This window comes from Ruminiclostridium papyrosolvens C7 (assembly GCF_000421965.1).
Lineage (GTDB): Bacteria > Bacillota > Clostridia > Acetivibrionales > DSM-1351 > Ruminiclostridium > Ruminiclostridium papyrosolvens_A.
Genome location: NZ_ATAY01000026.1, coordinates 1 through 50,949 on the forward strand (window position 1 = coordinate 1; position 50,949 = coordinate 50,949).

General features: G+C 36.6%; 54 protein-coding genes and 1 pseudogene. 52 read left to right on the top strand and 3 right to left on the bottom strand.

Going from position 1 to position 50,949, the window contains the following annotated elements:
- The 41 genes from L323_RS28970 to L323_RS29150 all read left to right on the top strand — a co-directional run.
- On the top strand, positions 1–371 hold a 371-nt coding region (locus L323_RS28970; protein WP_038275506.1), incomplete at its 5' end, for a hypothetical protein.
- A gap of 15 nt (positions 372–386) precedes the next feature.
- On the top strand, positions 387–776 hold the full coding sequence (locus L323_RS28975) for a hypothetical protein (RefSeq protein ID WP_020815143.1): 390 nt from the start codon (positions 387–389) through the stop codon (positions 774–776).
- Between the two features lie 19 nt (positions 777–795).
- Complete coding sequence (locus L323_RS28980) at positions 796–1,674, top strand: DUF5131 family protein (protein ID WP_020815144.1); 879 nt, start codon at positions 796–798, stop codon at positions 1,672–1,674.
- A 6-nt stretch (positions 1,675–1,680) separates the two neighbouring features.
- Positions 1,681–1,857: a hypothetical protein gene (locus tag L323_RS41285; RefSeq protein WP_020815145.1), complete on the top strand. Its 177-nt coding sequence runs from the start codon at positions 1,681–1,683 to the stop codon at positions 1,855–1,857.
- Between the two features lie 161 nt (positions 1,858–2,018).
- A complete protein-coding gene (locus L323_RS28985) occupies positions 2,019–2,219 on the top strand; it encodes a hypothetical protein (protein ID WP_020815147.1) in 201 nt (66 codons plus the stop codon).
- 45 nt (positions 2,220–2,264) lie between these two features.
- Complete coding sequence (locus tag L323_RS28990; protein ID WP_020815148.1) at positions 2,265–2,660, top strand: hypothetical protein; 396 nt, start codon at positions 2,265–2,267, stop codon at positions 2,658–2,660.
- Positions 2,661–2,722: 62 nt separating this feature from the next.
- Positions 2,723–2,989, top strand: a complete 267-nt coding sequence (locus L323_RS28995; RefSeq protein ID WP_020815149.1) for a hypothetical protein — start codon at positions 2,723–2,725, stop codon at positions 2,987–2,989.
- A 26-nt stretch (positions 2,990–3,015) separates the two neighbouring features.
- Entirely contained in the window at positions 3,016–3,186 is a 171-nt protein-coding gene (locus L323_RS41290) for a hypothetical protein (RefSeq protein WP_165582683.1), read from the top strand.
- Between the two features lie 317 nt (positions 3,187–3,503).
- Positions 3,504–3,980 (top strand): MGMT family protein, encoded by a 477-nt coding sequence (locus L323_RS29000; protein ID WP_020815150.1) that lies wholly within the window; start codon positions 3,504–3,506, stop codon positions 3,978–3,980.
- Positions 3,981–4,162: 182 nt separating this feature from the next.
- Complete coding sequence (locus L323_RS29005; protein WP_020815151.1) at positions 4,163–4,516, top strand: DUF7694 domain-containing protein; 354 nt, start codon at positions 4,163–4,165, stop codon at positions 4,514–4,516.
- Between the two features lie 23 nt (positions 4,517–4,539).
- Positions 4,540–5,517: a site-specific tyrosine recombinase/integron integrase gene (xerA, locus tag L323_RS29010; RefSeq protein ID WP_020815152.1), complete on the top strand. Its 978-nt coding sequence runs from the start codon at positions 4,540–4,542 to the stop codon at positions 5,515–5,517.
- A 63-nt stretch (positions 5,518–5,580) separates the two neighbouring features.
- Positions 5,581–5,793, top strand: coding sequence for a hypothetical protein (locus tag L323_RS29015; protein ID WP_020815153.1), 213 nt, complete (start codon positions 5,581–5,583; stop codon positions 5,791–5,793).
- Between the two features lie 41 nt (positions 5,794–5,834).
- Positions 5,835–6,374, top strand: coding sequence for a hypothetical protein (locus L323_RS29020; protein WP_020815154.1), 540 nt, complete (start codon positions 5,835–5,837; stop codon positions 6,372–6,374).
- A 138-nt stretch (positions 6,375–6,512) separates the two neighbouring features.
- Positions 6,513–6,839 (top strand): hypothetical protein, encoded by a 327-nt coding sequence (locus L323_RS29025; protein WP_020815155.1) that lies wholly within the window; start codon positions 6,513–6,515, stop codon positions 6,837–6,839.
- Between the two features lie 101 nt (positions 6,840–6,940).
- Positions 6,941–7,315, top strand: coding sequence for a hypothetical protein (locus tag L323_RS29030; RefSeq protein ID WP_020815156.1), 375 nt, complete (start codon positions 6,941–6,943; stop codon positions 7,313–7,315).
- Positions 7,312–9,087 (top strand): terminase large subunit, encoded by a 1,776-nt coding sequence (locus L323_RS29035; protein ID WP_020815157.1) that lies wholly within the window; start codon positions 7,312–7,314, stop codon positions 9,085–9,087. The genes L323_RS29030 and L323_RS29035 overlap by 4 nt, the downstream gene beginning before the upstream one ends.
- Before the next feature lie 22 nt (positions 9,088–9,109).
- Positions 9,110–10,345: a phage portal protein gene (locus L323_RS29040; protein ID WP_020815158.1), complete on the top strand. Its 1,236-nt coding sequence runs from the start codon at positions 9,110–9,112 to the stop codon at positions 10,343–10,345.
- A gap of 3 nt (positions 10,346–10,348) precedes the next feature.
- A complete protein-coding gene (locus L323_RS41295; protein WP_020815159.1) occupies positions 10,349–10,522 on the top strand; it encodes a hypothetical protein in 174 nt (57 codons plus the stop codon).
- Positions 10,512–11,198, top strand: coding sequence for a head maturation protease, ClpP-related (locus L323_RS29045; protein WP_020815160.1), 687 nt, complete (start codon positions 10,512–10,514; stop codon positions 11,196–11,198). Before L323_RS41295 ends, L323_RS29045 begins: the two co-directional genes overlap by 11 nt.
- Positions 11,195–12,418, top strand: coding sequence for a phage major capsid protein (locus L323_RS29050; RefSeq protein WP_020815161.1), 1,224 nt, complete (start codon positions 11,195–11,197; stop codon positions 12,416–12,418). The genes L323_RS29045 and L323_RS29050 overlap by 4 nt, the downstream gene beginning before the upstream one ends.
- A gap of 13 nt (positions 12,419–12,431) precedes the next feature.
- Positions 12,432–12,728, top strand: coding sequence for a head-tail connector protein (locus L323_RS29055; RefSeq protein ID WP_020815162.1), 297 nt, complete (start codon positions 12,432–12,434; stop codon positions 12,726–12,728).
- Between the two features lie 14 nt (positions 12,729–12,742).
- On the top strand, positions 12,743–13,342 hold the full coding sequence (locus L323_RS29060; protein WP_020815163.1) for a hypothetical protein: 600 nt from the start codon (positions 12,743–12,745) through the stop codon (positions 13,340–13,342).
- Positions 13,342–13,803: a hypothetical protein gene (locus L323_RS29065; protein WP_020815164.1), complete on the top strand. Its 462-nt coding sequence runs from the start codon at positions 13,342–13,344 to the stop codon at positions 13,801–13,803. The genes L323_RS29060 and L323_RS29065 overlap by 1 nt, the downstream gene beginning before the upstream one ends.
- A gap of 1 nt (position 13,804) precedes the next feature.
- On the top strand, positions 13,805–14,254 hold the full coding sequence (locus L323_RS29070) for a phage tail terminator family protein (protein WP_020815165.1): 450 nt from the start codon (positions 13,805–13,807) through the stop codon (positions 14,252–14,254).
- A 1-nt stretch (position 14,255) separates the two neighbouring features.
- A complete protein-coding gene (locus tag L323_RS29075) occupies positions 14,256–15,329 on the top strand; it encodes a phage tail sheath subtilisin-like domain-containing protein (RefSeq protein WP_020815166.1) in 1,074 nt (357 codons plus the stop codon).
- 13 nt (positions 15,330–15,342) lie between these two features.
- Positions 15,343–15,771 carry a phage tail tube protein gene (locus L323_RS29080; RefSeq protein ID WP_020815167.1) on the top strand — a complete coding sequence of 143 codons (429 nt, stop codon included), beginning with the start codon at positions 15,343–15,345 and terminating at the stop codon, positions 15,769–15,771.
- A gap of 1 nt (position 15,772) precedes the next feature.
- On the top strand, positions 15,773–16,141 hold the full coding sequence (locus L323_RS29085) for a phage tail assembly chaperone (protein WP_020815168.1): 369 nt from the start codon (positions 15,773–15,775) through the stop codon (positions 16,139–16,141).
- Positions 16,142–16,346: 205 nt separating this feature from the next.
- Positions 16,347–16,529, top strand: a complete 183-nt coding sequence (locus tag L323_RS29090; RefSeq protein ID WP_020815169.1) for a hypothetical protein — start codon at positions 16,347–16,349, stop codon at positions 16,527–16,529.
- 47 nt (positions 16,530–16,576) lie between these two features.
- Positions 16,577–18,736, top strand: coding sequence for a tape measure protein (locus L323_RS29095; protein ID WP_020815170.1), 2,160 nt, complete (start codon positions 16,577–16,579; stop codon positions 18,734–18,736).
- Positions 18,720–19,382: a LysM peptidoglycan-binding domain-containing protein gene (locus L323_RS29100; protein WP_020815171.1), complete on the top strand. Its 663-nt coding sequence runs from the start codon at positions 18,720–18,722 to the stop codon at positions 19,380–19,382. The genes L323_RS29095 and L323_RS29100 overlap by 17 nt, the downstream gene beginning before the upstream one ends.
- A 13-nt stretch (positions 19,383–19,395) precedes the next feature.
- Positions 19,396–20,442: an XkdQ/YqbQ family protein gene (locus tag L323_RS29105; protein WP_020815172.1), complete on the top strand. Its 1,047-nt coding sequence runs from the start codon at positions 19,396–19,398 to the stop codon at positions 20,440–20,442.
- Positions 20,443–20,700 (top strand): hypothetical protein, encoded by a 258-nt coding sequence (locus L323_RS29110; RefSeq protein ID WP_020815173.1) that lies wholly within the window; start codon positions 20,443–20,445, stop codon positions 20,698–20,700.
- Positions 20,697–21,119: a DUF2634 domain-containing protein gene (locus L323_RS29115; protein WP_020815174.1), complete on the top strand. Its 423-nt coding sequence runs from the start codon at positions 20,697–20,699 to the stop codon at positions 21,117–21,119. Before L323_RS29110 ends, L323_RS29115 begins: the two co-directional genes overlap by 4 nt.
- Positions 21,112–22,158, top strand: a complete 1,047-nt coding sequence (locus tag L323_RS29120; protein ID WP_020815175.1) for a baseplate J/gp47 family protein — start codon at positions 21,112–21,114, stop codon at positions 22,156–22,158. Before L323_RS29115 ends, L323_RS29120 begins: the two co-directional genes overlap by 8 nt.
- Positions 22,158–22,694, top strand: a complete 537-nt coding sequence (locus L323_RS29125) for a putative phage tail protein (protein ID WP_020815176.1) — start codon at positions 22,158–22,160, stop codon at positions 22,692–22,694. The genes L323_RS29120 and L323_RS29125 overlap by 1 nt, the downstream gene beginning before the upstream one ends.
- Complete coding sequence (locus tag L323_RS29130) at positions 22,694–23,704, top strand: hypothetical protein (RefSeq protein ID WP_020815177.1); 1,011 nt, start codon at positions 22,694–22,696, stop codon at positions 23,702–23,704. The genes L323_RS29125 and L323_RS29130 overlap by 1 nt, the downstream gene beginning before the upstream one ends.
- A gap of 17 nt (positions 23,705–23,721) precedes the next feature.
- Positions 23,722–24,060 (top strand): hypothetical protein, encoded by a 339-nt coding sequence (locus tag L323_RS29135; protein ID WP_020815178.1) that lies wholly within the window; start codon positions 23,722–23,724, stop codon positions 24,058–24,060.
- Complete coding sequence (locus L323_RS41300) at positions 24,060–24,209, top strand: hypothetical protein (protein ID WP_020815179.1); 150 nt, start codon at positions 24,060–24,062, stop codon at positions 24,207–24,209. The genes L323_RS29135 and L323_RS41300 overlap by 1 nt, the downstream gene beginning before the upstream one ends.
- Positions 24,210–24,307: 98 nt before the next feature.
- The gene (locus L323_RS29140) at positions 24,308–24,670 is read left to right on the top strand and encodes a hypothetical protein (protein WP_020815180.1); all 363 of its coding nucleotides are present in this window, start codon (positions 24,308–24,310) and stop codon (positions 24,668–24,670) included.
- Positions 24,657–25,403, top strand: coding sequence for a DUF1906 domain-containing protein (locus L323_RS29145; RefSeq protein ID WP_020815181.1), 747 nt, complete (start codon positions 24,657–24,659; stop codon positions 25,401–25,403). Before L323_RS29140 ends, L323_RS29145 begins: the two co-directional genes overlap by 14 nt.
- A 13-nt stretch (positions 25,404–25,416) precedes the next feature.
- A complete protein-coding gene (locus L323_RS29150) occupies positions 25,417–25,773 on the top strand; it encodes a hypothetical protein (protein WP_020815182.1) in 357 nt (118 codons plus the stop codon).
- A gap of 207 nt (positions 25,774–25,980) precedes the next feature.
- Here L323_RS29150 and L323_RS29155 read toward each other — a convergent pair.
- The 3 genes and pseudogenes from L323_RS29155 to L323_RS41305 form a co-directional block, all read right to left on the bottom strand.
- Positions 25,981–27,138: pseudogene (locus tag L323_RS29155) on the bottom strand (Nramp family divalent metal transporter); the annotation flags it as partial.
- 12 nt (positions 27,139–27,150) lie between these two features.
- A complete protein-coding gene (locus tag L323_RS29160; protein WP_020815184.1) occupies positions 27,151–28,740 on the bottom strand; it encodes a recombinase family protein in 1,590 nt (529 codons plus the stop codon).
- Positions 28,741–28,754: 14 nt separating this feature from the next.
- On the bottom strand, positions 28,755–28,898 hold the full coding sequence (locus L323_RS41305; RefSeq protein ID WP_020815185.1) for a hypothetical protein: 144 nt from the start codon (positions 28,896–28,898) through the stop codon (positions 28,755–28,757).
- 614 nt (positions 28,899–29,512) lie between these two features.
- Here L323_RS41305 and fabD point away from each other — a divergent pair.
- From fabD to L323_RS29215, 11 genes are all read left to right on the top strand, one after another.
- Positions 29,513–30,745 (top strand): ACP S-malonyltransferase, encoded by a 1,233-nt coding sequence (fabD, locus tag L323_RS29165; RefSeq protein WP_020815186.1) that lies wholly within the window; start codon positions 29,513–29,515, stop codon positions 30,743–30,745.
- Between the two features lie 94 nt (positions 30,746–30,839).
- Positions 30,840–35,567, top strand: a complete 4,728-nt coding sequence (locus tag L323_RS29170) for an SDR family oxidoreductase (RefSeq protein WP_020815187.1) — start codon at positions 30,840–30,842, stop codon at positions 35,565–35,567.
- Positions 35,568–35,585: 18 nt separating this feature from the next.
- Complete coding sequence (locus L323_RS29175; RefSeq protein ID WP_020815188.1) at positions 35,586–40,427, top strand: SDR family oxidoreductase; 4,842 nt, start codon at positions 35,586–35,588, stop codon at positions 40,425–40,427.
- 37 nt (positions 40,428–40,464) lie between these two features.
- The gene (locus L323_RS29180; RefSeq protein WP_020815189.1) at positions 40,465–41,427 is read left to right on the top strand and encodes a hypothetical protein; all 963 of its coding nucleotides are present in this window, start codon (positions 40,465–40,467) and stop codon (positions 41,425–41,427) included.
- Positions 41,428–41,444: 17 nt separating this feature from the next.
- The gene (locus L323_RS29185) at positions 41,445–43,355 is read left to right on the top strand and encodes a beta-ketoacyl synthase N-terminal-like domain-containing protein (protein WP_020815190.1); all 1,911 of its coding nucleotides are present in this window, start codon (positions 41,445–41,447) and stop codon (positions 43,353–43,355) included.
- Positions 43,356–43,555: 200 nt separating this feature from the next.
- A complete protein-coding gene (locus tag L323_RS29190; protein WP_020815191.1) occupies positions 43,556–43,888 on the top strand; it encodes a PadR family transcriptional regulator in 333 nt (110 codons plus the stop codon).
- Positions 43,878–44,846: an HAAS signaling domain-containing protein gene (locus tag L323_RS29195; protein ID WP_020815192.1), complete on the top strand. Its 969-nt coding sequence runs from the start codon at positions 43,878–43,880 to the stop codon at positions 44,844–44,846. The genes L323_RS29190 and L323_RS29195 overlap by 11 nt, the downstream gene beginning before the upstream one ends.
- A 20-nt stretch (positions 44,847–44,866) precedes the next feature.
- Positions 44,867–45,796 carry an ABC transporter ATP-binding protein gene (locus tag L323_RS29200; protein ID WP_020815193.1) on the top strand — a complete coding sequence of 310 codons (930 nt, stop codon included), beginning with the start codon at positions 44,867–44,869 and terminating at the stop codon, positions 45,794–45,796.
- A 17-nt stretch (positions 45,797–45,813) separates the two neighbouring features.
- Positions 45,814–46,941, top strand: a complete 1,128-nt coding sequence (locus tag L323_RS29205; RefSeq protein WP_020815194.1) for an ABC transporter permease — start codon at positions 45,814–45,816, stop codon at positions 46,939–46,941.
- The gene (locus L323_RS29210; RefSeq protein WP_020815195.1) at positions 46,938–48,056 is read left to right on the top strand and encodes an ABC transporter permease; all 1,119 of its coding nucleotides are present in this window, start codon (positions 46,938–46,940) and stop codon (positions 48,054–48,056) included. Before L323_RS29205 ends, L323_RS29210 begins: the two co-directional genes overlap by 4 nt.
- 53 nt (positions 48,057–48,109) lie before the next feature.
- A complete protein-coding gene (locus L323_RS29215; protein WP_020815196.1) occupies positions 48,110–50,683 on the top strand; it encodes a B12-binding domain-containing radical SAM protein in 2,574 nt (857 codons plus the stop codon).
- The last annotated feature ends 266 nt before the right edge of the window (positions 50,684–50,949 follow it).

Here is a 50,949-nt window from a genome sequence, read left to right on the forward strand (position 1 = left end):
TTATCCGCAGTAAGTTGATAGGCCAGAGGCCAGAAAGTGAGGGGTTTATGAGTAAAGAAATAGAAGCACAACAGGTAGTTGTTAAAAACTTATTGAGTCTCGTACAGGAAAATCCAGAATTAAGAATACTCCCACTGGTAGACACTGAATGTGTTCCTAGTGATGATTACGGATCATGGGTCGCAAGGTGGGACACAGCTGAGATTGATTATGTTTTAGTTAAAAACGAAAGAACTAACCGAAAATCAGCTGATTTTGAAGATTTGGTAGACGAAGTAATGCATGATTTTGATTTCTCCGATGAAAAGGCGAGAAAAATTGTTGACGGTTACGAGTGGGAGAAAGTAATACTTGTAAACATTGTGCCATAGAAAGGGTGAGAATAAATGATTAGCAAATTGCCATGGGAACAAAGTTATTATGATGATGGAACAAAAGAATTGTTGCTTATAACTTCCGGGGATAACATTATTGCTGAATGCATGCAACCAAAAGAATCAGATACATATGTTGCAGGAGATAACGCAGAATACATCACTAAAGCCTGCAATATGTTTCCAGAAGTAGTAGAGGCATTAAGAATGGTGTTACACGACACTATGAATGGATTTTTAAACGATAAAGCAGAAGAAATTATGAGCCGAGCATACTCGGTATTAATAAAGAACAAAATTGAAATACCAAAGTTCTTTAAAGCAAAGAGTGATTACGTTTACGAAACAGAACCAATATGCAGTATTTGCGAAAAACCCGTGAGTCAATGTGATAGAGGATAAAGAGAGGGAGTGAGGATGATTGAACAAAAGTAAGATTGAGTGGTGCGACAGCACTTGGAACCCGGTTACAGGGTGTCTGCATGGGTGTACATACTGCTATGCTAGAAAAATAGCTAATAGATTTTATAACCCAAACTTCGATGATTTTCATAGATTGGCTGACGGCAGTCAAAAGGTTATACATGAACCAATAAAAGATTGGAATACAGGTAAATACATACCATACCCTTATTGTTTTGAACCAACATTTCACAGATACCGCCTCGAGGAACCATCCCAAAAGAAAAAACCGAAGAACATTTTTGTTGTAAGTATGGGGGATCTGTTTGGTGAGTGGGTACCTGACGAATGGATAGACGAAGTTTTTCAGTCCTGCTTTAATGCAGACCGTCACAGGTATATGTTCCTGACTAAGAATCCGAAAAGGTACGATTTAATAATAGACTATACCGCCGGAGAAGAACGTGGAATCGAAGAAATTGAAATCTGGAATAACATGTGGTTCGGAACAACTATAAATAGCCAGAATGATGAAAGAAGAGTTGTTGAGTTATTAGGATTTGATGAAGGACACAAATTTTTAAGTATAGAGCCTTTATTGGGTGAAATAGATTTGACTGATATTCCGGGGCTAAGTTTTCCGGGTTGTACTACACATGATACTCTTCAAGGCAAGCTTTGTCATTTAGACGATGATGGAAGTCTTACCAAAGCTAACAAGATTGAATGGGTAATAGTTGGAGCAGAAACAGGCCCGGGAGCAAAACCGCCGGAGCCAGAGTGGGTGCAATCAATAATTGACCAGTGCCGGGATGCCGGAATACCTATCTTCTTAAAAAATAATTTAAATTGGCCCATGCGGATTCAAGAATTCCCATGGGATGCTAAAGGAGAGTGACAACATATGAAACATATAGAAACATGCCCGAAATGTGGGGATATAAAGGAGCAATTTATAGTCGACTATGACGATAACGGCAAGGAATACACTTTCTGCGGAAACTGCAATAATTTCATAGGATACGGTGATTTGAGTGGAAAGGACAGGTTGAAGCATGAAGAAACTGAAAATAGTATTTAAGGATAAATCGCAGATTACATACACAATAAAGGATTTTGTACCATGGGAACCTTACTTTGAGAGAAATTTTAAATCAGATATAGAAAGTGCTGTGTTGCAGCAATACCCGATTAAAAATAATAAGCCAATAGTGTTAGTTTGAAAGGATGGTGTTAAGGATTATGGGAATAGATATGACTGATTTTAAAATGATATACCAAGAGCAAGTTTTTAATGTGGTTAATATCATACCAGAGTTTGAGGGACATCAAGAAGATGCATTTAGAAAGCCAAAATTTATCAATGCTGTTTACGTTGATGAAAATGGAGAAATAAGGTCCGTACATGACGAAGCATGGTGTTTTAAATTTGTTAGGAGATAGCTCAGCAAATTAGTCTATTGCGAACCAAATGAATGGAGGGTTGAAATGAAAATTGAAGGTTACGAAGCTATAAAAAATACATTTGAAAGTATAGGAAATTATGATAGGGCAATAGGAATAATTAATTTACCTCACAAGGAAAGCGAAGAACTAGGCAAGGATTATGATATTGCTGAAATAAGTTTTTCAATTAAAGGTGATAAATTAATCATATTCAAGGAAAGTGTTGAAACAGGCTTTTCATACAGTACCAACTACAACTTAAAAGAACTTGACCTTGAAGTAACAAAGGAGGATAACGGCGAAATTTGTTTACATGTTTATAATCCAATTGTAAGTGGAACGTCAATATGGTTGACTTGTATAAATGACCTTGTTGGGGATTTTGAAGTAAATCAAAATAGTTGGGACGGCTTACTCTCTGCAATAAAAGAAGCATGAAGATAGTCGCAGTTTGAATACAGGTTGATGTAAGTCTATTACGACGGAAAGGAAGAAATTTTATGGCATGGTGTGAAGTGTATCAGGTATGCTGTGAACTCGCAAAAGAGTGTGAAAATGAAGAACAATGTGTATTTGAAAATAAAGTCAACGGAGTTCAACCAAAATGTAAAGAATGTACTGAATATGAGTATACGAATTTAGGGTCGGGCAGCATGAAACATCATGTTTGCCTAGCAAGTAGAAATAAAACCGAAATACATGGCGGTAAAATTATACCAGTGAAAGTAATTACATCTAGTCCAAAATGGTGTCCAAAACGGACGTAAAACGAATAGAAAGGGAGGTAATGAGATTGACTTGTTGTTTTAACTGTTATAAGTGCGGTATTGTTACCGAGAATAAAGAGTTTCGATGTGAATTAAATTACAAACTAATAGCAACATATACAGATGATGTAATCCCACATCTGAGCAAAGAAATAGTTGATACTACTGTTTGTGAAAATTATACAATTGGCTCGTAATTTTGAATATAATGTTCCTCACGGTGAGGATATCAGTCTTATACGAACTAAGTTGGACTTTGAAAACTGAATATTGCGGTAAGGATTGAAACTTGACATAGAAAAATGCCAGATATAGTATTGTTTGTAAAGCAGGTTTTAATCGGTGTCGTTTAGCATTATTTGTAAATACACGATTTTGAAAGGTATCGTTTAATATTGTGGTGCTTACGATTATTAGTATAATGTACAGATATAAGAATTTAACAAAATTATAAACTGCCTCATTGCACAAAAAAATGGGGTAGTCTATCCTTAGCTGTAGGAGGTGCATTGGTATGGCAAATGAACAGAACAAAGATTTTAATACAATGCTTCATAATAATAAGGATATGCCTAAATTACAAATTATTACCGATGAAAAAAGCATTGAAAAGTATGGCGGCGAGCGAATGTATTTTGCTCCACCCATCGACTATGACCGGGTTATGAAGAAAGTACCATTAGGTAAGGTAATTACAATAGGACAGATTAGAGACTCCTTTGCAAAGGCAAATGATGCAGATTTTACAGACCCTATAACCGCAGGAATTTTTGTTTCTATTGTAGCATGGGCGAGCGACCAAAGAAGCAGCGAGAAAACACCATACTGGAGAACACTTAAAGCAGATGGTGAATTAAATCCCAAATACCCGGGTGGTATCGAGGCACAAAAAGAAAAATTAGAAGCAGAAGGTCACATAATTGTTCAGCGAGGCAGAAGTAATATCAGATATTATGTACAGAATTATCAAGATTACTTATGTCAGCTATAACAATTTGACAGATACCAATTTATCAGTAAATCATAAGCATAAATGAAGGTAAGCTATTTGCACATTCTTTATATATCAACAATCAATTATTACCGCACATTCAGTAATCCTGAATTGCGGTTTTTTTATCGCCCATTTTAGGGTGCAAAATGAATATTATCCGTCATAAAGGAGAGGGTTGAATGGTAAAAGGTTGGATAGGGCAACCAAGTCCAAAAAGTAAGAGGATGGGTACAGGATGGTTTGGAGAGGTTGACAGAGTTTATGTAGATGAAAAAAGAAACTATTGTGTACTTATCAGAAGAATTATAGTTCAAGGGTGGGGAGAGGTAGAACATGCAGCAATAAGAAATACGGCAAGCACTGATATACCATGGGCAGAAAAGCAAAGGATTAAAAATGAGATTTTTGGAGAGGATAGAGTGGCGTTTGAGGTCTTCCCAAAGATGGATGATTTAATAGACGAAGCAAATATGTACCACATGTGGGTACTACCGAAAGGAATTAGCTTACCAGTAAATTTGAAAGAAACATAACTATTTAGGGGGATTTTAAGGCAATGGGAGCAGTACTTGAATTAACAGCAAGCCAAAAATTATATTATCAGATACTAGCTATTTGTCCGGGTAAGGATAAGGAAATCAGAAACATTATAAATTTTTATGATATACAGGACAAAAACTGTGATGAAGGAAGAGACATAAAAAATAAAATTTGGACTTTTCTTTCAGCAAAGAAAATTGAGGGTCTGAGTAAAAAGACATTAAAAAGTTATAAGTTACAACTACATAAATTTGCTTCACAAGTTCAGAAAAAAGTGGAAGACATTACAACTGCCGACATAAGAATATTTTTAGGTAATTACTCAGAACTTAAGGCCAGTACCATAAGTACCAAACTATCTACCTTAAAATCCTTTTTTGCATGGCTCACAGGAGAGGGCATAATCCCCAAAGACCCAACAAGGCAGATTAAGCAACCCAAAAAGGAAAAACGACTGCCCAAGGCATTAAGCTTTGAGGACTTGGAGATAATCCGGGAAAGCTGTACCACATTAAGGCAAAGGGCATTAGTCGAAGTCCTATATAGTACAGGTTGCCGTTTGTCAGAACTGGTTAATATGAACATAGCTGATATTGATAAGGCAAATAAACAAGCACGGGTAATTGGTAAGGGTAACAAAGAAAGGACGGTATACTTTACGTGGAAAGCTCTCAGATGTTTGGATAAATATATTAAATCAAGGACTGACGATTGCCCGGCTTTGTTCGTTACTTCTAGGAAACAATATAAACGTCTTGGAGACAGAGCAGTACAAAAGGAAGTTGCAAAAATAGCAGCCAAAGCAAATATTGACAAAGAGATTCACCCACATGTGTTCAGACATACATTAGCAACACATCTGCTAGAAAATGGGGCAGACCTTGTAAGCGTACAAAACATACTCGGTCACGAAGACCCAGCTACTACTCAGATATATGCAACACTGACAGAGCAGCATAAACAACAGACTTTCCGCAAATGTATGTCAAAGTAACATAAACAACAAGAACATTTGTTCTAAAACGTGTTATCATATATATATAGGACAGGTGATAATATGAAAATCGTTGAAGATATGGAGAAGTGGGATATATTAAAAGCTGCAATGTTAGAAAAAGGGTATGTACCGTACAGTTGGCAGTATAGTTTAAATCAGGAAGAGGGATTACATATTTGGTTTTATAAGAGGAACTCTGATTTACTCAAACGTGTTGAAATAGTGACACATAAACAGGCAATCGCTGATGATATAAAAAAGTGCGATTGGTGATTATATAAATCAACTTAATACAGCAATAGGAGGAAAGCACTATGGAAACAGCATTAGACATAAAACAGGTATTAAGAGAAGCCGCATTAGAAGCGTTGAAAGAATACAGAAAAGAGGAAAGGGAAAAAGTTCGCAAGGGCAGATTAAGGAACACAAGACTGCTTATGGATAACTACCTTGAATTCGTAGATCATTACGACAATATAAAAAGTTCAGCAAACGAAGTTATAGAGGATATAGAAGAGGGTTTGGATTTTGACAATGCTAATATGGGAGATATCATAATTCAATCAATCAAACGAACAAAAGTTAGAACAAAAATAATGATACGACACATTGAAACAGTTGTAGACCTTCTTAAAAAAGATATGGAAGCTAAAAATGAATCTGAAAAGTACAAAGTTATTGAATTGCTTTACATGGACGAATCAAAAAAGAATATGAAATTTAACAAGAAAGTGGAAGAGGTTGCAAGTGAGTTAAACTGTGGGGAGAGTACAGTCAGGAGATATAACACTGAAATGATTGATAAGTTAGCAATCAAGCTTTTCGGGGTAGATGGCTTAAAACTGGAACTTTGAGGGACTTGACAAAATTGAAAAAAAGTTGAAATTTACATGAAAAAAACAAAGGTTTATAATAGTATTGTGAATAATTGTAAATGAGCCGCACGGAATATCCGTAGCGGTTTTTTATTTTGCACAAAGAAAGGTGATATTGTGGCACAAGAGTTTTCAAAAGCGTTTTATAACTCAAAGGAATGGAAGAAATGTAGGAAGTCGTATATAAAAACAGTCAAAGGTCTTTGTGAAACATGTTTAAGTAAAGGAACAATTAAAACGGGTTACATTGTGCATCACACTATAAAGCTTACACCTGACAATATAAACAATCCAGACATTACATTAAACCATGAACTGTTAAGATATGATTGTCTTGAATGTCACAATACTGATGAATTAGGGGAGCACAATGGCAAGCAAGGAGTATTACCCTTGTATAAGTTTGATGAAGATGGACAGCTGATACCTATATCCCCCCCATAAAGACATAGGGTGTCGGTTTAAATGAAGACCGAATGGCCTCATTTGTGTAACACACAGGTCGCGCGTATAGGGGGGTGTGGTAGGAAGGGTGGTGATTATAGTTGAAAGATAAAGAGAAAAAGCAGGATTTAAGCAAAGTTGAGAGGATTTCTGATGAGGTAAAAAGACTTAACAGACAATTCACAAAGATAGATTCTAAGACTAAAAAAATCGTAAAATCTTTAATTGAAAATGCTGCTTTTATGACAATAACACTTGAAGATTTATGGGATGCTATTAATACTAATGGTTGCGTATGTGAATATCAGAATGGTGAGAACCAATGGGGAACTAAGAAAAGCCCGGAAGTTGAAATTTATAATACTATGATTAAAAATCATTCAACTGTAATCAAACTGCTTACTGATATGATTCCAAAAGATGTGAAACCTCAAAAGGAGAACGATGGATTCGATGAATTCGTGAATAGTAGATGAATTCAGCAGCTAGAAAAGCCAGAATAAAATACGGATTGATGTATAACCCAATAATTGAGTATTGGGAGCAAATAGAATCCAAAAAGGTAGTTGTCAGCTATAAGGTATATAAAGTATATAAAGAATTAAAACGGCTGATTTATGATCCTAAATCTGAATGGGAGTACAGCCCCCAACGAGGCAACCATGCAATAGAATTCATTGAAAACTATTGCAAACATTCCAAAGGTAAGATGGGTGGTAAACCCTTTTTATTAGAATTATGGCAAAAGGCTTTAATTGCTGCAACATTTGGAATCATTCATAAAATTGACGGTACAAGAAAATATCAGGAAGTCTTATTGGTTGTAGCTCGTAAAAATGGAAAGTCCACATTATCTGCTGCAATAGGGCTTTATTTACAAATTGCAGACAGCGAAGCGGGCGCAGAAATATATGCCTGTGCAACAAAGAAAGACCAAGCGAAAATAATTTGGTTGGAAGCAAAAAGGATGGTTAAAAAGTCGCCAGTTCTGGTAAAGAGGATTAAACCTCTTGTAGCAGAAATGACAGCAGAATTTAACGATTCTTTTTTTAAACCCTTAGGAGCTGATTCAGATACACTGGATGGCTTGAATGTACATGGTGCCCTACTTGACGAAATACATGCATGGAAAGATAAAAATCTTTATGACGTTATTGTTGATGGTACCACTGCCAGAGAGCAGCCATTAATATTCATAACGACTACAGCGGGAACCGTCCGTGAATCTGTTTATGACCTAAAATATGATGAAGCGGAGAGGCTTATAAACGGCTTTGATGATGAAAGCGGTTATAAAAATGAAAGACTGTTACCAATCATCTATGAACTGGATAAACGTGACGAATGGCTAGATTCAAATAACTGGCAAAAAGCAAATCCGGGTTTAGGTACTATCAAAAAAATAAACCAGTTAGAAACCAAGGTTAATAAGGCCAAAGCTAATTCTTTATTGGTTAAAAACCTACTATGTAAGGACTTTAATATTAGGGAAACAAGCTCGGAGGCATGGCTGACATTTGAACAGCTTAACAATACTGATAAATTTACACTGGATAAAGAAACCAGAAAATTAATTCATATTCATTACAATGTAGAAGCTAATAGAGAAGAAATTACTGAAAAGTCTTATCCTCGTTATGGAATAGGAGGGGCAGACCTTTCAAGTACTGTAGACCTTACATGCGGAACAATTATTTTCATGGTTCCGGGCGACGATACCATTTATTCTTTACAGATGTACTTTATACCTGAAGACCTACTGGAAGTTAAAATCAATCAGGATAAAATACCTTACGACCTGTGGGTAGAAAAGGAGTTAGTAAGAGTAGTACCAGGCAATAAAGTGCATTACAAATATGTAACGGAATGGTTTAAAGAAATTCAGGAAGAATACGACATATACATTTATTCATGTGGTTATGATTCTTGGTCAGCTGAATATTGGGTCGAAGATATGCGGAATACATTTGGCAAAGAGTGTATGGAACCTGTTGTACAGGGCAAGAAAACATTATCAAGCCCTATGAAAAACTTAGGGGCAGACCTTGGTAAAAAACTAATAAATTATAATAATAATCCTGTTCTTAAATGGTGTCTTGCGAATGTAGCTATTGAAACTGATAAAAACTTAAATATTCAGCCTTGTAAAGCAAAAAACCAAACACGGCGTATAGATGGATTCGCAAGTCTGCTTGATGCATATGTACAGATGGAAAGAAAACATGAGGAATATTTAAGCGTTATTTGATTTACTGAAAGGGGGTGAGCTTTTGAGCATATTCAGTAGATTTACAAATAAAAGTCCTCAGACAACACGCTATGAAATGGTGACGGAAACAGGTAACGGATTTTATATGTGGAATGGTAAACTGTTTCAGTCGGATATCGTAAGATCGTGTATAAGACCAAAGACAAAAGCAATTGGCAAATTGGTTGCAAAGCATATACGGACAGATAAAACAGGAATTCAAGTAAATCCTGATGCGTATTTAAGATTTCTTCTGGAAGAACCTAATCCATATATGACCGGTCAAGTAATGCAAGAGAAACTTGCAACGCAACTGGCATTAAATAATAATGCTTTTGCAGTAATAATCCGTGATGAATTTGGATATCCAGTGGAAATATATCCGATACCTGCAACCACAGTTGAGGCAATATATGATAATACGGCAAATCTATTCCTAAAGTTCTACTTTAAAAACGGTAATAGGTCAATCTTTCCATATAGTGATATTATTCACTTACGACAAGACTTTAATGATAATGATATTTTTGGGGAAAGCCCAGCTGCAGCATTAACTTCACTTATGGATATTATAAATACCACAGACCAAGGTATTATTAAAGCCGTTAAAAATGGTGCTGTAATAAAATGGCTTTTAAAATTTAGTTCATCACTAAGACCCGAAGATTTAAAGAAAAATGCTCAGGATTTTGTTGATAACTATTTATCAATTGAAAGTACAACAATGGGAGTCGGGGCGGTAGACAGTAAAGCCGATATTCAAAGAGTTGAGCCAAAGGATTATGTACCAAATGCAATGATTGTAGACAAAGTTACACAGCGTGTTTACTCTTTTTTTAATACAAACGAAAAAATAGTTCAGAGCAAATTTTCAGAAGATGAATGGAATGCCTATTACGAATCTGAAATTGAACCTTTGGCTTTGCAACTAAGTGGTGAGTATACACGAAAGATTTTTAGCAGACGTGAGCGTGGGTTTGGCAACAAAATTTACTTTGAAGCAAGTAATTTACAGTGGGCTAGCCTAAAAACCAAATTAGAGTTATTACAAATGGTAGACAGAGGCGCTTTAACTCCAAACGAATGGAGGGAAACAATGTCACTTGCACCATTACAAGGCGGTAACGACCCAGTTAGAAGACTTGATACTGCCGTTGTTAATGAAATTAAAACATTACTTAATAAAATGAATGGCAATGAAAAGGATATTATAAACACTATCAAGTCATTAATAGGTATAGCTAGAAAGGGGGTGTAATAGGTGGTTTATATTTTTAAATCTAATTACAAAATGAACCAAACAGTTAGAGAAGAGACTGAAACAAGTATTGCGAATAGAATAAAGTCAGGCGTAGTAGTTCTTGACAATAGCATCGAATTTGTTGCAGTCATAAACAATACAGGGAATCCAGAGGTGAAAATTGATGAAGGTTGATGTGAAGGGAGCAATTATAAATTCGGGTGACAAATGGATTTACGATTGGTTCGGAATCGAAGCTACATGTCCCAAAGATGTAAATAATCTATTGGAAAAAGCAAATGGTCAGGATGTTGATGTTTACATTAACAGTGGTGGTGGGGATATATTTGCCGGAAGTGAAATTTATTCATCCCTAAGAGAATACAAGGGCAGAGTTAATATACACGTTGTCGGATTGGCAGCAAGTGCGGCCTCCGTAATAGCATGTGCCGGGAAAAGCGAAATATCACCTACTGCAATGGTAATGGTACATAACGTATCTGGAGGAAACCAAGGCGATTACCAATCGATGGATAAAACAAGCGAAATACTACAGAAAGCAAATAAGTCAATCGCAGCCGCATATATAGCAAAAACGGGAATGAGTGAAAAAGAAGCTTTGGACATGATGGACAAAGAAACATGGTTAACAGCTCAACAAGCAGTTGATAAGGGCCTAATTGATACTGTAGCATTTGAAAGCAATCAATTGGTTGCAAGTTATGAATCAGGGCTGTTACCAAAAGAAGTAATTGAAAAAATGAGGAATTCGAAAAATAATCCGTTAGGTGAAAACCAAGCGGATATTTTATTGCAACAAAAAGCACAGGCAAAATTAAAATTATTAAATTTAGGAGGGGCTAAAATATGAACACAGAACAATACTTAGCAAAAAGAAAGGCACTTTATGATAGTGCGCAGCAATTAATTGCTGATGGAAAAATCGAAGAAGCTAACGCAAAAATGCAGGAGATTGAAAGGCTTGACAACGATTATGAAACTGCCTGCAAAGCCCAAGCAAATCTAAATGCTTTAAATGACAGGACAAAAGGGATTGATATTCAAAACACGGGTATTCAAATAGTTGGTGGAAAAGTAGTGGATAAAATCAATAATGAAGAGGTTGCTGAACCTGCTGATATGTACGACAGCGTTGAGTATAGAAAAGCATTTATGCAAAACGTACTTAAAGGGTCTGCCATACCTGCAAAATTTTCTAATGCAGATGCAAATACAAAAACGTCAGATGTAGGAACAGTTATCCCTACAACAATAATGGAAAAGATTATTGAAAAGATGGAAGCCACAGGGATGATACTTCCGCTTGTAACCAGAACTGCATACAAGGGTGGATTATCAATCCCGAATTCCACAGTTAAACCGGTAGCAACATGGGTTGCAGAAGGTGCAACTTCTAATAAACAGAAAAAGACAACTGGTAATATAACCTTTACTTATCATAAACTAAGATGTGCTATTTCTGTTTCATTAGAAACTGATACCATGGCGCTTCCAATCTTCGAAACTACATTTGCTAATAATGTTGTTGAAGCTATGGTGAAAGCTACTGAACAGGCTATTATAAGTGGTACAGGTGAAGGTCAGCCAAAGGGAATTTTAGCTGAAACAGTAGTTACAGGTCAAAATATAGATATTGCTGTATCTGCTGAACCTACATATTCAACATTGATTGAGGCCGAAGCAGCTTTGCCTCTTGAGTATGAAAGCAATGCTGTGTGGTTTATGACTAAAAAAACATTTATGAAGTTCATAGGAATGGTTGACAGTCAAAAGCAGCCAATAGCCAGAGTTAACTATGGAATTAGTGGTAAACCTGAGAGAACATTACTGGGAAGACAGGTTATTCTTAACAACTATATGACCTCACTAGGAGCAACAATTACAGCGGATACAGTTGTAGCATTCTTGTTCAACCCTTCTGATTATGTCCTAAATACTAACTATCAAATGACAGTTAAAAAATATGAGGACAATGATACTGACGATATGATAACAAAAGCTGTAATGCTTGTTGACGGTAAAGTTGTTGATAAGAATTCACTTGTAACAATAACTAAGAAGTCAGCCTAATGAGGTGATGTAAATGGCACTTATTGATGATGTCAAATTGTCACTAAGAATTAAAACCGATGCTTTTGATGATGAAATTAATCCATTAATAGAAGCCTGTAAAATAGATTTGAAACTTGCAGGCGTTAACGTCATAGAAGAAACTGACCCTCTGATTAAGAGGGCGGTTATCCTCTATGCGAAAGCAAATTTTGGATATAGTGAAGATAGTGAGAAGTATAAAATAGCATATGACATGCAAAAGAATTCCCTTGCATTATCTCAAAAATATAATACTATAGCTGCCACTACTACTGAAACTATTGTTTAAAGGGGGCCGAAGCTATGAATGTAGGTGAAATGCAAGATTTAATTCAGATTCTTTCTATTGAACAGGCAGATAATTCATACTCTTGGGAAACTGCTACCGAAATATGGTCAAAAGCAGAGAGGCAGACGACTAGAAACATATACTCCAATTTTGGTCAGAGTGCAAAGTCTGTAAAGTTTACTATCAGAGAATATGAATATGATTTGTCACTCCATAATGCTATACGTTGGAATGACCTTCATTGCATACTAACTGATATAATCCATACGGAAAACAGAGAGTTTATAATCGTTACAGCTGCTTTAGTAAATCCACAAGTTTGTACAATAAAAAGGGACAGTGAACCGGGATATGACAGTTTAAACAGACCTGTTTATAGCGAACCAATATCTATTATATTTCCTGGTATATTAGCTGAAAAATTCAATAGAAACATTCAGGAACAACCAATGACAACCATTGAAACAAGTTTGATTTTAATTATTCCTAAAGCAATAACGCTTCAAGAGGGCGAACTTGTAACAATAGATAATACGGATTATGAGGTTCAACTTGCACATACTCTGGATGAATTTAAAAATGAATATGAAATTATTTCAAGGAGGAATGTATAGTGCAGAGTCTTCAAATTGACGGAATTAGTGACTTTGATTCAGACCTTGAAGAATTGCTTGGTAAACTGCCGGATAAACGCAGAGATCTTCACGAAAGGATAGCAAAGGGCACAAAGGAAGAAGTTGACAAGCAAATAAATGCTTCTGGATTAAAAGACAGCTCAGGGAAAATAAAAGATTGGCAGGAATCTCACGTTGGTTCTGGTGGGGGATATGCTGCTGTCAGGGCAGAAAAAGGCGAAACAGGTAAAAACAGTCCGGGAGCAATAACAAATTATCTTGAAAATGGGCATAGAATACGTGAACCGGGTGGCAATTCAAAAACATATAGACCTCGCATAAAAAAGCCTTATGTAGATGGATATCATTTTTATCAATCAGCACAAACGTCAGCAGAGGCAAAAGCTATTGCAGAGGCAGAAAAATTTGTAGAAGAGTTCAGGCAAAAACTGGAGGGCTAAAATGGTAACAGCAATTGAAATAATGACCGGTGTAAATACTGTACTGGTTGAAATTGAGCCTGAGTATAAAGTGTATCTGCAAAGATGCCCGAAGGATTTTAAAAGGCCATCATTTTTAATTCAATATGTCAGGACTAGCAGAAGAGACATGAATAAATCAACAGTAGAAAAAACAGTTTACCTGACAGTTACTTGCTTCGTGGAAAAAGATACATATTATAGGTCTGATGCTGATGAACTTGCGGAAATACAGGAAAAGATAATGCAGGCATTTACTGAAAAACACATAACCGTTAATGACAGAGCAATAAAAATGCAAAGCAGCACCGGTGGGTTTGAAGAAGATATAGCATTTATTGATTTACAATGTACATATTTTGACAATCGTACTGATGCAGTGGACACAACTCCACTAGTAGTATCAGTTAGCACAAATCTGGAGGAGGTTTAAAATGGGTTTACCAAATATAAATATTAATTTTAGCACTGCAGCTGCTACAGCTCTTGAACGCTCCCAAAAGGGTATTGTAGCAATAATTTTAAAAGATGCTAATAGTACGGGAGCATATACTTTAACAAAAGCAACACAGGTAGCATTACAACTTGGAACAATCGGAGCGAACAACCAAAAATATGTTGAAAGGGCCTTTATTGGTTACGTGAACCCTCCAAAGAAGGTGATTGTATATGTTGTGGCTACCACAGAAGAGAGTTTGTCAGAAGCTCTGCAATACTTTGAAAATGTCCAGTTTGATTATCTTGTTGGCCCGCCTGACTGTGACACCACAGAAGCAACTGAGATATCTACTTGGATAAAAACACAAAGAGCAGAAGGCTTTACCCCAAAAGCAGTTTTACCCAATACGGCGGCAGACAGTGAGGGAATAATCAATTTTACTACTACGGGTATTAAAGTTGACGGTACCACATATACAACTGCTGAGTATTGCTCTCGTATTGCCGGACTGCTTGCAGGAACACCAATGACAATCTCTTGCACTTATGCACCTTTACCCGAAGTCAGTATGGTTGATAAGCTATCAAAAGAGGGCATTGACACCGCCATAGATTCGGGTAAGTTTGTCATATTCTCAGATGGTGAGAAGGTGAAGGTTGGGCGTGGAGTAAATTCACTGCAGACAACCACTGAAACCAAGGGTGATGCCTTTAAGAAAATAAAGATTGTTGAAGCGGTTGACATGATAAGAAATGACATCAGTAAAACCGCCGAAGACAGCTATATCGGAAAATATTCAAACAACTATGATAACAAATGTTTACTTATATCAGCAATTAAAGGCTATTTCAAAGGCCTTGAAAATGACGGAATACTTGAAACAGGTACCAGCACCGTAGATATAGACGCAATTGCACAGGAACAATATCTACAAAGTAAAGGTACTGATACAGCGGATATGACAGAGCAGGAAATAAGAACAGCAGCCACCGGGGATCAGGTATTTCTAAAATCTAAAATATCAATTCTTGATGCTATTGAGGATATTGACCTCAGTATAACAATATAAGGAGGTATGTTAAATGCAAGCAAACAGAGTAATGTCTGGAACTTGGGGTGAGGTTTGGCTGGATGGTGAATATGTGTCTGAATGCTATGGTTTACAGGCGAAGGCATCCTTCAACAAAGAAGATGTCCCAATATGTAGGCAAATGGCTACAGATAAAAAAATAACTTCGATTTCCTGTACCGGTTCACTGAAATTGTACAAAGCTAACAGCAGAATGGCTATTGCGATAGGTGACAACATTAAAAAGGGCAAAGATATAAGATTTACGGTTATATCAAAGTTGGATGATCCCGATGCATACGGCGCTGAACGTATTGTGCTTCGCAATGTTTCTTTCGATGATCTGACACTGGCTGATTGGGAAGTTGCAAAGAATGGAACAGTTGAAGCTCCATTCACCTATACTGACTATGAATTTATAGATAAAGTGGGGGTTGTATAAAATGAATAATACACTTGATTTATTACTTAATATGAATGTTTCGGATTTGCCTGAGAAGGAATACAAGGTAAAAAGACTGAGCGGATTATGTGGAAGTCCTGTTATATTTAAATTAAGGGCACTTCCGTACAATCAGGCTAACGACATAGCACGGGCACAGAAGGAAGATATGGAAGTACATATACTGCTTGCCGGAGTGGTTGAACCTAATTTAAAAGAATCTGGATTAATGGCAAAATACAGTACAGTAACCCCAGCCGAAATGATAAAAAAGATGTTGCTACCGGGAGAAATCACAGATATTTCAAGGGCTATTGAAAGACTTTCAGGATATCGCATTGATACAATTGAAGAGATTAAAAAAAAATAGATACAGATGCTGAAACTCGGTTGATGTATTTCCTTTTCCGTGAAAAAAATATTATGCCCGGTTATTACTATAACCTACCTGCCGGAGAGAAATTGGTAATTAGAGCATTTTTTGAAACCGAAATGCAGTATAGGAATAAGTAAAACTTGAATGATTTCCCACATATTGGTATCCTATATTTAGAACCAATTAGGGAGGTAGTGTTATGATTTTTTTGACAATACTCTGTATGGGCATGATAATCGGATTTTCATTTTTGATTAAAATTGTTCTGATTAATCGGTCAGGTGAAACGGAAGAAGTGGCACGGATTAAAGTCCGAAATTGTGTAGTTGGAATGTTCATCAGCTTTATTACAGCGTTAATATCTTCATTTATGATATTTTGATATAAAACAATGATTTAAACCTCGTCGAATCCGGCGGGGTTTTTTATTTGAAAAAGCAGGAGGTGACAGGAAGTTTGGGAAGAGATATCAGTATAGCTATAAACGCAAAAGATAATTATACACAAGCAATAACAACAATGAAAAATGCCAATCAGGCCTTTAATAAAGATTTAGCAGGATTAAATTCGAAATTAGATGCCTTGAACAAAAACAAAATAACCTTAAAAGTAGATGTCAGCAAAGCTAAAAAAGAACTCAGTGAAGCAGAAAAACAGTTTGCCAAAACTGGAGAAGCTGCTGATAAAATGAATCTGGAACTTGCTAATGCAAAATATGAAAATGCAAGAAGAAATCTGTCGCTGGTATCTGATAATGCCAAACAAGCAGAAAAGGACATACGAAGTCTTTCGAATGCAGTTAGTAAAACTGAAAATCGTGCCACTTCTAAATCTCCAAGTATAAGTACTACTGGCAGCGTTTTGGGTACTATTGCCGCCTCGGGTGCCGCATCACTTATTGGTGATACAATCGGTGGAATAACAAGTACATATCTAAGCAGCGCTTATGGTTCCGAAGCAAGTACTATATTTAACAGTGCTTTTTCAACAGCCGGAATGGGAGCAGCAATTGGCACCGCAATAGCACCGGGAATAGGTACGGCGGTTGGAGCGGCTTTAGGTGGCATTATAGGTGTAATACAGGGTAATGCACAAGTATTTGAAAAGAAAGACGATTCTTTCAAACAATACTATCAAGAACAGTTTAAGTCAGTAATAGATGAACAGAACAATTCGCTTTCCTCTGGCTCAGGAATAGCATCGTCAAGAGAGCAAAACAAAATATCTTTTTCTACCTTACTTGGCGGTGATAAAAAAGCTACATCATACCTAAAAGAAATAACCAAGTTTGCAAGCGACACACCTTTTGAGTATGACGATCTAACCAAAATAAGTAAAACCCTTTTAGCATACCGATATAAACAAAATGAAATCATTCCACTGCTTACAAAGGTGGGTGACGCCGGGTCTGCACTTGGAATGACCACGGATGATATGACATGGGTAGCTACCGCCCTTGGTCGTATGAAAAGTACAGGTAAAACGTCCCTTGAATATCTTAATCCGTTATTGGAACGTGGTATACCAGTATGGGACTATTTAGCAAAAGCATCAGGCAAAACTAACAAACAAGTTCAGGAAATGGCAAGTAAAGGACTTATACCGGGCGAAAAAGCCGCACGAGCTATTGCTGACTATATGGGAGCTGATTTTGCCGGAAACATGAAAAAACAGGCTCAAACCTATTCGGGGCTTGTTAGCACTCTAGAAGATGCTAACGCGCAGATAAACAATGCAATGGGGGAAGGATATAACGAAGAACGTAAAAAAGGGATACAAAGCCAGATCAACTATCTCAGTGGAGATAGCGGAACCAAAATGCAGGAAGCATACAACCAGATAGGACAGTGGAAGGCATCACTTGAAAATTTGGCAGAGCAGTTTAAAAGAGATGCTTTGAGTGCGGTTATGGGTGGTGGCATTAGTTCACAGTTCAGTGAGAAAACACAAGCAAGGCTATCTGAAATGTACAAGGAATATATCCAATATGCGTCAAGTGGTTCAAAAGATGCCGGTGCCAAAATGGGGGCACTCCTTGCAGAAGCCCAAGCAATCGCACAAGACGAATATAACGCCAGTGAAGGGGCACAATTAGCAATTCAAACGAATAAAACTCTTGCTGATAATATAAAAAATGATGCCGGGTTAAATCAATCATATTGGGATGCCGGATACCAAATGGGAAAACAGTTTTCATTGGGGTTAGCTTCTGCGATTTCGGAAAAATCGGATAATAGTAAAATAACCTTTGGTGTATCAAATTCAGGGGTTGTATCACTGAATAAAAACCCGTCAAATGCCATAACTGGTTTGTTTGGTGGCAGTAATGGAAATATTCAGAATTCAAGCAGATTTGGTTTTGGAAAAGGGTATGCGGTTGGATTAAGTTACGTACCCTATAATAATTTCCCTACAGTACTACATGAAGGTGAAAGAGTCCTTACTGCAAGTGAAAACCGTGCATATGGTCAAAATGCAGCACCGATAATAACAGGCAATTCATTTGTAATAAGGGAAGAGGCTGACGTACAAAAGGTAGCAATTGAAATAGTACGGCAAATGAATAGAGCAAATGAGCTGGCAGATTGAAGAAAGGGTGGTAAAACTGATTAAATTTATATTTAAAGATACGAAAAAAAACAAAGAACTTGTATTACCGGTTACACCATCTAGTTTCGAAGTAAATCATGGAATAAACGTAGAAACAATTAATATACACACTTTAGGTGATGTTAGTGTTGCGGGTTATAAGCTTGCACCAACTTACAAAGTGGATTGCATGTTCCCCGCGAAAAAATATCCCTTTTGCCAGCCAAAGGTAGATTTAAATCCCTATGGGTATGTTAAAAAGTTTGAGGAATGGTGCGATAACCATACGGTTTTACGCTATATAATATCAGATACAATGGTAAATACCCCGGTACTTATATCTGACATTACATACGGTGAAAAAGATGGAACAGGAGATGTATACGCAACAATAACGATGCGTAATTACAAAACATTATCAGTAGTACAAACCAATAAAACCGGTAACCGGAGCCGAAGTAGCACTGAAAAGAAAACATCCCCATCAAAAAGTTATACTATAAAGCCGGGGGATACATTAAGTGCCATTTGCCGAAAGCATTATGGCAATGCTGCATTATATCCAAAGCTTGCTGCAGTCAATGGCATAAAAAATCCAAACCTTATTAGTGCCGGAAAAACTTTAAAACTTCCTGCAGTGCTTTAAGGGGGAATAGTAAATGATTAAACTTTTAGTAACAAACAGTATCGGCACAGTAGATGTAACTCAGTTTGTACAGTCAATTACCTGGTCGGGAGATTACCAACAATGCTCCAGAACTCTTGACTTTGAGATTATATCATCACCTACAGACAAAAATCTTCCTGCTATTAAATGTGAACTGGGGAATAGTGTTATTTTTATGCAGGATAATAGGACGCTATTCGATGGCTATGTATTTGAACGGCAGAAGGACACAGGCAGTAGCATAATAAATATAACCTGCTATGATCGTGGTATATACCTTAAACGTAACGAAGCATCATATAAATTTAAAAATACAACTCCTGCAGCAATAGCAAAAAGAATCTGTACTGATTTTGGAATCCAACTTGGTTCAGTGGTGGCCCCTAATGTAAAAGTATCCAGAAATTTTATTGGAGTAAGTTTGTATAGCATGATTCAAACAGCTTATACATTAGCCTCAGAAGCAACTGGCAAAAAATATTTAATGCGCTTTACTGGCTCAAAGTTAAACATAATAGAAAAAGCCGTCACAAATGAAACACTGGTGATAGAAGGCGGCAGTAACCTAATGTCTGCATCAACGACTGAAAGCATATCCAATATGGTTAATCAGGTTGTTATTTACAATGATAAAGACAAACTTATATCAACACAAAAAGATAGTGAAGCAATAAAGCTTTACGGAGTATTGCAAAGCTATCTTAAACAGTCAAAAGGTGAGAATGGCATTGCAAAAGCTAAAAAGCTAATAGCAGATAATGGAGTAAGTCAAAAGATAACCATAGAAAACTTGGGAAACATTGCAAACATTACTGGCGGTACAGTGGTAGTCCGTGAACCATACACTGGACTATATGGGCTGTTCTACATAGATAGTGATATTCATACTTGGAAAAAAGGCCAGTACTATAACAAATTAGTTGTCAATTTTAAAAACATCATGGATGAACAGGAAGTTGGATCACTTCCAAACAAAGACGGAAGTAAAACGAAATCAAGCGGAACTTGGGACTATATTAATAAGCCGGGAGGAAAGTAAATGGAAGATAACCCTTTTTTATCAATGGTTAAAACTATTAGACAAGTCAGTAAATCTCAAATACCCGCTAACTTTCGTTTTGGTACCGTTGTTACTGCTGATCCTTTGCAACTTGATGTGGCAGGCACAATACAGGATAAAGATTCGGTGCTGAAAAACAGTATAATTAATACATTTTCGGAAGGTGATATGCTACTTTTGGTACCAATCGAAGAGGAACAGCGGTATATAATACTTTGCAAGGTGGTGAGTATATGAGTACAACACTATTTCCGAGCATACAGCCACAAATAGAAGAAACACCTACTGAACTGGAACTATACAAAGAAGTAAAATGGGATTTTGAAAAAAATATTCCAGTATATCAAAACGGCTCACCTGTTATTGTAACAGGAAAAGAGGCCGTTTTTGTTTGGGCGTGGAAAGCTCTTACAACTCCACGTTACAGGTATGAAATATACACATGGGACTTTGGATGTGAAATCGAATCACTTATAGGGCAAGTGTTTACGGATGAATTAAAACAATCAGAAGCCACAAGATACGTACAGGAATGTTTACTTATAAACCCCTATATCACTGGAGTATTAGATGTAAATGTAACTTTTAGTGATGAAATTATAAAAATAAGCTGCACAATTGAGACAATATATGGGGAGGTGGATATAAATGTATGAAGACTTAACAGCAGAAAGCATTAAAAGTGATTTAATAGGCCGGCTTTCTACAGACATACAAGTCAATGAAGGTAGTTACACAAATGACATGATAAGTGCCGTTGCCTATGAAATTTGGAAGGTTTATCAGTCCTTAGATGCTTTAATTCCAATTGCCTTTGTGGATTCTACATCAGGAGAATATATAGATAAGCGTTGTTCTGAATATGGGATTATCCGAAAAGCCGGAACATCAGCAAAAGCGAAATTAAATTTTACAGGCACAGACGGAACACTAATCCCGGCTGGAACGGTATTTTTAACAGCGGATGGGCTTCAATTTGAGACTGACGAAACAGTAACAATAACAGCAGGGGTTGCAACGGTAAATACTACGGCTGTGGAAATAGGGGAGGGATACAATGTTGATGTAGGAACTATTACTCAAAAGCTAATAAGTCTAAGTGGGTTAAGCACTGTTACAAATGAAAAAGCAACTGGCGGTACTGATCCCGAAACAGATACAGCTCTTGTTAAACGATTAAATGATTATTTGCAAAGTCCTGCAACGTCTGGAAATGTAGCACATTATAAGCAATGGGCCTTATCAGTGAACGGAGTAGGAGCTGTAAAAGTTCATCCGTTATGGGATGGCCCGGGAACGGTTAAAGTTCTGATAGTCGACAATGAGAAGAAGCCTGTAGATTTAACAATTTTAAATAATTGTGCTGAGTACATAGAATCAAACAGGCCTATTGGTGCAACGGTAACAGTTGAAAGTGCGCAGGAATTAAGTGTAAATATTACTGCAACAATAATTATAGATAGCAGTACCACACTTGATATAGTAAAAGCGGAATTTGAAGCAAACCTGAAAGTATATTTAAAAGACCTATCATTTGAAAAATATACAATTGTCTATAATCGTATTGTATACATGCTGCTTGATATTAGCGGGGTAACGGACTATACATCACTTACGATTAATGGAGGTACAGCAAATATAACTATTGCTGAAAATCAGGTACCTGTATTACAGAATGTTGAGGTGATAACCTGATGGCGCTTATTGACTTATTACCTCCAAACTATAAAAACAGTATTGAGGTTATAGAGCTACAGGGAGCCTTTGAACATTGGACAGAGGCTTTAAAGATAGCTAAAGAGGATTTATTCTTACAAATCAATGTATCATCAGCAACGTGGGGCCTGAATATGTGGGAAAAAGCACTAGGAATCGAAATTGACGTTTCTAAGCCGTTGGAATACAGGCGTACTAGAATAATGAGCAAACTACGTGGAGCTGGTACAACAACTAAGGAAATGATTCAGAATGTAGCTGAGAGCTTTTCGAATGGGCAAGTAACAATTTTAGAGTATAACAGCCAAAGCAGATTCGAAATTAAGTTTACGGGTACTTTTGGAATTCCTCCCAACATGGGTGATCTGACAGCTGCAATTGAAGAAATTAAGCCGGCTCATTTGGCATACAGCTATGTATATATATTCAGAACACATGGTCAGCTCAAACCGTACACAAACGAACAATTACAAGCATACACAAATACAACTTTAAAAAGTGGGGAGTTGATATAATGTCAACAAAAACATCCAATTACAATTTAACCAAACCTGAAAATTCCGACTATTATGACGTAACAGTACATAGTGACAATTATGAAATTATTGATACTGAATTAAAAAATGCAAATGAAAGGTGTGAAGGTAAAATAGCCAAATCTCTTGCAACCGCAGCAAATCAGTTTCTTGTTTCCACTGCTGCAGGAGCTTGGGTTATCAAAACAATAGCTGAAATAAAGGTATTGCTTGGTTTAGGAAGTGCAGCTTATACAGATAGCACCGCTTACACAAGTAAAACAGAGTTTAGCGCACATCAGTCGGATTATACGAACCATGTACCGCATCTTGGAATTACAAGCAATGTAGATAATGCATATAGCATAACAAGCTCAAAAAATATATCTGAGGGATCTAAATTTACTGTTAAATTCAATGCAGCTGCAACAGATACAGCCACATTGAACATATCATATGATAACACACCAAGAAGATTGATTAAACCAGGAGGGGCAGGTTTTAAGCCGAAAGCAGGAACTTATTCGTTTATCCGGGATGGAGAAAATTTTCAGTATTTGGGTGAAGGGGGTGAATATGGTACAGATAACCCAAATGATGTAAAAGCAGGAGTACCGTTCGGTACAGAGAATGGGATAATGATTGGAACAAACACTAATAATATGAAAATTGTTATTGGTACTATACCAGATTTTCAATCTCCTACCACAACAAGTGCTTTGTCTTTAACAGGGACGATTAATAATTTATCATTTTCACCACAAATAGTCATGTTTACATTTAAAGATAGCTGGTATTCTTATTTTCAACAAACTGTATCATCTATATATCCAGCTATGTTGCCTGCTGGTATGGATATCATTAAAAGTGGTACTGCTTATTTACCCTTATGCGTAAACTCAGCTTCTGACTTTTTATCCAATGGGTTTAAGTATTATAGTGCTGGACAAGGAACACAGAAATTAACATTTTCGCAAGTAAAATATGCAGCCATAGGATTTGGTGATTGATTAAAGGAGGAATTTAAATGAATGAATTATTCACATTTGGGTATAGTGGAAACATTCTTATTTCAATGGCGGGTGGAAACTTTGAAGAACCAGCAGGATCAATGATTGTTAATGTTCCAGCTGGGAAAAAAGTTAAAAATTTTGACATGATGGGTGGAAAACCTCAACCAATATTTGAAGACATACCAAAATCAGACGTGGAAGAACTACGAGCGCAAAATACACAGCTACAAACATACATAGAAAATATGTCACAAGTTGTTGATGCGCTTTTGACCATGTTAGCTTCAAACAATAACACAAGTCCTGAAACAGTAGACAGTATTTTAAATACACTGAAAGGAAGTGATGCTTAATGGCTTTTTATCTAGCAAAAAGAATCGAAGCAAGTTCATTAGACTACTACACTATATTCTCTTCCAACTTTTTCAAGCCTTACAAGGCAGATGTGGATGCTATGCTTATAGCAGACGGTAGACAGGATTTAATCGTAGATATACCCTAATTTACATACATAATTGGATAATATCAGGAACCAAAAGGATTACTCAGAAATGGGTAGTCCTTTTAATTTACTCAAAATAACAACTAAGGGAGGACAGTATGAAGGATTTTATTATTAAGTATTGGATACAATTCTTATTTGCAATTGTATCGGGAGGGTTGGGAGTGGCATATAAAGCATTAGCAAAGAGATTACATAAACAGTCATGCGACCAGAAAGCACTCAAAGACGGTACACAGTCACTTTTAAGGAGTGAAATAATAAGGTGCTATGACATGTATATGGAACGAGGCTACATATCCATACACGGATTAGAAAGTGTTCTAGCAATGTATGATGCATACCACACGCTGGGAGGCAATGGAACAGTTACAAAACTAATGGAAGAGTTAAGGGAACTACCAGTTAAGACCCATAAGACAATAAATAAAAATGGAGGAATTTTAAATGAAAGGTATTGATTACACTACTCAAACAACAGCAACACAAGCAAAGGCATTAAAGGCTGCAGGATACAACTTTGTATGCAGATACTTAGTGCCGGAGAGCATGGCGTGGAAGAGGCTTACAAAAACAGAAGCCGAGACACTAACTAATGCAGGACTAAACATCGTATCAGTATATGAAGCATCAGCAAACGGAGCTTTGAAAGGAGCTATACAAGGTACAAACGATGGCAAAGCAGCATATGCAGAAGCAAAAAAAGTTGGGCAGCCCACTGGCAGTACCATATATTTTGCGGTAGATTTTGATGCACAGCCAGCTGATTATCCGGCAATATATGCATACCTGACAGCAGCACAAGCACAAATACCCGGATACAACGTTGGAGTATATGGCAGTTATGCAATATGTGAGATTATGTACAAAAGAGGAATTAAGTATTGCTGGCAGACCTATGCATGGAGCCGGGGGAAAAGGTCACAACATGCTAACATATATCAATATAAAAACGGTCAAATAGTACACGGCATAAATTGTGACTTAAACGAAAGCTTTGGGAATGAAGGGTTCTGGAATCTTAACCCAGCAAGTAAAGAAATGACTTACAACGAAGCAATGGAAGTTATCTGTCAAGAGGTTGATTCGCCGCTTGACTATTGGCTGCAAAAACTGCCAGAGGATAAAGCTGAATACATAGTATCAAGCCTTCCGGCGCTATTTATAAAAATAGCAAAGAAATTTAAAAAGTAAAGGAGAACTTATTATGAGAGAGGTTATATTGAATAACTTGGTTACTATTATGATTTCAATTGCATGTATCATATACATAGCCTATTTGGTTATAAAACACCGATGGACAAAACTTAGGGAGATTGCATATAAATTAATAAGGCAAGCAGAAACAACCATCACAGGCACTAAAAAAGGGCAGGAGAGGTTTGAACAGGTTATATCACAGCTATATATTATCATACCTCCATGGCTAAGATTTTTTATCACAAAAAGCTTTTTAGAAGAAAAGCTTCAGGAGTGGTTTGAACTCATTAAGGATTCACTAGACGATGGAAAAATTAATAATTCTACACAACCGCCAAAACCTCCAGATACAATACTTAAATAAAGATATTATCTACAAGGAGTAATGATAACAGGCAAATTATAAACCTTATTAAACCTTATAAAATCTTATTGATAATATACATACAATAGACAAATGAGGGTTGGAAACGCTTATTTTAAGCCACCACAGTTCTCAAAGAGATAATATTTACAACATACAAAAGCCCACAAACTCTCATGTTTGTGGGCTTTACTATTGATATGCAGCTTATATCCCTCCGCTAAAAGTCAGTACCAATAGTACCGCATTTGCTGCCAGTATTACAGAAGTAATAATCCAGCCCACCACATTTGTTGCAGGTTTGTTTACAAGAGAACCCATAAGATCCTTCCTCTTTGTAATCAGCAACATAGGGATGATTGCAACAGGGAGAATAAAGCTGAGAACTACCTGACTTAGCACAAGAGCCTGCATTGGATTAATTCCCAAGATTATTATCAGCATGGCCGGAAGCATTGTCACAATCCTCGTAACGTTATCGTTTATCTTAAGGCCTACAAAACCTTGCATGATAGTAGTACCTGCCATGGTACCCACAACAGAGGATGAGAGTCCCGAAGCAATAAGTGCGAGGCCGAAAGCACCGCTGGAGGCAGCCCCCAACAATGGTGATAGTGAACGGTGTGCCTGCTCTATGGTTTCAACAACCAAACCGTTTCTGTAGAATACGGCGGCAGAAACAATGACCATTGATGCATTTATAATAAAGGCAATATTCATTGCAATGGTAATATCCAATCTTTCCAGCCTGAAATGCTTTTTCTTTTGCTCATCTGTCAAACCCTTGTTTCTTTGCTGTACCAATTGAGAATGCAGGAATATAACATGAGGCATTACAGTTGCACCTAACATACCTACAGCAATCATCACTGCCTCGCCATTAGGAAGCGATGGCATCAAAACGTGCAGACCTGCTGCGGTCCAATCAGGCTTTGCAAGGAATACTTCTAAGGTGTATGAAATGCATATGACTGCAACCAAAATGGAAATAATGCCTTCCAAGACTCTCTGTCCGTATTTGCCCATATATACAATAAAAAAAGTAAGTACGGCGGTAATCAATCCTGCAACTTCCATAGGGATGCGAAATAGCAGATACAAACCAAGAGTACATCCAAGAAATTCCGCCAGATTTGTGGCAATAGCGGCAAGTTCGGCTACAATCCAAAAGCACCAGTTTACTTTTCTGGGAAAGACCTTGCCACACATCTGAGGAAGATTGTATCCTGTAGCAATACCAAGCTTTGCAGACAAGGACTGCAAAAATATTGCCATTATATTGCTCCAAAGAATGACCCACACCAAATTATAATTAAACTTGGAGCCTCCGCTGATATTTGTTGCAAAATTACCTGGTGCTATGTACGTATTGACACACTAAAAAGGTTTTTCAAAGTTATAGTGAATTTTTATAGTCATGTCTTCAAAGACTTCTATTTTGTGAATTAATTTAGCAATAGTATGTCTTTCAATGTGCTTAAAACTTGCAAAGTCATTAACAAATTTTTTAATGGAATCACTTGAATTTTGATTTTTTGCTTCAGGCTCAATTTTCTTTTTAAGTATATTCAGCCTTGTGTTCAAATATTGTTTTTCCTCAGACAACAGGCTGCTGATGTCTTTAAATTCGTCCACGGTAATCACACCGTTATTTTTATCCTGGTACGATTTAAAAATATGCTTCCTGATGTCAGTCAGCCTTTTTTCAATATCTCGAATTTCTTTCTTGATGGTAGATAATGTATTACGATTTTTAGCATTGATTTGGGAATTAATCTGATTTTCTGCCATCGATGTTAAAGTATTAATGTCCAGTATTTGTTCGGCTATTGTACGTAATTCCTGTTTTATAATACTGCACAGCATTTCCTCTGAAAAAGTGTGCCTTGTACACATCCTGTATCTTTTGTAGGTGGAACACATTGTATAAAAATATTTGCCTGTCCTTGAAAAGGTTATACTCCCACCGCAATCTCCGCAAAATATCAGACCTGACAGTAAGTGGGGCTGAACTATACTGTTCCGGTGATAGTTTCTTTTACTCATAAGGCACTGAACTGCTTGGAAATCTTCTTTTGATATGAGAGGTTCGTGAGTATCTTCAACGACAATCCATTTTTCTTTGGGTATGTTTTTGAATTTCTTTGACTTATAGCTCACCTTTTGAAGCTTGCCTTGAGAAAGTGAACCTGCATAGGTAGGACTTGAAAGTATCATCTTTATTGTTTCCGGATTCCAAAGATAGTTTTTTGTTCTTCCACCTCTGTATAAAGTCGTGTTTTCTTTATATTTTGCCGGTGACATAATGTGCTCTTGGTTTAGTATTGTTGCGATTCCATTAAAACTCATACCTTGAATATACATTTGATATATTCTTTTGACCACCTCACAGGTTTCGGGATTTACCACAAGTAAATTTTTATTCTGTTTATCCTTAAGATAACCATATGGAGCAAATGCTCCTATAAAACTGCCTTCTTCTTTTTTAGATTTAAGAATACTTGTTATCTTGGAAGATGTATCAGATGAGTAAATCTCATTTAAAAAGCTTCTTAAGACCGGCATGATGTCTGTCTGAAAATTCCGGCAATACGAATCGGTACTGTCATTAACAGCAATTAATCTAACATTATTCATTGAACAATACTCAAAAAACTTTAATGATTCCAACAGGTTTCTGCCTAAACGTGACAGGTCTTTTACAATTATTAAATTGACATTATTGGTTTCAACATCATGAATCAACCTGTTATAGCCCGGTCTGTCAAAAGTTGTGCCGGACACACCGTCATCATAATAAATATCTACCAATTTCCAGTTTGGCTTACTTAAAACTATAGGCTTTAAAAACTGTATCTGATTTTCAATACTCTCAGAATTTTTGTCCTCTCGTGATAAACGGGCATATATTCCGACTTTGAAAAAGTCATGATTATTTTCGACATAATTCTCAGTTAATGAAAACAAATCCATACCTCCTTTTAAACTTTTGAGTCGGGATTGTTTTGTTTTGAATTTTGCAAATAAAACATTAAACTTTCCAAAACAAGCTGCTCGAAGGATTTGCCTGACGATTTATACTCAGACATTATATTGTATTGAGAGGATTCACTCTTTTTGCCCATAACTATCACCCTCTACAATGTATATGACTTAAAATGCTTGTCTTAGTAGCTCCGAATGCTAAGGATAAATAAAATTTAAGGAAGTAAAAAGCCTATTTTACATTAAAGGAAGTAATAAGTAGAATTACTATTTTACATTATATGATTTAATATAATACAATAAAACAAAATAGAAACATATATAACATAAATTGACAAAATGTAAAATAAGTGATAAATTATAGATAGCTATTCATTTTAATTTCAACAATTCAAAAACAGACAAAAGCATAAAATATCCTCTTAACAGAAATGATTTAAGATTGCCATTGGAATCTCAGTTGCAGTTATAGTATTCTGTTATACCTTGGTATTTGAAAGTTAGCAGATAAGTAAAATAGGACATTACGAGGATTAAAATATATAAGTTTTTTGGACATATTATTTCAAAACATAATAAGCTTACCGAAATTCACAAAAATCTTTTGTGTTAACAGATTCGTATTTTTTTCACTATAAAGTGAAAATGTAATAAATAAATCTGAATTACTGCTTCGAGCTTATATTAATAACACATTTGCTTATCAAGATATGTAAATGGCATGTTGTAAGTGAAGCAAAGGAAAGGATAGGATATGTTAAAAAAAGTATTTTTATTTCCGGGACAAGGGTCACAATACGTGGGTATGGGGGAAAAGCTGTGCAGACGTTCTGAAGTTGCATCAAGAACATTTGATGAAGCAAGTGAAATACTGAATTTCGATCTGAAAAAATTATGTTTCAAAGGAGAGCTTACCGAACTCACAAAGACTGAAAATCTTCAGCCGGCAATATTGACAATGAGTGTTGCTTCATTCAGAGCTTTTACCGAGCAATTTGGAGCAAGGGCAGATTACATGGCAGGACACAGCTTAGGTGAAATATCAGCCTTGACATGCTCAGGAGCAATAGCTTTTGAAGATGCAGTAAAAATAGCCCGCCAAAGAGGAAAGTTCATGCAGGAGGCTGTTGCCGAAAATGTCGGTGCAATGGCTGCAATTCGTAATATAGACAAAGAGACAATTGAATTAAAGTGCAAAGAGGTTGCAGGAGATAGAAAATCAGTCTCTGTATCCAACTACAATTCCAGAAATCAAATTGTAGTATCCGGCTATAAGGAAGATGTGTTAAAGGTAACTGAAATCCTGACGGATTTGGGCGCTCAGGCCAAAATGCTTCAAGTGAGTGCACCCTTTCATTGTGCATTGATGCAGCCGGCAGCCGATAGGCTTAAGACTGAACTGGAGAAATACACATTTAAGGATGTAAGATATAAAGTTATTTCTAATGTTACTGCCCGCCCTTATGAAGGCAAGGAATCAATTATAGAAAATCTGGTAAAGCAGGTTGTAAGCCCTGTTCAGTGGATCGAGTCTATGTTATATCTCCGCAGAAAAACAGTTGAAATAGGAATTGAATTAGGTGCAGGAAGTGTGCTCAAAAATATGATGACACACAATACACCTTCTATTCGTGTGTTTACATATGACAATGACAGTGATATTAAGACGCTGGGAGAGATAGATTTGACCAGTAAGTACTCATTTTTCTCTAGGGCTATGGGTATAGCTGTCGCAACTCCTAATAAAAACTGGGATAATGAGGAATACCAAAAAGGCGTGGTTGAGCCGTATAGAGTAATTCAAAAACTCAATGAAAAAGCCGAAAATGAAAATTCAGAAATAGCAATAGAAGACATGAAGAAAGCTGTTGAAATGCTGTCAATGATTCTTAAGACCAAAGGTACATCTGAGGGAGAAATCAAGGAAAGAATGGAGCAATTCTTTTGGGATACAGACACAATGGATATGTTCTGTAAGGCTGAGTAAACGTTATAGTAAAATCTTAAAGATTTAAATTTAGATATAAAATAAATCAGCGGTAATATAAGTATGGTTATTGCTGGGAGAGGATAAAGTATCTATGAATTTAAATGTGGATATGGAAGATTTTATATCGGCTATTCACAATCAAAATAAATTGGTCCAACAAAAACCCATTTCAACAACTGATATAGCAATAATAGGTATTAGTGCGAAAATTGGTAGTGCCGAAGATGTTAATGAATTCTGGGATTATATAGGTAATGGGTATGATTTAATAGATACCTTTCCGCCGGACAGGCAGAGAGATATTGACAGATATCTTAAAACATGTTTTGGAAAAGAAAGTAGCAGTTTCATTGAGATGGCATATTTGAAAAATGTAGATTTGTTCGATGCCGGACTATTTAATATGACTCCTGTAGAGGCTGAGTTAATGGATCCGGTGCAAAGGATATTTCTTGAATGTATGCTTGTAGCTGCCGAGGATGCGGGTTATGGAGGCAATAGGCTGTTCGGATCAAAGACAGGAGTTTATGTTGGTTGTAACAGTAATACAAATGATAATTATTTTTCTATGATATCAGCGCTTTCGCCTTCAAAAATGGGCTTGGCATTAGCGGGGAATTTAAATTCAGTAGTAGCAAGCAGATTCAGCTATTTATTCAATTTAAGAGGTCCCGCAGAAGTGATAGATACTGCGTGTTCATCTTCTTTAGTGGCAGTGCATACTGCTTGCCAGGCTATAAGAAATGGTGAAGTTGATATGGCTTTTGCCGGAGGAATAAAAATCGGTCTTATTCCCAAAGCCGTAAGCAATGAAAATGATATAGGAATCACATCCTCAACGGGAAGAACAAAGACCTTTGATGATGAGGCTGATGGCACCGGGGCAGGGGAAGGAGCCGGGGTAGTTCTTTTAAAGCCTTTGTACAAGGCAATAGAAGATGGTGATAATATACATGCAGTAATAAAAGGGACTGCAACTAACCAGGATGGAACCTCTGTGGGCATTACAGCCCCTAATTCACAGGCTCAGACAGATGTATTGCTGGCAGCCTGGGAGGATGCAAAAATAAATCCTTTGACGCTTCAATATATAGAAGCACATGGTACAGCAACTAATCTGGGGGATCCGATAGAAATTGAATCAATTACCAGGGCCTTTCAAAGATATACCGATAGGACCCAGTTTTGTGCTGTCGGATCAGTAAAGACAAATGTGGGGCATCTTGATTGTGCAGCGGGTATTGCAGGCCTCATAAATGGGGTTATGATGCTGAAAAACAGGAAAATGCCGCCCAATATTCATTATAAGAGCGGAAATCGTAAGATAGACTTTATTAATTCACCTGTTTACATAAATGAAAAGCTTGACAGTTGGGAACGAGGCCAGATGCCAAGAAGATGCGGCGTGAGTTCCTTTGGTATAAGCGGTACAAATTGTCATATGGTACTGGAAGAAGCTCCTGCTGTAATAGAAAGTGAGAAAGATAGCGGTTATCATATCTTAACAATATCTGCAAAAAACAGAAAGACTGTTGATAAAATATTAAACAGTTATTCCCAGTGGATGGAAGGAAATAAGGAGGTCTCCCTAAGAGATTTATGCTATACGACAAATATAGGAAGAGGACATTACAATTGCCGTATGGCCATTATAATCAACGACGGGGGTGACTCTAAACCGGCAGATGCCTTACGGAGTAGAGATTCGGAAAATACATTTTACGGGGAATTTCAAATCAGTACCAATAATGAGCTACAAAATAAAGAAGGCTGTATAACTATTCAGCAAAAGGCTGAGTATACTAAAAAGGCTAAAGAAATTGTCAATAACTTAATTTCTGAAAAATCACAGCAAATAAAGAAAGTACTATTACAGGAGCTGGCCTTGCTTTATGTATCAGGCGCGGATGTTGAATGGGATATATTGTACAAAGAACAATTCTGTAAAATGTTAAGCATTCCGACTTATCCTTTTAACCATAAGAGATATTGGATAAGTGGTGAAAAGAGAGTTAACACTGCTAATTTCACAACAAAGAAAGAGTATGAAAAAAGACTTCACCCTCTTTTGGATCAATGTCTGGTTGATTCAATGGAAATTGTGGTTTTCTCAAGAAATATACATGTAGATAATTGCTGGGAGCTTAAAGAGCATGTCATTGGCAGGAACCATGTCTTGCCGGGTACTGCATTTGTGGAAATGGTACATAAGGCCGGAAGCAGGTTTTATCGGACAAATTGTATTGAAATTGATGAACTGCTGTTTTTAATGCCCTTTTCATGTAATGAAGGAGAGCAAAGAGAAATACAGGTTATCGCAAAGAATACAAATGACTGTATTGAGATAGGAATTGTCAGCGCTGACGTAAATGAAAGTGAAAAAACATGGATTAGCCATGTAACAGCAAAAGTGAGAAAGACTTCTCCTAATGTTGTCGGAAAGTGTGACATAGCTGAAATTATCAAAAGGTGTCCGGAGACTTTAGATGTATATTCAAAAGGACATTCGCAAAACGGACATGTTGCTGTTACAGACAGATGGAAAACTAACAGAATGGTTCATTTTAATGAGACGGAATTGGTTGCAAAATTTGAACTGTCAGAAGAATACCATAAAGGATTAAATGACTATTATTTATACCCTCCCTTATTGGACGGGGCAGTCAACATTGGTAACATATTTACAAAAAGTGGCTTTTGCCTCCCTCTGTCCTACGGTAATGCAAAGTTTTATAAGCCGCTGCCCAGTGAATTCTATAGTTATTTAAAAGTAAAAAATTTAAAAAGCAGTGATGAGATTACCATATTTGATGTTTGTATTATATCAAAAGAAGGTGAGATTATTGCTGAGATTGATGATTATATTTTAAAAGAGGTAGATGAGAGGGAGATGAGCAGAGTTAAAGGAGAAATGCTCTACTCAGTGAAGTGGATTGAAAGTCAAAGAATACAAACTGCCGATAGCAGTTTATTTGCCGATAAATCCGTATTGCTGATTAGAACAGAAAACCAGCAGGATAACAGGATTTATAAGCAAGTAAAAACCTTAAATGCGAAAGCAATAATCGATGTAGCTATTTCGAATGAATACAAAAAAACCGGTCCTGACAGTTATAAGGTAAGGTGCTGTGATGAGGATTTTGGAGAGGTATTTGAAGCTTTTTCAGATAGAAACATAGACTATGTATTCCATATTGCATCATTGGAAGAAAATAATGAAGATACAATTGAGAATCTCCACCGCAGTATTGATGTGGGGATAAAAAGTATGTTTGTTTTTCTGCAGAGTATTGCAAAGTATCAGGTTAAAGTTAAAAATATTACCTCATGTATAGACAACTCAGTTACCGTAAATGGTAATGAAGAAGAAATAAAGCCTCTAAACAGGGCATTATCAGGAATGCTCAAGTCAGCTTCCAGGGAATTTGATAATATACGATTCAAAATTATTGATATTGATGAACAAACAGACACCAGTGTGGTATTGGATGAAATACTATACGGTGAGGATATGGTATTAACAGCATACAGAAGTAATTCCAGATTTGTTGAGGCCTTCGCTGAACTTGTGCAAAGCGAACGAAGGAAAGTTTCAATCACAAATGATGGAGTATACATAATTACCGGAGGTCTTGGCGGTGTCGGGCTTGTTATTGCAAAGCAACTGGCTGAGATGAACGGAAACGTAAAGATAGCACTTCTAAACCGCGGCAAGGCTCCACAAGAAGTCCACTCAGAAAAAGATGATAGGACTCTCAATTCTCTGGAGAAGATTTATGAAATAACAGGAGATAAAAGTTCACTGGAAGTCATATCTGTGGATATTTCCAATAGTGAAAGTGTGGGACGTGAAATATCCTTACTAAGAGAAAAGTATGGCAAAATTAACGGTGTGATTCATTGTGCAGGTGTTGCCGGAAAAGGCTTTTTGTTGAGAAAAACATGGGACGAATTTGAAAATGTTCTCAGATCAAAGGTATATGGTACGTGGGTCGTTGACAAGGTCACTGAAAATGATGATCTTGACTTCTTTATCATGTGCTCCTCCATATCGTCTATTTTCACATCAAGCGGTCAGAGCGATTATTCAGCAGCAAATTCTTATATAGACAGCTTTGCTGAATTAAGAAGCAAAAGGAATAAGAACACTCTGGCAATAAATTGGACAGGCTGGAAGGAAACCGGCATGGCGGTAGACTATAAGGTCAATCAAGGGGAAAGTTTATTCAAATTTATTGATAATTCACGGGGACAGGAAGCTTTTGAATATGCTCTGAGCTCCACTCAACAGAGAATAATTATCGGTGAGCTAAACTATGAAATGATTCAAAAAAGCCGAAATTTTCTTGATGATTTAATTGTTTTTTCAAACAGCATCGAGAACAAGCTAAGGCAATATCAAAATTTGAATAGTGATGAAGATGAGCAAGGGGAAATAAAAATAAGCGTCTTAGGTAAAAGCAGCGGTGATATTACATCAACAGAATATCAGGTTGCAAAGGCGGTAGCTAAGACACTCAGATTCGAAGAAGTAAATATTTATGACAAGTTCTTTGAAATGGGTGGGGATTCACTGCTTGCAGCTTCCTTTAAAAAGGAGTTGGATAAATTATTTCCGGATGTAGTTGATATTACAGATGTGTTTACGTATGTATCCGTTTACGAAATGGCCAAATATATAGACGGTAAAATAAATCCGCCCGGACCAGGTGTAACGGAAGAAAATAAAGTTCAGACGGATGATGAGTTAAGAGATTTATTAATGAAACTCAACTCCGGCTCCATTGATATTGAAGAAGCGGAGAAAAGGCTGCTATAAATCGGGAGGAGAAATAATATGAGTAATTTAAAAAAGTACATTTTGGAGCAGGTCGGAAGCAAAAAATTGTCGCAAGATGATGCTTTTAAAATGTTAAAAGAACTCCAGGAGAGCAATTATGCGAAGGATGAAATAGCTATAATCGGTATGGCTTGCAAGCTTCCGGAGGCAGAAAATCCACAGGAATTCTGGAATAACCTTATAAGTGAGTATAGGTGTTTTATTCCAATGCCTTCTGAGAGGCACGATTTTTACGACCCTTTTAGGAATCCTCATTACGCTGAATTTTTAGGAATGAAAGCTATACCAAGACAAACAGAAACAGAGGATACCAGTCTTGTTTCTGTAATTACTGATATTGATAAGTTCGATGCTGCCTTTTTTGGGATTCCCCCCAGAGAGGCAAAATATATTCACCCGGGACAAAGAATATTTCTGCAAACTGCATGGTCTGCTATTGAAGATGCCGGTTATGGTGTAGATAATATACAGGGCAGTAATACGGGTGTGTTTGTTGGTGAAGATCGTAATAATACACTTTTATACAAATACATAACCGAGCCTGACCAGATGCATCTGACCGGGTCATGGGAAGGAATAATGGCAAGCCGAATAAATTACATATTTAACCTCAGGGGACCATCAATGGTTTTGGATACGGCATGTTCTTCGGGTTTAGTTGCTATTCATGAGGCAAGTAATGCCTTAAAGAACCATGATTGTGAAATGGCAATTGCCGGGGGTATTTCGTTGGGTGGAGGAACAACAGGGACCGGGCCTGACGATGAGGATGCCACAGAAGATGCATTGGCTGCAGTTGCATCTGATGACGTTGTCAGGGCCTTTGATAAAAAGTGCTCAGGAACTGTTTTCGGAGAAGGGTGTATAGCAATTGTGCTAAAACTCTTAAAAAATGCTATAAAAGACGGAGATAATATATATGGTGTAATAAAGGGAAGTGCTCTGAATAATGATGGGGCATCCAACGGTATTACAGCACCAAATCCGGTTGCTCAGGAAGATGTAATAAAAGAGGCATGGAGCAATGCAAACATTAATCCTGAGACCGTTCAATATGTTGAGGCTCACGGAACAGGTACTATATTGGGAGATCCTATAGAGGTAAAAGGTCTTACTAATGCTTTTCAAAAGTTTACCAATAAAAAACAATTCTGTGGTCTGGGTTCATTAAAGACTAATATGGGACATATGGTCGGAGCGTCAGGATGTGCCGGTGTAATGAAAGTGGTCCTAGGCTTACAGAACAATGTCATCCCGGCGAGCATGTATTTTGAGGAGCCAAACCCACATATTAATTTTGTTGACTCACCTATGTTTGTTGTAGATAAACCTCTACCTTGGGAGAAAAGGGATTTGCCGAGAAGGGCAGGGGTCAGTTCCTTTGGATTCAGCGGAACAAATGGCCATGCAATTATTGAAGAAGCTCCTGTATTGGAAGAAAGAAATGATATAAAGGACGGGAAGCTTAATGTTATTACTCTTTCAGCAAAAAGCGAAACGGCCATTAACAACCTTGTTAAACGATATCAAAAATTCTTGTGTGACAAGGTAGAGCTTGATATTAAAGATGCCTGCTATACAGCGAATACAGGTAGAGGGCATTATGAATACAGGATTATAATGTTGATTGATGATTTGAACTCATTAAAAGAAAAAATCAATCTTTTAGCAGAACGAGGAATAGCTACCTACCCTGAAGAAAACATCTTCTTCGGTCAGCATAAAATTGTATCGGATAAAAGACAATCTTTGCAGGATAATGAAATCAAAGAAGCAGGACTGCGTACATTAAATACTGAGGTTGAGCAGATGATGCCGGAGTTGTTCGAAGCTGATAAAGATTGCTATAACAGTATGCTTCAAAAAATGTGTTCATATTATGTAAAGGGCGCCAGTATTGACTGGAAAAAGCTGCATTCAGATAGAAAGAACCGCAGAGTAAGTCTGCCTACATATCCTTTTGACAAAACACATTATTGGGCAGATGTAAAGAAATCAAAAATTATAGGCAGTGTTCAAGCGGAAAACAGTACAAAAATACACTACCTTATTGACGAACTTGTTATCTCATCAATGAACGAGGATATATACCGTGCAAAACTGTCTCCTGAAACCCATTGGGTATTGAAAGAACATGTTATCCTTGGAAACAGCACTGTTCCTGGAACCGCATACATAGAGATTGCCAGGGCTATCGGAGAGATATATTTTAATACGGATGAGCTGGAAATCAACAATTTCATTTTTCTGACTCCACTTGTAGTACCAAATGATACACAAGTAGAACCTCAGATTATAGTTTCCAAAAATAATGAACAAATTCAGATTACAGTCGCCAGCATGATCAAGGATGAGAAAAGCGGTGTTGAAAGATGGGTTACACATGCAAAAGGCGATATAACACAGCATAAAAAGAGTACAGCGGAAATCCTTGACTTTACGGGGGTTATAAGCTCCGAAGAGGCACAGGAATCACCTACAAACCTTCCGGCTCTTAATGCACAAGGTTTGATGGGCCTTGGAGACAGATGGGACAATGTAGTCAAAACATACAGGCAAAATAATGTGGCAGTGAGTGAAATAAAATTATCTGACAAATATGCAGAGGATTTAAAGGAATTCAAATACCATACCAGTGTACTGGATATGGCGGTTAACAGGCCTGTTCAGGAATTTACTACGGGAATGTATCTGCCTTATTACTATAAGAAGTTCACTATGTATGCACCGCTTCCAGCACATGTATTCAGTAAGGCTATCCTTCTGGATAAGAACACCCATAATGACGAAACAAAAACATATGATGTTGTTATATCTGATACAAACGGTAAAATTGTAGCGGAAATAGAAGGCTATGTTGTTAAAAAGGTAAACGCTTTCAATGATTACGTCGCAAACTCCTTCTATGGAATAGATTGGGTTGAAACCGACAGTGACATTAAATTGAGGGATACCGGGAAACAAGTGCTATTATTTAAAGGCAATAGTGAATTATCCGAAAAGGTTGAATCCAAGCTTAGAGATAGTGCACAAAACCTTGTTACCGTTGAGTTTGGCAATGAGTTCAAGAAAGTAAATGCAAACCAGTATACTATTGGAGAGCAGGAAGATGATTACGATATGCTTATGAAAGAATTATCTTCTACTGGCATTACTGACATAATTCATATGGGAACTGTAGATTTTGACATTTCGGACAGTAAAATTGAAGATTACCAAAAAGCTCAGAACAACAGTATCTATAGTCTGCTATTCACTTCAAGAACTATGCTTAAAAACAAAATAAGCGGAGAGATAAATTTTGTTTTAGTTACTGACAATGCTCAGGAGGTTAACGGCAGTGAAAAGACGGTTAAACCTCTGAATGCAGCATTTATAGCACTGGCAAAAACAATTGTCATGGAATATCCGAATATCAAGATCAGAAGTATAGATATTGACGAAAACACTGATTTTGAATTGGTTTACAAGGAAATCCATAACGCCGAGTATCGCCTGAGAACTGCCTACAGGAATAACACAAGATACAGAGAGTGCCTTGTAAGGCAGGAGGTAAGCAACTCGGAGGAATCAATAACCGGAATTAAAATCAAGAATCAGGGAGCATATTTAATTACCGGAGGAACAGGTGGTCTTGGCTTGGAAGTTGCCAGATACCTGGCAATGAAAAATAAAACAAATATTTGTCTTGTATCAAGAAAAGAGCTTCCTTCCAGAGATACTTGGAGTAATATATTGCTGGAAGCTTCAGATAAAAAATTATGCAAGATAATAAGCAAAATACAAGAGATAGAAGAACAGGGATCTGTTGTTTCAACATATAGCTCCGACATAAGTGATAAATGTCAAATGGAGGCAGTTTCCAACGACATAATAAAGAAATTCGGGAAAATAAACGGTATATTCCATTGTGCAGGTATTGCAGGTGATGGCTTCTTGTTCAATAAAAAAGCAGAAGTATTCGCTAATGTCCTGAATCCAAAAATAGATGGAACAAAGGTTTTAGAGTGTATAACCGAAAATCAGGATTTGGATTTCCTTATCTTATTCTCCTCTATGACCACGTTTTTCAGTGCACCCGGACAAGGTGACTATACAGTAGCAAATGGATATCTTGACGCATATGCCCAATACAGAAACAAAATGGGTAAAAGAACCTTTGCTATTAACTGGCCTGGTTGGAGCGAAACTGGTATGGCAGTTGATTACAATATAGCGAATGCAGTTACATTGTTTAAATCAATTCCTACCAACAGGGCACTTTCAGCATTGGATACTATAATAAGCACAGGCATTACAAATGTAATCCCCGGAGAAATTGATTACGATATACTGATGTCTTTGGTGGATGCTATGCCAATGCTGTTATCCGAAGAGTTTACCAAGGCATTATCCAGAAGGAAGAAAAATAGTGAGGCCAAGACTGGTAAGGCAGCTTCTTATGAATCTTTGCAATCAAGAGAAATAGTTATACTTGGAAAGCCGGCCGATGAGCTCACTGAGTCTGAAACCAAACTGGCACAAATATATGCAGCTGTACTGGAACTTAACGAAATTGATATTTATGACAGCTTCAATGCCATGGGCGGTGACTCCATTATCGCAACGGAAGTATTCAAAATATTAAACCACTATTATCAAGGATTATTAGAGGTTTCGGATATGTTTGTTTATCCGACAGTTGCTGAGATGGCTGAATACGTTGACAGCAAGCTTCTTAGCAGCGGACCTTCAGCATTGGAGGAGAATGAGAAAGTGGATGATATGCTGGAGAAATTCGAAGAGGGAGAAATTGAAGTAGAAGAAATGATTCAATTCTTTGAATCAGAGGATGATTAATAATCATACCAGATAATGAGATCAGGAAGGAAAACCTATGGAAAAACTAGGAGTTATTTTCCCGGGAACGGCATCTTTTTACACCGGCATGGGAAAAGAATTGTATATAAATTATCCCATCGCAATGGAAACATACAGGGAAATAGAGTCACTTACCGGATATAATTTGACCGACAGGCTCTTTGACAGTTACTGCTGTGCAGAGTTTACCACAGAGGAAAAGAAACTGTCTGTTTTAGCGGCTGAGATCATAGGTTTCAAGTTATGGCAGGAGAAATATAGAATTAGCCCCGAATGTTTTGTTACAGAGGGTTTGGGGATTGTTCCGGCACTGGTATGTGCCGGGGCAATCACTATAAATGAGGCTATATGTATTATTCATGATACATGTAATGTGGAAAAAACCATATTCAAGATTCCGGAATACCCAATACTTTCAGAAGCCAACGGGTATACGGAGTTTGAAAAGGAAGATATCCCATGCTTTGTTAAAAAGACTTTGGATGTTGAAAGTCTGAATATTAAAGAGTGTACGACCGCCTTAATAAATCGGCAAATAGACTGTTTATTGGAAATAGGACCTGATAACCGTTTGTTTAAGGAATTCAGCGCTATGTCCCAGAAGTTCATTTGCGGTTACTTTGATACAATGAAGGATAGAAATTACATAATTGAGAATATCAGCTTTAAGAAGTTTTTCAATATGAAGTATTTTATTATGAGACTTCTTGGAATTGCAGCGTCAACACGGAATTTCAGTACTGACTATTCAAACTATGAGTCGGAAGTAGTAAAAAATTACGGAAAACTTAAGGAATTATGTGACGGGGTTGAGAAAAGCGGATTGGAGATATCCGGGAATCATGTCTGTGAAGCTGTAAAGTTGTTAGATAGTATTCTAATGTACAAGAAGGTACCATCGGAAGAAATAGCTGAACGTTACAGTATGCTTACTGAAGAAACGCTGATTTGTATTAATAATTATATTGATATGGATTAATAAATCAGGAGAATATCATGATTGACGAGAAGAAATTAAGCAAGTACATATTAAATGAATTGAAAAACGGAAATATAACAAAGGGAACGGCTATAGAACTGGTAAAGCAGATAAACTATACCGACCCTCAGGACAACGAAGTAGCTGTAGTTGGTATTGGCTGTAGATTCCGGGAGGCTGATGATTACGAGTCATTCTGGGAGTTACTGATAAATAAGAGGACTGCGGTGGACAGATGTGCTAAAAAAAGGGTATATGCAATGGAAAAGATCCTGCCTGAAGGGATTTTGGATAATGTTACAACCCATAGCAAGGGGTCCTATATCAATAACCTGTTCGATTTTGATTATCAACTATTTGATCTTACCTTTGAAAATGCCACGATAATGGCACCCAGCCAAAGGATTATGCTGGAGGCTGCTTATAGAACTCTTGAAGATGCAGGCTATCTGGGTGAAAGATTAAAAGAAAATATGACAGGAGTTTATATTGGCAATAATTTCACATCGGAATTATTGATTTCACATGCTTCCATAGTCGCGCAGGTTGGAGTTGGGGGATTTGAATCCATTATGTATAATTGGTCCAGCGGTTTGGCCACAAGGATATCAAAGCATTTCGATTTGAAAGGCCCTTCCTATGTTGTTGATTTAAGTTGTGCTTCCTCGACAGTTGCCATATTTAACGCGTATAAGGCAATATTGGACAAGCAATGTGACTCAGCAATTGCAGGTGGGATAAATATAATTCTGAAACCCAATATCCGTATACCCCGAACCGATGATAAGATTTTTGAACACGAAAATGATGTTATTCAAAGAGATTATGATGATAATCCGGGTGGTGTGTACCATGGTGAAGCGGCTGCGGCACTTTTTTTAAAACCGTTAAAAAAGGCAATACAGGACGGAGACCGCATTCATGCTGTATTTAAAGGTGGAAGCTTCAACAATAACGGAACAGATTGTGATTTTAACGGCAGTAGCGTTGCTGCCATTAAAGAAGTTTTACTCAGTGCGGTTAAAAAGACAGGTATCAATATTGAAGATGTTGGCTGCTTTGACGGGGAAGGCTCCTCCGACAGACATGAGGAAATGATCCAGACCACCGGGTTGAGTGAGGGAATTAAAATGCTTACCCATAAGAGGCAATACTGTGCCATAGGAAGTGTACCGCCAAATATGGGATATATACAGGCTGCAATGGGAGCTTTTTGTGCAATTAAGGGAATTTTGTCCCTAAAACATAATAAAATTCCGCCTGTATACCACTTTATAAAGCCAACTTCCTTGCTGAATTTTGCAAGTACTCCCTTTTATGTAAATGATATTGCCGTCCAATGGGAAAAACAGCCTGATACTAATCGATGTACAGGTATTTATTCATTTGGATACGGTGGCAACAACCTTGTGACCTTTTTTCAGGAAGCACCGGAACCTGAAATATTTGAAGAATCCGGTGAAGACGAATTATTTATTTTAACGGCTAAATCAGTCTACTCCTTCAATAAAAATATTGATTCGTATATTAAGTTTTTAAAAAGAGAAGAAAAGAACCGTATTATTGATATTTGTTACACTGCGAGTGTGGGTAGAGCTATTTATCAAAATTACAGGCTGGCTGTTATTGTAAATAGTTGTGAAGATTTATATTTAAAACTAAAGGCCTTCAGAGAAGGAAAGCTTCTTGATAAAGTTTATTACCAATGTAATGAACAAGTTGATTCAAAGTCAACGAGACCGGATATCAGATTTGAATCTTTACTGCAGGATAGAGATTTGGATAATGTGGCCAAGGAATTTTGCAAGGGAAGAAATATGAGTTTCAGTAAGATGTATGAAACAAAAAAAGTTAGGATATGTACATTGCCAAATTACACTTTTGATAGGAAAAGATGCTGCATATTTGACGAATATAAGAAAAAATAAATCTAAGAAGTTTCAGTTAAGTCTGAATATGAGAAAGTACCCTTATAATAGTTTTGTTGACATATATTTCATATAATAATATAATATGATATATATTACTGTGTCACACACAATAGTATACAGTACAAAATGTTTTGTTATTAGAATGAAATATCTTTAAGCACCTAAAGGGTGTTAATTAAAGGGAAAGAGGGGGTAATTTGGACGCGAAACTTATTAGTGAAATGAATAGGGGCTATTTGCAGCTGATAGTTTTGGAATGCCTTTGTGAACCCATTCATGGATATGGGCTCATCAAAAAGTTAAGAGACATTGGGTATGATTCGGTAGAAGCAAATACTTTATATCCATTACTATGCCGGTTCGAGAAAAACGGCTGGGCAAGCAGCGAATGGACACTTAACGATGGTCAGCCGCAGAAAAAGTACACTATTACTGCTGAAGGGATAAGTGTAAGAACTCAGTTAAATGAAATCTGGAAAAAGCAATGTGATATCATGATGAAAGTAAAGGGGAGAATGTATGACGAATAATTTGAAGACATATTTGAATGAAATCAGTCAATATCTTTACACAAATAATTCAAAGGACAAAGAAGATATTCTGAAAGAGATTGAGGCGTATATTCTTGAAGAAACTAAAAATACCTACCAGAAAGTAACGGAAGAAGGAATCCTAAGAGTTACCAAAGATTTCGGATCTCCCAGAGAGGTAGCAAAAAGGTATATGCATGAGCTCCAAGAGAACACAATCCCCAGGAAAAGATTTTTTATGATGCTTCTGAGTATAGTATTTGCAATTCACTCAAGCATTTATATGTTTTTAATGATTTATAATATTGATAGTTTGGCTTTTGACAATTCATATTCTGACAATGTGAAGCTCCTTTTACAAATCTTAAGTGTATTTGTTGTTTTATTTATGGACGCTGTTATATTGCTACCTATTACAGCGTATTTATTTAAAAAGAAACGTGATTTTAAATTTTTCAAATTTATTAGTGACAATGATGAAAATACCAGCTTATCAGATATTAGTTTTTTTCGTCCTAAACAAAGAAAAGACAATATAATTCTAATGTTTGTAAGCATAGTTGTTTTTGCTGTAGAGTTATTGGTTTATGCAAAATACAAAACTCTGTTCGTTATTTCATCTTTAAAGGATCATAACGTAATTCTTGCGGACAATGTAATATGCAAGGCCGTTTCTATAGCAATCATAGTTGTAACGGCAATTCATTTCGTTAACTATCTGTATAAAGCATTATCAGGTAAAATCTCCGGGGAACTTTTATTGACAACTATAAGATTAGTTTTGTTATGGGCTGCTATAAACGTCATAACATTTTACCGGAATGAAGTTCCTGAATTTCAGGATGCTTTGAAAGGGATGAATTATCTTAATATAGTTATGGTAATAGTGGTTGTTTTGTTTTTGTACAGCTGTATTCGGAATTGTGTCATATCAAATATAAAATATAAGTTAAAATAAAAAGTTTGGAGGGGTATACAGTGGTTTTAAAAGTTGAAAACATGGTTAAGAGTTTTAATAAATTAGTTGCAGTAAATGGTGTAAGCTTACAGGTTAAAGAAGGGGATATCTTAGGATTACTTGGCCCGAATGGTGCAGGTAAGTCAACATTTATCAATGCGATTCTTGGACTTACAAAAGTAGATGAAGGAACCATAGAGATTTTTGGGAATAAAATTTCCAGAGCTGCAAAAAAGAAAATTGGCTTTGTGCCTCAGGAGATTGCTATATGTTACGAGCTAAATGCATATGACAATGTTGCCTTCTTTGGAAAACTATATGGTTTAAGGGGAGCCGCATTGAAGGAAGCAGTTAAAAAATCAATGGAGTTCACCGGCCTTTGGGACAGAAGAAAGGAAAATCCCAAAAAATACTCGGGGGGTATGCAAAGACGTCTTAATATTGCATGTGCCATTGTCCATGAACCTGAACTTTTGATAATGGATGAACCGACAGTAGGTGTTGACCCACAATCAAGAAATAACATCTTGGAAACAATAAAAAAACTCAATGAGAACGGGACAACAGTTATTTATACTTCCCACTACATGGAAGAAATTGAGGAAATATGCACGAAAGTAGCAATTATTGATTTAGGAAAGCTTATTGCCGAAGGAACAAGCGATAGTATTAAAAATAGTATTCTGACTGAGAGATTAACAAAATTTGAAGTTGAGGACGATAACGGCAAATGTGAGAATATCATAAAGGACATTGAAGGTGTAATAAGCTGCAGTGTCAATGAAAACGGCAATGCTCTTCTGGTAAAGTCAAAGAAAAACATCGATAATCTTCCTATTATGATTGAAAGACTTGTAAAAGGCGGAGTAAAAATCATATCTGTAAATATTGAGCAACCAACACTGGAGGCTGCATTTCTGTCTTTAACAGGTAAAACACTAAGAGATTAAGTGATTGGAGGATAGCAATGAATACATTATATATTGCTTATTATACAATAAAAAGAATCATGCTGGATAAAAGGACCAATATTATGAAAATATTGATTCCGATTGTCGCTATAGTAATATTGGGTATGGCATTAAAAGGCTCTTTTGAGCTATCCAGCATGGATATTATTAAAGTAGGGTACCTGAATCTTGACAATGGAAAACAGGGAGAGACCCTTGTAAAAATCTTAAAAGAGGATAAATCCATTAAAGAATTGATAAGTCTTGTTCAGGTTGATTCTGTTGATAAAGCTGAAAAAATGATTTCTGATAATAAAATTTCATCGCTCATATTTATTGATAAAGATTATACAAAGCAAATAGAAAGCGGTGAGAAATCAAGTGTTACAATATACTCCAGCAAATATTCAGACTACAAACTGACAGTTGTACAGAACATTATGGATTCGTATGTCAATATTGTTAACACAAATATAGCAGTTGCCATGGTAACGGGCAAACCTGCAGAATATGATTCTTCTTCCAGTATCAAGGAAATACCTATTTCCATCAACGGTAACAGGCCAAAGGCTATTGACTATTACGCAGTTACGATACTTGTGCTGTCGCTGTTGTCCGGTGCGGCATTTGGATGTGAGTTGGTGGGAGAAGATTACATAGGAGTAATGGGCAAGAGGATTAAAAGTACTCCGGTTAGTCCGGTTCAACAATATGCAGGAAAGATGATAGGGGCATGCCTTTCGAACTTTGTGCAGGGTCTTGTCATGGTCTTATTTACAAAGTTTGTTCTTAAGGCCAATTGGGGAAGCAATATATTCATAATATTGGCTTTCACACTACTTGTGGCAGTATTTGCTACAGCAATAGGTGCTATGTTATGCATAATATTCAATGATGTAAACCGTGCTGGGGCTTTATCAAGTCTCCTTGTTCCCATATTTACATTCATTGCAGGAGGGTATGTAAAAATTGATTTTGGACCTATTAAATACCTTTCACCAAATCAATGGGCACATACAGCATTTTTTAATACCATTTACAATGGGGATCAGCATCTGGTAGTAACCAATGTTCTTGCGTTACTTATAGCTACCGTTGTTATTTCGACTGTTTCTATTATATTGGCAAGGAGGAGAACAAATTGACAGTATTATTTAGTAATATAAGACGTATTTTCAAAAAGAAATTGAACTTTCTTTTTATGTTGGTTATACCGGTGCTTTTAACTGTTGTAGTTGTGGTTGGCTCAACAGGTAACGCGGTTTACAAAGTGACTTTGGTAGATAATGACAATACAAAACTGACCCAGTTATTTTCAGATTTCTTGAAGGATAAAAGTGAAAATATTAAGCTGGTGGACTACAAAGAAGATGAAATTAAAAATGCAGTAATAAATTCAAAAATTGATTGTGGAATTGTAATAAATAAAGACTTTACAAAAAATATTCTAAGTGGAAAAGATGATAATGTAGATTTTTATATGCTTGAAGGAACTAACGCAAATGAACCTATAAAGCTGTCAATAAGCAGTTTCTTCAGTTCGGCTAAGACAATAAGCAAATCTGCAAATCAAGATGAAAACCTATTCTATCAATCTATGGATAAATATCTCAATGGGTCGTTGAAACTAGACAACAAGAAATTTGACGGTGAAGCAGAAAACAGTCAGCGAAAGACATTATCAATAGGATTCTTTGCAATGGGCCTGATGCTGCTTATGATGTCAGCTACAACATTGATAATGAAGGATAAGGAATATAAAACCTTTACAAGAATTATGACAACCCCAGTTTCTCTTAGAAGCTATTTTCTCCAGAATATCATCAGCTTTACACTTGTAGCCTTTATCCAGATAGTAGTTGTACTTTACATATTGTGGAAGGGGTATCACATCGATTTTGGAGGAGTATTCCTGCAGTTAGTGCTATTATCCTTGCTGTTTGCACTTACTTGCGTTTCAATAGGAATAATAATCTCAAGGTATGCAAAAAAGTCATCACATGTAAATGCAATGGTTGCTTTATTAACTATGCCTATGCTGATGCTGGGAGGTTGCTTATGGCCGTTTGATTTCATGCCCGATTCATTACAGAGGATAGGACAATTATTACCGACCAGGTGGTATATGCTGGCTGCGACAAAAATATTCGAAGGAAAGAGCATTGCGGATTGTGCTATCCAGATAGCATTAATGCTTGCCTTTGCCCTTGTACTGTTTGTATTGACCTTCTTCCGCAAGGTTGACATGGCGAAGTCCTAATTCACAGACTAAATGATGGGCCCGAAAGTATTGTATTAGTAGAGGAGCGTTATATGAAAAAGGTAATGTTTATAAATCTATATGATTTTTCAAGCTTGAAACGTATACAGACTCCGTTGGGATTATTGTCTTTATACTTTATTTTAAAGAACAAAACAGATTACGATGTAGAGATATGTGATTTTAATGATGTTTACTATGACGGTATTCTGAGGGATGATGGTTTCCAGAAGAATATTGATTGTATGGTTGATTATATTATCGGAAAGAAGCCCGATATAATAAGTGTTTACACAATGTGTAACAACTATCACATAGCTCTGTTTCTGTGCAAGGCAATCAGAAAAAAGAATCCCAATATTATAACACTACTTGCGGGCCCTCATGCAACTATGGTTGCTGAAGAGACACTAAGCGGATTTGATTCTATCGATTATATTGGTTTGGGTGAAGGTGAGGAAACGATTGTCCCTATACTAAATGGGATTTTAAATAATAATGTTGAGGGAATTGTCGGTTTGGCGTACAGAGATGTTGAAGGCAAAATTATAGCCAATTGGAACAGGACTGAAATCGCAGATATTGAAAGCCTGGAAGTAATTGATTTTACTAAGGTGGGGGTTGAAGCTGATAAAATCAGGGAACTTGGGTCTGTTGATATTGAAGGCGGAAGAGGGTGTCCTTTCAGATGTGCTTTCTGTTCAACGCAAAAATTCTGGGGAAACCATTTCAGGGTCAAAAGTATTCCGAAAATAATTTCTGAAGTAGAGTTTTATATGGAGAAACTTCAGATCAGGGATTTCAATTTCCAACATGATTTATTTACTTTTAATAAGAAATATATTCTTGAGTTTTGTGATGAAATAATTAAAAGAAAAATGAATATAACTTGGAAGTGCAGTGCAAGAATTGACACGGTAGACCGTGAAATGCTCCTTAAAATGTCTGAGTCCGGGTGTGTAGGAATATTTTTCGGAGTTGAGACCGGGTCAAAAACAGTTCAAAGGGCTGTAAACAAAAACTTAAAGCTTGAAAAGGTGGATCAGGTTTTAAAAGGGTTGATAGAAAGTAATATAACAGCCGTATTTTCTTTTATTTACGGATTTCCAACTGAGCTGGGAGAAGACCTGAATGATACTCTTACAATGATACACCAAATTAAGAAAGATAATATTACCCGAAATTTTAAGGGAACATTTTTGATTGAATTATGGCCCCTGGCATTCCTACCGGGTACAAGCATGGGGCACAACTATTATGATGATCTAAAGTTCAATGAATTCCGGGGAATGGATTTCAATAATAGTGACTATACCAGATGTTCTGAAGTTAACGATCTTGTAAAAGAAAATAAAAAAATATTCCTTAATTTTTATAGCATTGAAAAAAACAGTACGGTGGAGTTTAAATTTTTAAATGTTTTTATAATGTATTTGTTTAATTTCTGCTATTCATTTATTTATGAAGCAATGGATTTAATTATAGAATATTATAATAATAATATTCTGGAAATGTATCTGGATTTCTTTAAATACAACAGGGACGAAGTAATAAGCTTTTTTCAAAATAAAACTATCGGGGGAATACTCCCTAAATATGACGAGTTGGGTGAATTTTTCAGCATATTGGATAGTTTTGTAGGGAAGAGCCCGGTATGTAAAAGTGCTAGTGAGAAATATCCTGATACCATGAAAACGATTAAATCATATGCATCAATGTTTCAAGGTAAATCAAACAAAAATAGTCAGAGCCCGGGCAATGTACAAGCCTCCTTGTATAAAGCATTGGAGAGAAGATATCCCAAATTACTGTTGCCGGTAGAGAAGGGTATGTCCGCAACTGAATTATACCGAGATGTTGTGAGCAGGGGAAAGGTATACAGAAATAGCGATAATCTGTTTAAAACCTCGGATAAAGATTTTATGATGCATTTGGATACAAGATCTGAACAAATAGAACTTATATATATGCATAACCGTGCTGACTATGAAAGATTTATTCAAGTAATGGCATATCGTTGTGAGCCTGTACATATACCTGACAAATCAAATGTTTTTGTACTTAATGAAGTTACAAACTGGGAGAAGATAAGAGAGTACAAAAAGGAATATGTTCGGCTGGGGGGAAATGAGTGGGAAAAAGAGCTGGATGCTTTCATGAGTAATAGAAAAAATTACACGGAAACAGTTATTGTATGTGGTCAAAAGTCAGGTGAGGCATCCAGTTATCCGGAGCATAGACCGGATTCAATAGAAAATATTCAATTCAATGCAAAAATCAGACTGTTTCAGCAGCTTTCATCTTACCTATCTTCAAAAAACAATTTGAAAAGCAGCGATAAATTGACCAATCGACTTGTAAATGACTGTGTTGCACTGATATTAACTACAGGTCAGTATGATAAGGATATCGCTATGGCAATGGTAAATATAAAGAATGGAAAATGCTTTGATACAGCCAAGCTCCAGAAATATATTACCGAGGGTGAAAATATAGAGGGGTTAGTTTGCAAAGCTGTCAAGTTGACTTCGCACTTGGAGGATATATTCAATAGCTACAGCGGAGATTTGGGTGACGCAGAAAGTTTAATGGAACACATTTATTTGAATGTGCTCACAACATTGTAGGCGAACTTCGCTTGCCAGTACGGTAATGAAAGATTGGGAACAATTGAAAATGGTTCTATATTGTAAATGGTAGCAGATGCAGGAGATTCTTAAATTAGATTAATTGTACAAAAGGAGTTTGGAAGAAATAATGGAAGAAAACAAACGTTATGAAGACAAGATTCCTATGGTCAATTATTGCGGTAAAGATAAATTTGCAAAAAATAATTTACCTTGTGATGATATCATAATTCCCAAATTTGGAGATAAGGAATATTACGCTATTT

What these genes read in the sequence shown, in the direction of transcription:
- L323_RS28975 (WP_020815143.1), top strand. Translation starts at nt 387, where the DNA reads ATGATTAGCAAATTGCCATGGGAACAAAGTTATTATGATGATGGAACA.
- L323_RS41285 (WP_020815145.1), top strand. Translation starts at nt 1,681, where the DNA reads ATGAAACATATAGAAACATGCCCGAAATGTGGGGATATAAAGGAGCAA.
- L323_RS28985 (WP_020815147.1), top strand. Translation starts at nt 2,019, where the DNA reads ATGGGAATAGATATGACTGATTTTAAAATGATATACCAAGAGCAAGTT.
- L323_RS28990 (WP_020815148.1), top strand. Translation starts at nt 2,265, where the DNA reads ATGAAAATTGAAGGTTACGAAGCTATAAAAAATACATTTGAAAGTATA.
- L323_RS28995 (WP_020815149.1), top strand. Translation starts at nt 2,723, where the DNA reads ATGGCATGGTGTGAAGTGTATCAGGTATGCTGTGAACTCGCAAAAGAG.
- L323_RS29000 (WP_020815150.1), top strand. Translation starts at nt 3,504, where the DNA reads ATGGCAAATGAACAGAACAAAGATTTTAATACAATGCTTCATAATAAT.
- L323_RS29005 (WP_020815151.1), top strand. Translation starts at nt 4,163, where the DNA reads ATGGTAAAAGGTTGGATAGGGCAACCAAGTCCAAAAAGTAAGAGGATG.
- xerA (WP_020815152.1), top strand. Translation starts at nt 4,540, where the DNA reads ATGGGAGCAGTACTTGAATTAACAGCAAGCCAAAAATTATATTATCAG.
- L323_RS29015 (WP_020815153.1), top strand. Translation starts at nt 5,581, where the DNA reads ATGAAAATCGTTGAAGATATGGAGAAGTGGGATATATTAAAAGCTGCA.
- L323_RS29020 (WP_020815154.1), top strand. Translation starts at nt 5,835, where the DNA reads ATGGAAACAGCATTAGACATAAAACAGGTATTAAGAGAAGCCGCATTA.
- L323_RS29035 (WP_020815157.1), top strand. Translation starts at nt 7,312, where the DNA reads ATGAATTCAGCAGCTAGAAAAGCCAGAATAAAATACGGATTGATGTAT.
- L323_RS29045 (WP_020815160.1), top strand. Translation starts at nt 10,512, where the DNA reads ATGAAGGTTGATGTGAAGGGAGCAATTATAAATTCGGGTGACAAATGG.
- L323_RS29050 (WP_020815161.1), top strand. Translation starts at nt 11,195, where the DNA reads ATGAACACAGAACAATACTTAGCAAAAAGAAAGGCACTTTATGATAGT.
- L323_RS29055 (WP_020815162.1), top strand. Translation starts at nt 12,432, where the DNA reads ATGGCACTTATTGATGATGTCAAATTGTCACTAAGAATTAAAACCGAT.
- L323_RS29060 (WP_020815163.1), top strand. Translation starts at nt 12,743, where the DNA reads ATGAATGTAGGTGAAATGCAAGATTTAATTCAGATTCTTTCTATTGAA.
- L323_RS29070 (WP_020815165.1), top strand. Translation starts at nt 13,805, where the DNA reads ATGGTAACAGCAATTGAAATAATGACCGGTGTAAATACTGTACTGGTT.
- L323_RS29075 (WP_020815166.1), top strand. Translation starts at nt 14,256, where the DNA reads ATGGGTTTACCAAATATAAATATTAATTTTAGCACTGCAGCTGCTACA.
- L323_RS29080 (WP_020815167.1), top strand. Translation starts at nt 15,343, where the DNA reads ATGCAAGCAAACAGAGTAATGTCTGGAACTTGGGGTGAGGTTTGGCTG.
- L323_RS29085 (WP_020815168.1), top strand. Translation starts at nt 15,773, where the DNA reads ATGAATAATACACTTGATTTATTACTTAATATGAATGTTTCGGATTTG.
- L323_RS29090 (WP_020815169.1), top strand. Translation starts at nt 16,347, where the DNA reads ATGATTTTTTTGACAATACTCTGTATGGGCATGATAATCGGATTTTCA.
- L323_RS29100 (WP_020815171.1), top strand. Translation starts at nt 18,720, where the DNA reads ATGAGCTGGCAGATTGAAGAAAGGGTGGTAAAACTGATTAAATTTATA.
- L323_RS29105 (WP_020815172.1), top strand. Translation starts at nt 19,396, where the DNA reads ATGATTAAACTTTTAGTAACAAACAGTATCGGCACAGTAGATGTAACT.
- L323_RS29110 (WP_020815173.1), top strand. Translation starts at nt 20,443, where the DNA reads ATGGAAGATAACCCTTTTTTATCAATGGTTAAAACTATTAGACAAGTC.
- L323_RS29115 (WP_020815174.1), top strand. Translation starts at nt 20,697, where the DNA reads ATGAGTACAACACTATTTCCGAGCATACAGCCACAAATAGAAGAAACA.
- L323_RS29120 (WP_020815175.1), top strand. Translation starts at nt 21,112, where the DNA reads ATGTATGAAGACTTAACAGCAGAAAGCATTAAAAGTGATTTAATAGGC.
- L323_RS29125 (WP_020815176.1), top strand. Translation starts at nt 22,158, where the DNA reads ATGGCGCTTATTGACTTATTACCTCCAAACTATAAAAACAGTATTGAG.
- L323_RS29130 (WP_020815177.1), top strand. Translation starts at nt 22,694, where the DNA reads ATGTCAACAAAAACATCCAATTACAATTTAACCAAACCTGAAAATTCC.
- L323_RS29135 (WP_020815178.1), top strand. Translation starts at nt 23,722, where the DNA reads ATGAATGAATTATTCACATTTGGGTATAGTGGAAACATTCTTATTTCA.
- L323_RS41300 (WP_020815179.1), top strand. Translation starts at nt 24,060, where the DNA reads ATGGCTTTTTATCTAGCAAAAAGAATCGAAGCAAGTTCATTAGACTAC.
- L323_RS29140 (WP_020815180.1), top strand. Translation starts at nt 24,308, where the DNA reads ATGAAGGATTTTATTATTAAGTATTGGATACAATTCTTATTTGCAATT.
- L323_RS29145 (WP_020815181.1), top strand. Translation starts at nt 24,657, where the DNA reads ATGAAAGGTATTGATTACACTACTCAAACAACAGCAACACAAGCAAAG.
- L323_RS29150 (WP_020815182.1), top strand. Translation starts at nt 25,417, where the DNA reads ATGAGAGAGGTTATATTGAATAACTTGGTTACTATTATGATTTCAATT.
- L323_RS41305 (WP_020815185.1), bottom strand. Translation starts at nt 28,898, where the DNA reads ATGGGCAAAAAGAGTGAATCCTCTCAATACAATATAATGTCTGAGTAT.
- fabD (WP_020815186.1), top strand. Translation starts at nt 29,513, where the DNA reads ATGTTAAAAAAAGTATTTTTATTTCCGGGACAAGGGTCACAATACGTG.
- L323_RS29170 (WP_020815187.1), top strand. Translation starts at nt 30,840, where the DNA reads ATGAATTTAAATGTGGATATGGAAGATTTTATATCGGCTATTCACAAT.
- L323_RS29175 (WP_020815188.1), top strand. Translation starts at nt 35,586, where the DNA reads ATGAGTAATTTAAAAAAGTACATTTTGGAGCAGGTCGGAAGCAAAAAA.
- L323_RS29180 (WP_020815189.1), top strand. Translation starts at nt 40,465, where the DNA reads ATGGAAAAACTAGGAGTTATTTTCCCGGGAACGGCATCTTTTTACACC.
- L323_RS29185 (WP_020815190.1), top strand. Translation starts at nt 41,445, where the DNA reads ATGATTGACGAGAAGAAATTAAGCAAGTACATATTAAATGAATTGAAA.
- L323_RS29195 (WP_020815192.1), top strand. Translation starts at nt 43,878, where the DNA reads ATGACGAATAATTTGAAGACATATTTGAATGAAATCAGTCAATATCTT.
- L323_RS29205 (WP_020815194.1), top strand. Translation starts at nt 45,814, where the DNA reads ATGAATACATTATATATTGCTTATTATACAATAAAAAGAATCATGCTG.
- L323_RS29215 (WP_020815196.1), top strand. Translation starts at nt 48,110, where the DNA reads ATGAAAAAGGTAATGTTTATAAATCTATATGATTTTTCAAGCTTGAAA.